The 57,671-nt window shown below is 72.4% G+C and carries 50 protein-coding genes, 1 tRNA gene and 1 pseudogene (2 of these 52 cut by a window edge); 46 read left to right on the top strand and 6 right to left on the bottom strand.

Features of this window, described 5'->3' with window-relative positions; genetic code table 11:
• The 3 genes from GJ743_RS11925 to GJ743_RS11915 all read right to left on the bottom strand — a co-directional run.
• A protein-coding gene (locus GJ743_RS11925; protein WP_155052131.1) for a hypothetical protein crosses the window boundary here: on the bottom strand, positions 1 to 511 show its 5' portion. It extends 83 nt beyond the left edge of the window; 511 of the gene's 594 nt are visible here — the first part of the coding sequence; its start codon is at positions 509 to 511; the stop codon falls past the left edge of the window.
• Between the two features lie 168 nt (positions 512 to 679).
• Positions 680 to 1,912 (bottom strand): DUF349 domain-containing protein, encoded by a 1,233-nt coding sequence (locus tag GJ743_RS11920; RefSeq protein ID WP_328289120.1) that lies wholly within the window; start codon positions 1,910 to 1,912, stop codon positions 680 to 682.
• A gap of 112 nt (positions 1,913 to 2,024) precedes the next feature.
• On the bottom strand, positions 2,025 to 2,792 hold the full coding sequence (locus GJ743_RS11915; protein ID WP_328289119.1) for a peptidylprolyl isomerase: 768 nt from the start codon (positions 2,790 to 2,792) through the stop codon (positions 2,025 to 2,027).
• A gap of 119 nt (positions 2,793 to 2,911) precedes the next feature.
• On the opposite strand from GJ743_RS11915, the gene GJ743_RS11910 reads away from it, so the two are divergent.
• The 13 genes from GJ743_RS11910 (at position 2,912) to nusB (ending at position 15,700) form a co-directional block, all read left to right on the top strand.
• On the top strand, positions 2,912 to 4,255 hold the full coding sequence (locus tag GJ743_RS11910; protein WP_155052129.1) for a replication-associated recombination protein A: 1,344 nt from the start codon (positions 2,912 to 2,914) through the stop codon (positions 4,253 to 4,255).
• Positions 4,256 to 4,440: 185 nt separating this feature from the next.
• Positions 4,441 to 5,064: a 30S ribosomal protein S4 gene (rpsD, locus tag GJ743_RS11905; protein ID WP_425545772.1), complete on the top strand. Its 624-nt coding sequence runs from the start codon at positions 4,441 to 4,443 to the stop codon at positions 5,062 to 5,064.
• 134 nt (positions 5,065 to 5,198) lie between these two features.
• On the top strand, positions 5,199 to 5,387 hold the full coding sequence (locus GJ743_RS11900) for a hypothetical protein (RefSeq protein WP_155052127.1): 189 nt from the start codon (positions 5,199 to 5,201) through the stop codon (positions 5,385 to 5,387).
• A gap of 70 nt (positions 5,388 to 5,457) precedes the next feature.
• Entirely contained in the window at positions 5,458 to 8,115 is a 2,658-nt protein-coding gene (gene alaS / locus GJ743_RS11895) for an alanine--tRNA ligase (protein ID WP_155052126.1), read from the top strand.
• A gap of 2 nt (positions 8,116 to 8,117) precedes the next feature.
• Positions 8,118 to 8,588, top strand: coding sequence for a Holliday junction resolvase RuvX (gene ruvX / locus GJ743_RS11890; RefSeq protein ID WP_328289118.1), 471 nt, complete (start codon positions 8,118 to 8,120; stop codon positions 8,586 to 8,588).
• A 106-nt stretch (positions 8,589 to 8,694) separates the two neighbouring features.
• Entirely contained in the window at positions 8,695 to 10,386 is a 1,692-nt protein-coding gene (mltG, locus tag GJ743_RS11885) for an endolytic transglycosylase MltG (RefSeq protein ID WP_155052124.1), read from the top strand.
• Positions 10,387 to 10,392: 6 nt separating this feature from the next.
• Entirely contained in the window at positions 10,393 to 11,271 is an 879-nt protein-coding gene (locus tag GJ743_RS11880) for a shikimate dehydrogenase (RefSeq protein WP_155052123.1), read from the top strand.
• Between the two features lie 24 nt (positions 11,272 to 11,295).
• Positions 11,296 to 12,507 (top strand): chorismate synthase, encoded by a 1,212-nt coding sequence (gene aroC, locus GJ743_RS11875; protein ID WP_155052122.1) that lies wholly within the window; start codon positions 11,296 to 11,298, stop codon positions 12,505 to 12,507.
• On the top strand, positions 12,500 to 13,048 hold the full coding sequence (locus tag GJ743_RS11870) for a shikimate kinase (protein ID WP_328289117.1): 549 nt from the start codon (positions 12,500 to 12,502) through the stop codon (positions 13,046 to 13,048). Before aroC ends, GJ743_RS11870 begins: the two co-directional genes overlap by 8 nt.
• Positions 13,045 to 14,127: a 3-dehydroquinate synthase gene (aroB, locus tag GJ743_RS11865; RefSeq protein WP_155052121.1), complete on the top strand. Its 1,083-nt coding sequence runs from the start codon at positions 13,045 to 13,047 to the stop codon at positions 14,125 to 14,127. The genes GJ743_RS11870 and aroB overlap by 4 nt, the downstream gene beginning before the upstream one ends.
• A gap of 67 nt (positions 14,128 to 14,194) precedes the next feature.
• A complete protein-coding gene (gene aroQ / locus GJ743_RS11860; RefSeq protein WP_155052120.1) occupies positions 14,195 to 14,647 on the top strand; it encodes a type II 3-dehydroquinate dehydratase in 453 nt (150 codons plus the stop codon).
• A 76-nt stretch (positions 14,648 to 14,723) separates the two neighbouring features.
• A complete protein-coding gene (gene efp / locus GJ743_RS11855; protein WP_155052119.1) occupies positions 14,724 to 15,287 on the top strand; it encodes an elongation factor P in 564 nt (187 codons plus the stop codon).
• Positions 15,287 to 15,700 (top strand): transcription antitermination factor NusB, encoded by a 414-nt coding sequence (gene nusB / locus GJ743_RS11850; RefSeq protein ID WP_328289116.1) that lies wholly within the window; start codon positions 15,287 to 15,289, stop codon positions 15,698 to 15,700. Before efp ends, nusB begins: the two co-directional genes overlap by 1 nt.
• 23 nt (positions 15,701 to 15,723) lie before the next feature.
• Here nusB and GJ743_RS11845 read toward each other — a convergent pair whose 3' ends face one another.
• Positions 15,724 to 17,028, bottom strand: coding sequence for a nucleotide disphospho-sugar-binding domain-containing protein (locus GJ743_RS11845; protein WP_196216989.1), 1,305 nt, complete (start codon positions 17,026 to 17,028; stop codon positions 15,724 to 15,726).
• Between the two features lie 251 nt (positions 17,029 to 17,279).
• On the opposite strand from GJ743_RS11845, the gene GJ743_RS11840 reads away from it, so the two are divergent.
• Positions 17,280 to 17,804: a DoxX family protein gene (locus GJ743_RS11840; protein WP_155052117.1), complete on the top strand. Its 525-nt coding sequence runs from the start codon at positions 17,280 to 17,282 to the stop codon at positions 17,802 to 17,804.
• A gap of 72 nt (positions 17,805 to 17,876) precedes the next feature.
• On the opposite strand, the gene GJ743_RS11835 is transcribed toward GJ743_RS11840, so the two are convergent.
• Complete coding sequence (locus GJ743_RS11835) at positions 17,877 to 18,524, bottom strand: hypothetical protein (protein ID WP_155052116.1); 648 nt, start codon at positions 18,522 to 18,524, stop codon at positions 17,877 to 17,879.
• Positions 18,525 to 18,622: 98 nt separating this feature from the next.
• Here GJ743_RS11835 and pyrR point away from each other — a divergent pair.
• The 29 genes and pseudogenes from pyrR to pyk form a co-directional block, all read left to right on the top strand.
• Positions 18,623 to 19,192, top strand: a pseudogene (gene pyrR, locus GJ743_RS11830) (bifunctional pyr operon transcriptional regulator/uracil phosphoribosyltransferase PyrR); the annotation flags it as partial.
• Positions 19,189 to 20,142, top strand: coding sequence for an aspartate carbamoyltransferase catalytic subunit (locus GJ743_RS11825; RefSeq protein ID WP_328289115.1), 954 nt, complete (start codon positions 19,189 to 19,191; stop codon positions 20,140 to 20,142). The pseudogene pyrR and the gene GJ743_RS11825, both read left to right, overlap by 4 nt.
• Positions 20,139 to 21,485, top strand: coding sequence for a dihydroorotase (locus tag GJ743_RS11820; RefSeq protein WP_155052115.1), 1,347 nt, complete (start codon positions 20,139 to 20,141; stop codon positions 21,483 to 21,485). Before GJ743_RS11825 ends, GJ743_RS11820 begins: the two co-directional genes overlap by 4 nt.
• Positions 21,478 to 22,035 (top strand): PH-like domain-containing protein, encoded by a 558-nt coding sequence (locus tag GJ743_RS11815; RefSeq protein ID WP_328289114.1) that lies wholly within the window; start codon positions 21,478 to 21,480, stop codon positions 22,033 to 22,035. Before GJ743_RS11820 ends, GJ743_RS11815 begins: the two co-directional genes overlap by 8 nt.
• Entirely contained in the window at positions 22,028 to 23,212 is a 1,185-nt protein-coding gene (gene carA, locus GJ743_RS11810; RefSeq protein WP_155052114.1) for a glutamine-hydrolyzing carbamoyl-phosphate synthase small subunit, read from the top strand. The genes GJ743_RS11815 and carA overlap by 8 nt, the downstream gene beginning before the upstream one ends.
• Entirely contained in the window at positions 23,212 to 26,505 is a 3,294-nt protein-coding gene (carB, locus tag GJ743_RS11805) for a carbamoyl-phosphate synthase large subunit (RefSeq protein WP_155052113.1), read from the top strand. Before carA ends, carB begins: the two co-directional genes overlap by 1 nt.
• Positions 26,502 to 27,377, top strand: a complete 876-nt coding sequence (pyrF, locus tag GJ743_RS11800; RefSeq protein ID WP_328289113.1) for an orotidine-5'-phosphate decarboxylase — start codon at positions 26,502 to 26,504, stop codon at positions 27,375 to 27,377. Before carB ends, pyrF begins: the two co-directional genes overlap by 4 nt.
• A complete protein-coding gene (gene gmk / locus GJ743_RS11795) occupies positions 27,370 to 28,356 on the top strand; it encodes a guanylate kinase (protein WP_155052112.1) in 987 nt (328 codons plus the stop codon). The genes pyrF and gmk overlap by 8 nt, the downstream gene beginning before the upstream one ends.
• Positions 28,349 to 28,606 (top strand): DNA-directed RNA polymerase subunit omega, encoded by a 258-nt coding sequence (gene rpoZ / locus GJ743_RS11790; protein WP_092669843.1) that lies wholly within the window; start codon positions 28,349 to 28,351, stop codon positions 28,604 to 28,606. Before gmk ends, rpoZ begins: the two co-directional genes overlap by 8 nt.
• A 13-nt stretch (positions 28,607 to 28,619) precedes the next feature.
• The gene (gene coaBC / locus GJ743_RS11785) at positions 28,620 to 29,894 is read left to right on the top strand and encodes a bifunctional phosphopantothenoylcysteine decarboxylase/phosphopantothenate--cysteine ligase CoaBC (RefSeq protein ID WP_196216988.1); all 1,275 of its coding nucleotides are present in this window, start codon (positions 28,620 to 28,622) and stop codon (positions 29,892 to 29,894) included.
• Positions 29,891 to 31,084 (top strand): methionine adenosyltransferase, encoded by a 1,194-nt coding sequence (metK, locus tag GJ743_RS11780; RefSeq protein WP_155052111.1) that lies wholly within the window; start codon positions 29,891 to 29,893, stop codon positions 31,082 to 31,084. The genes coaBC and metK overlap by 4 nt, the downstream gene beginning before the upstream one ends.
• A 20-nt stretch (positions 31,085 to 31,104) precedes the next feature.
• Positions 31,105 to 33,063, top strand: a complete 1,959-nt coding sequence (locus tag GJ743_RS11775; protein WP_328289112.1) for a primosomal protein N' family DNA-binding protein — start codon at positions 31,105 to 31,107, stop codon at positions 33,061 to 33,063.
• Between the two features lie 17 nt (positions 33,064 to 33,080).
• The gene (gene fmt / locus GJ743_RS11770; RefSeq protein ID WP_328289111.1) at positions 33,081 to 34,016 is read left to right on the top strand and encodes a methionyl-tRNA formyltransferase; all 936 of its coding nucleotides are present in this window, start codon (positions 33,081 to 33,083) and stop codon (positions 34,014 to 34,016) included.
• The gene (locus tag GJ743_RS11765) at positions 34,013 to 35,518 is read left to right on the top strand and encodes an RsmB/NOP family class I SAM-dependent RNA methyltransferase (RefSeq protein ID WP_155052110.1); all 1,506 of its coding nucleotides are present in this window, start codon (positions 34,013 to 34,015) and stop codon (positions 35,516 to 35,518) included. The genes fmt and GJ743_RS11765 overlap by 4 nt, the downstream gene beginning before the upstream one ends.
• Before the next feature lie 30 nt (positions 35,519 to 35,548).
• Positions 35,549 to 36,241, top strand: coding sequence for a ribulose-phosphate 3-epimerase (rpe, locus tag GJ743_RS11760; RefSeq protein ID WP_155052109.1), 693 nt, complete (start codon positions 35,549 to 35,551; stop codon positions 36,239 to 36,241).
• Complete coding sequence (locus tag GJ743_RS11755; RefSeq protein ID WP_328289110.1) at positions 36,238 to 36,501, top strand: phosphoribosyl-ATP diphosphatase; 264 nt, start codon at positions 36,238 to 36,240, stop codon at positions 36,499 to 36,501. The genes rpe and GJ743_RS11755 overlap by 4 nt, the downstream gene beginning before the upstream one ends.
• 46 nt (positions 36,502 to 36,547) lie before the next feature.
• Positions 36,548 to 37,387, top strand: a complete 840-nt coding sequence (gene hisG, locus GJ743_RS11750; RefSeq protein WP_155052108.1) for an ATP phosphoribosyltransferase — start codon at positions 36,548 to 36,550, stop codon at positions 37,385 to 37,387.
• Between the two features lie 11 nt (positions 37,388 to 37,398).
• The gene (gene hisF, locus GJ743_RS11745; RefSeq protein WP_155052107.1) at positions 37,399 to 38,160 is read left to right on the top strand and encodes an imidazole glycerol phosphate synthase subunit HisF; all 762 of its coding nucleotides are present in this window, start codon (positions 37,399 to 37,401) and stop codon (positions 38,158 to 38,160) included.
• A complete protein-coding gene (hisI, locus tag GJ743_RS11740; protein ID WP_155052106.1) occupies positions 38,157 to 38,615 on the top strand; it encodes a phosphoribosyl-AMP cyclohydrolase in 459 nt (152 codons plus the stop codon). The genes hisF and hisI overlap by 4 nt, the downstream gene beginning before the upstream one ends.
• Positions 38,612 to 40,153 carry an anthranilate synthase component I gene (locus GJ743_RS11735; RefSeq protein ID WP_155052105.1) on the top strand — a complete coding sequence of 514 codons (1,542 nt, stop codon included), beginning with the start codon at positions 38,612 to 38,614 and terminating at the stop codon, positions 40,151 to 40,153. Before hisI ends, GJ743_RS11735 begins: the two co-directional genes overlap by 4 nt.
• A gap of 2 nt (positions 40,154 to 40,155) precedes the next feature.
• A complete protein-coding gene (locus GJ743_RS11730) occupies positions 40,156 to 40,869 on the top strand; it encodes a Trp biosynthesis-associated membrane protein (protein WP_328289109.1) in 714 nt (237 codons plus the stop codon).
• 32 nt (positions 40,870 to 40,901) lie between these two features.
• Positions 40,902 to 41,132: a DUF6704 family protein gene (locus GJ743_RS11725; protein ID WP_155052104.1), complete on the top strand. Its 231-nt coding sequence runs from the start codon at positions 40,902 to 40,904 to the stop codon at positions 41,130 to 41,132.
• A gap of 3 nt (positions 41,133 to 41,135) precedes the next feature.
• Complete coding sequence (gene trpC, locus GJ743_RS11720; protein WP_328289108.1) at positions 41,136 to 41,906, top strand: indole-3-glycerol phosphate synthase TrpC; 771 nt, start codon at positions 41,136 to 41,138, stop codon at positions 41,904 to 41,906.
• A 1-nt stretch (position 41,907) separates the two neighbouring features.
• On the top strand, positions 41,908 to 43,113 hold the full coding sequence (gene trpB, locus GJ743_RS11715) for a tryptophan synthase subunit beta (RefSeq protein WP_155052103.1): 1,206 nt from the start codon (positions 41,908 to 41,910) through the stop codon (positions 43,111 to 43,113).
• The gene (gene trpA, locus GJ743_RS11710; RefSeq protein WP_328289107.1) at positions 43,110 to 43,895 is read left to right on the top strand and encodes a tryptophan synthase subunit alpha; all 786 of its coding nucleotides are present in this window, start codon (positions 43,110 to 43,112) and stop codon (positions 43,893 to 43,895) included. Before trpB ends, trpA begins: the two co-directional genes overlap by 4 nt.
• A 65-nt stretch (positions 43,896 to 43,960) precedes the next feature.
• Positions 43,961 to 44,950, top strand: coding sequence for a prolipoprotein diacylglyceryl transferase (gene lgt, locus GJ743_RS11705; protein ID WP_376861959.1), 990 nt, complete (start codon positions 43,961 to 43,963; stop codon positions 44,948 to 44,950).
• A 166-nt stretch (positions 44,951 to 45,116) separates the two neighbouring features.
• Positions 45,117 to 49,640: a glutamate synthase large subunit gene (gene gltB, locus GJ743_RS11700; protein WP_155052305.1), complete on the top strand. Its 4,524-nt coding sequence runs from the start codon at positions 45,117 to 45,119 to the stop codon at positions 49,638 to 49,640.
• 50 nt (positions 49,641 to 49,690) lie between these two features.
• Positions 49,691 to 51,148, top strand: a complete 1,458-nt coding sequence (locus GJ743_RS11695) for a glutamate synthase subunit beta (protein WP_328289106.1) — start codon at positions 49,691 to 49,693, stop codon at positions 51,146 to 51,148.
• Between the two features lie 68 nt (positions 51,149 to 51,216).
• On the top strand, positions 51,217 to 52,632 hold the full coding sequence (gene pyk / locus GJ743_RS11690) for a pyruvate kinase (protein WP_155052102.1): 1,416 nt from the start codon (positions 51,217 to 51,219) through the stop codon (positions 52,630 to 52,632).
• 87 nt (positions 52,633 to 52,719) lie between these two features.
• Here pyk and GJ743_RS11685 read toward each other — a convergent pair.
• Positions 52,720 to 52,805: transfer RNA gene (locus GJ743_RS11685), tRNA-Leu, on the bottom strand.
• 37 nt (positions 52,806 to 52,842) lie between these two features.
• Here GJ743_RS11685 and GJ743_RS11680 point away from each other — a divergent pair.
• The 3 genes from GJ743_RS11680 to polA all read left to right on the top strand — a co-directional run.
• A complete protein-coding gene (locus GJ743_RS11680; protein ID WP_129233325.1) occupies positions 52,843 to 53,448 on the top strand; it encodes an ANTAR domain-containing response regulator in 606 nt (201 codons plus the stop codon).
• A 102-nt stretch (positions 53,449 to 53,550) separates the two neighbouring features.
• The gene (ppsA, locus tag GJ743_RS11675; protein WP_196216987.1) at positions 53,551 to 55,890 is read left to right on the top strand and encodes a phosphoenolpyruvate synthase; all 2,340 of its coding nucleotides are present in this window, start codon (positions 53,551 to 53,553) and stop codon (positions 55,888 to 55,890) included.
• 52 nt (positions 55,891 to 55,942) lie between these two features.
• Positions 55,943 to 57,671, top strand: the 5' portion of a protein-coding gene (gene polA / locus GJ743_RS11670; protein WP_328289105.1) for a DNA polymerase I. 959 nt of this gene lie beyond the right edge of the window; only the first 1,729 of its 2,688 coding nucleotides appear in the window; its start codon is at positions 55,943 to 55,945; its stop codon lies beyond the right edge, outside the window.

Raw genomic sequence — 57,671 nt, 5'->3', positions numbered from 1 at the left:
CCGCCTTGTGCGGCAGGCGGTGGGCCTGCTCCAGGCGGGTTCGCACCGCCTCGCCCGCTGAGCGATCGACCACGAGCAGGGCCGCGACGATGCCGACGACGTCGTGGCCGGGATCGGCGTCGCGGACGAGGTCGTAGACGGTGCGGTGCAGGGTGGTGCAGCGGATGCCGCCGATGACGACGATGTCATGGGCCTCGATCGCGACCTCGCGCAGGATCATGCCCGCCGGCAGCGATCGGGTGGCCACGCGTTCGGCGTGCGGGACGCAGCATTCCGCGGCCGGCGGCGGAGCAGGCAGCGCCCCGTGCACCCACGCCGCGGAGCGGCGCTCGATGACGAAGGGCGCCGGCAGGCGCGGGGCCACCGATGCGGCACGGAGGCCCGGAAGGTCGGGTTCGTCGATCGGGCACCAGCCGGCGCCGATCCGCATCACCTCGCCGTCGAGTCGGGCGGCGCAGAGCTCGGCCAGGGGAAGGTCGTCGACGTCGAGGACGGAGGGGAGTCGGGACATGCGAGCCATGTTGCGGCATGCGCCGCGACCGCGGGAGACGATCGTCGCAGGTTGTGGATCACCGCTGAGGCCTGTGGAATGCGGGGTGCAGCGTCCCGCGATGACCGGGGGGAGCGACTCGACCCGCCGCCGCGAGCGCGACGACGGGTCGAGTGAGGATGGCGAGGCTCAGCCGCCGACGGCCTTCAGCCACGCCCGGCGGGCATCGAGCGCCTCGCGCGCGGCGGCGACGGCCTTCGCATCGCCGGCGGCCTCGGCCTCGGCGAGCTCGGCCTCGAGCTTGGCGATCGCGTCGTGCAACTGGCCGAGCATGCCCTCGGATCGCGCCTTCTTCTCGGGGTCGTCACGCTCCCAGCGCTCGTCCTCGAGGGTGCGGACGTGGTTCTCGACCTTGCGGAGGCGGTCCTCGACGGTTCGGACCTGATCGCGCGGCACGCGCCCGATCTCGTCCCAGCGGCGCTGGATGCCGTTGAGCGTGGCGCGCGCGGCGCGCGCGTCCTTCGAGGAGAGCAGTGCGTCGGCTTCGTCGAGGAGTGCGAGCTTCTGCGTGAGGTTCGCGCGGTACTCCTCGTCGTCCTTCGCGTCGATCTCGGCCTTGGCCTGGAAGAGCACGTCGCCCGCGGCCTTGAACTTCGCCCAGAGTGCGTCGTCGACCTTCTTGCCGGCTCGGCCCGCCTGCTTCCACTCGTCGAGAAGCGACCGGTACTCGACCACGCCGTCGGCGCCGCGCGGCGCGAGTGCCTCCGCACGCTCGATGAGGCGCTGCTTGCGCTGGCGCACTTCGCGGTGGGCCGCGTCGAGCTCGGCGAAGAACGCCTTGCGGTGCTGCTCGATCGTCGAGCGCGCGGCGCGGAACCGCTTCCAGAGCTCGTTCGCCTCGCCCTTGGGCAGGCGGGGGCCCTCCTGCTGGTGCTGCTGCCAGCGCGCGAACAGGGCGTCGAGCTCGGCGGAGGTCTGCTTCCACTGGGTCTTCGACGGGTCCTGCGCGGCGAGGCCTTCGGCCTCCTCGACGATGCGGGTGCGCTCGGCGATCGCGTCGGCGAGCGCGGCCTTCGCTTCGGCCTGCTGCTGCGCGGTGAGCTCCTGCGTCGTGCCGGAGAGCGCCTCGAGACGGCGCGTGAGCGACTCGAGGTCGCCGACGGCGTGGGCGTCGGCGACGCTCGCCTGGAGCGTGGCGACGGCCTTGGCGACATCCGCCGCGGGCGCCCCGCGCCGCACCCGCTGCTCGAGCAGTCCGACCGCGCCCGCGAGGTCGGCGTACTTGCGCTCGAAGTACGCCAGCGCCTCTTCAGGCGTCGCGTCGGGGTACTGCCCGACCTCGCGCTCGCCCTCGCTGGTCCGCACGAAGACGGTGCCCGTCTCGTCGACGCGGCCCCACGGTTGCTGTGCTGAATCGGTCACGAACTCACCCTGTCGTCGTGCGGATGCCGCGTGCGCGGCGGATGACGGCATCAAGCCTATTGCACCCCCGAGGACCGTGTCCGTCCGGCGGAGGCACGCCGGACGCCGCCGCTCACTCGACGACGAACGACGTGATGCTCACCGGCCGGACCGGAGCACCGTCGGTCGCGTCGTCGGCGACGCCCTGGTCGGTGATGTCGGCTCGCAGCGCGTCCAGGCCGTCGGTCACGCGGCCGATCACTGCGTACCCGCCCGCGGCGTCCGAGGGGATCGTCGAGTCCTCGTAGACGATGAAGAACTGGCTGCCCTGGCTCTCGGCGGCTCCGCCCTGCCGAGCCATGGCGATGGTCCCGGCGGGGTAGACGTCGTCGGCGGGGGCGTTCTCGATCGGGCCGTAGCTGTACCCGGGGCCGCCCGAGCCGTCGCCGTTCGGGTCGCCGCACTGCAGCACGAAGATGCCCTCCGTGGTGAGCCGGTGGCAGGTGAGGCCGTCGTAGAAGCCGGAGTCGGCGAGGCTGACCGTGCTCGCGACCGCCTGCGGCGCCGCGGCGCCGTCGAGTTCGATCGAGAGCGTCGTGTCGTTGAGCGTCAGCGCACCGACCCACGTGCGGTCCTCGGCCAGGTCGGGCGAGGGCACCTCGGCGGCCTCGGCGCTCGGCGTCGGCGTGGGGGTGGGCTCCGCCTCCGGCGTGCCGGGGCCGCCGGAGAAGTAGAACAGCTGCGCCGCGGTGGCGAGGGCGAGCACCACCACGAGCGCCACTCCGGCGATCACGTTGTCGCGCGTCCGGCGACGCACCGCGCGCCGGTGGACCTCCTGGCGGGCCTGGTAGGTGCGGAGGCGCGAGCGCTCCTCGCGCGCCTGACGGTCGTTCGTTGCCACGCTGCTCCTTCGGGGGGAATCCTGCGGAGGAGAGCCTACGCAACCGCGGCATTCCGGGGCGAATCCTGCCGCGCGCGGGGGAGCGGGCCGTGTCGGTGCGCGCGATTACGCTGGACGGCATGGTGGATTCGGTCCAGGGGTTGCGCGCGGGCGCGACCCCCCTCGCGGTGCGAATGCGGCCGCGGAGCCTCGACGAGGTGGCCGGCCAGCAGCACCTCCTGACGCCGGGTTCGCCGCTCGTCGCGCTCGCCGCCGACCGCACGGGGGAGTCCGGGGCGGTCTCGGTGATCCTGTGGGGTCCGCCCGGCACGGGCAAGACGACGCTGGCCCAGGCGATCGCGCGTTCCTCCGGCCGCAAGTTCGTCGAACTCTCGGCGGTCACGGCCGGCGTTCGCGACGTCCGGCAGGTGATGGAGGCGGCCCGCGCCGACCGTGACCTCTACGGCGTCTCGACGGTGCTGTTCCTCGACGAGATCCACCGCTTCACCAAGGCCCAACAGGACGCGCTGCTGCCCGGAGTCGAGAACGGCTGGGTGATCCTCGTCGCGGCGACGACCGAGAACCCGTCGTTCTCGGTGATCTCGCCCCTGCTCTCGCGATCGCTCCTGCTCACCCTCGAGACGCTCGACGACGACGAACTCGCGATGCTCGTCGACCGTGCCGTCGCAGATCCGCGCGGCCTCGGCGGGCGGGTCGAACTCGCGCCCGAGGCGCGCGCCGCCATCGTTCGGCTGGCATCGGGCGACGCGCGGCGGGCGCTCACCGCGCTCGAGGCGGCGTCCACCTCGGCGCTGAGCGAGATGGACGAGGAGGCGGCGACACCGCCGGTGATCACCCCCGAGGTGGTCGCTCGCGCCGTGGATCGCGCACTCCTGCGCTACGACCGCGACGGCGACGAGCACTACGACGTCATCAGCGCCTTCATCAAGTCGGTGCGCGGCAGCGACGTCGACGCGGCGCTGCACTACCTGGCGCGGATGATCGAGGCCGGTGAGGACCCGCGGTTCATCGCGCGCCGCATCATCGTCCTGGCCTCGGAGGACGTCGGCATGGCCGACCCGACCGCACTGGGCGTCGCGGTCGCGGCGGCCGATGCGGTGCAGTACATCGGCATGCCCGAGGGGCGGATCCCGCTCGCGCAGGCCGTCGTGCACCTCGCGACCGCACCGAAGTCGAACGCCGCCTACCTCGGGATCGACGCCGCACTCGCCGATGTCAGGGCCGGCCGCGCCGGTCGCGTCCCGAAGCACCTGCGCGACGCGCACTACCCCGGTGCGAAGCGTCTCGGCCACGGAACGGGGTACGCCTACCCGCACGACGACCCGATCGGCGTGGTCCCGCAGCAGTACCTGCCCGACCCGCTCCGCGGGGCCGTGTACTACACGCCGACCGAGCACGGCAACGAGCGCGAGGTCGCGGCTCGCCTCGCGAAGCTCCGCCGCATCGTGCGCGGTGAGCGCTGACGGGCCGCTCATGGTACGATCGACGCTGGCCTGAAGCCAGATTCTCGCGTGCGGCTGCGCGGTCTCCACGGCGAAGGGATGCGACCTGTAGCCGGTCGCCCCGTGGCGAACCCCTCTGAACATCGTCTTTCCGGCGCTCGGCGCGCCCGGAACCACACCGTTTGAGAATCCTCCGAAAGGACATCGTGACCAACCAGTCCCGTAGCAAGACCCGTCTCTCCCGTGCGCTCGGCGTCGCCCTCACCCCGAAGGCCGCCCGGTACATGGAGAAGCGTCCGTACGCTCCCGGTGAGCACGGCCGCACCAAGCGCAAGCAGGACTCCGACTACGCCGTGCGCCTCCGCGAGAAGCAGCGCCTGCGCGCCCAGTACGGCATCCGCGAGAAGCAGCTCCGCATCGCGTTCAACGAGGCCCGCCGCACCGACGGCCTGACCGGTGAGAACCTGGTCGAGCTGCTCGAGATGCGCCTCGACGCGCTCGTGCTCCGCGCCGGCTTCGCCCGCACCATCTCGCAGGCCCGCCAGTTCGTCGTGCACCGCCACATCACCGTCGACGGCAAGATCGTCGACCGTCCGTCGTTCCGCGTGAAGCCGGGCCAGGTCGTGGGCGTCAAGCAGCGCTCCGAGGGCAGCGAGCCGTTCCAGGTCGCGGCGGCCGGCGGCCACGTCGACGTGCTCCCCAAGACCCCGGGCTACCTCGAGGTCGAGCTCGACAAGCTGCAGGCCACGCTCGTGCGTCGCCCGAAGCGCGCCGAGGTGCCCGTCACGTGTGACGTCCAGCTCGTCGTCGAGTACTACGCCGCCCGCTAGTCGGCGGTTCGCCCGAACGGGGTCGCGGTTCGCCGCGGCCCCGTTCGTCGTCTCCCCGCGGCATCCGTCGCACGCCCTAGACTGAGGGGATGCGTGCGCACTGCGCGGCGCAACGACCCCTCGAGGAGTGAGACGTGAAGAGCATCCTGTGGTTCACCGTCGGCGTCGCGGCCGGGTTCGCGGTCGCGCACCAGGTCAACCGCACGGCGCAGGGCCGTGAGTTCTTCGAGGGAATCGACGCCAAGGCGCGGGCCTTCGGCCGTGCGGTCGCCGAGGGCTACCACGCGCGCGAGGCCGAGCTCCGGGCGGCCGAGGACCACTAGACGCGGCGCGCGACGCATCCCGCGCCGGGCGCGGGACGTTCCACCATCCCCACGAAACCAGAACGGAACCATGCAGACTGCCGAGATCCGCCAGCGCTGGCTTGACTTCTTCGCCGCGCGGGGCCACACGGTCGTGCCGTCGGCCTCGCTCGTGTCCGACGACCCGTCGCTGCTGTTCACGGTCGCCGGAATGGTGCCGTTCGTGCCGTACCTCACCGGGGTCGTGCCGGCGCCGTATCCTCGCGCCACGAGCGTGCAGAAGTGCATCCGCACCAACGACATCGAGGAGGTCGGCAAGACCCCTCGTCACGGCACGTTCTTCCAGATGAACGGCAACTTCTCCTTCGGCGACTACTTCAAGGAGGGGGCGATCACCGCCGCGTGGGAGCTCCTCACGACCTCCGAGGCCGAGGGCGGCTACGGCTTCGACCCGAAGGACCTCTGGGTCACGGTCTACGAGGACGACGACGAGGCGCGCGAGATCTGGAAGCGCGTCGCGGGCCTGCCCGACGAGCGCATCCAGGGCCTCGGCAAGGACACAAACTACTGGCACACCGGCCAGCCCGGCCCTGCGGGCCCCTGCTCCGAGATCTTCTTCGACCGCGGCCCCGAGTACGGCATCGACGGCGGCCCGGCGACCGACGACGACCGGTACGTCGAGATCTGGAACCTCGTCTTCATGCAGTACCTGATCGCCGACGTGAAGTCGAAGGTCGACTTCACGATCGTGAAGGAGCTGCCGAAGAAGAACATCGACACCGGCATGGGCCTCGAGCGCGTCGCGTTCATCAAGCAGGGCGTCGACAACATGTACGAGATCGACCAGGTCCGGCCCGTCCTCGACGCCGCCGCGCGCCTCTCCGGTCGTCGCTACGGCGCCGACCACGAGGACGACGTGCGCATGCGCGTCATCGCCGACCACATCCGCTCCTCCCTCATGCTCATGAGCGACGGCGTGACACCGTCGAACGAGGGCCGCGGCTACATCCTCCGACGACTGCTCCGCCGCAGCATCCGCGCGATGCGCCTGCTCGGCGTCGAGGGGCCGACGTTCCGCGAGCTCTTCGCCGCGTCGCGCGACGCGATGAAGGCCGCGTACCCCGAGGTCGCGACGAGCTACACGCAGATCGAGCAGCTCGCGCTCGGCGAGGAGGCGACCTTCCTCCGCACGCTCACCGCGGGCACGGCGATCCTCGACACCGCGGTGGCGAAGACGAAGGCGGATGGCGCGGAGCAGCTCGCGGGCGACACCGCGTTCCTCCTGCACGACACCTACGGCTTCCCGATCGAGCTCACGCTCGAGATGGCCGAGGAGGCCGGGCTCGCGGTGGATCGCCCGGCGTTCGACACGCTCATGGCCGACCAGCGCTCGCGCGCGAAGGCCGACGCGAAGTCGAAGAAGAAGGTCCTCGCCGACCTGTCGGTCTACAGCGACTTCCGCGCGAAGGGCGAGACCGTCTTCACGGGCTACACCGACCTCGTGACCGACTCGAGCGTGCTCGGCATCCTCGTCGACGGCCGCCCGGTCGCAGCGGCCTCGGCCGGCCAGACGGCCGAGGTGATCCTCGCGGAGACGTCGCTGTACGCCGAGTCCGGCGGCCAGGCGCCCGACCAGGGCCGCATCGTGGGCGACGGCTTCGAGCTGCAGGTGCTCGACGTGCAGAAGCCCGTGAAGGGGCTCATCAGCCACACGGTGAAGGTCACCACGGGCGAGGTCGGGGTCGGCGTCCCGGCGACGAGCATCGTCGACGAGGACTACCGTCGCGGTGCGACGCAGGCGCACTCCGGCACGCACCTCGTGCACGCGGCGCTCCGCCAGGTGCTCGGACCCACCGCGCACCAGTCCGGTTCGTTCAACAAGGCGGGCTACCTCCGACTCGACTACGGCTGGAACCAGGCCCTGTCGGCCGAGACGCGCAGCGAGATCGAGGAGGTCGCGAACGGCGCCGTGCGCGAGAACCTCGAGGTCGTCACCCGCGAGATGCCCATCGATGAGGCGAAGGCGCTCGGCGCGATGGCCCTGTTCGGCGAGAAGTACGGCGACGTCGTGCGCGTCGTCGACATCGGCGGCCCCTGGTCGCGCGAGCTCTGCGCGGGCACGCACGTCGCCCGCAGCGCGGAGGTCGGCATGATCAACATCGTCGGCGAGTCCTCGGTGGGTGCGTCGAACCGCCGTGTCGAGTCCCTCGTCGGCCGGGATGCGTTCGCCCGGTTCGCCGCCGAACGCGCACTCGTGCAGGAGCTCACCGGCACGCTGAAGACGCGTCCGGAACTGCTGGTCGACCGCGTCGGCGAGCTCGTCGCGAGCCTCAAGGCCGCCGAGAAGAAGATCCAGGCGTACGAGTCGAAGGCCCTGAACGACCGCGTGCCCGACCTGGCGTCGAAGGCGGAGCGCGTCGGCGACCTGCTGATCGTCACGGAGGCGGTCGGCCCGCTCGGCTCGGGCGACGAGCTGCGCTCGCTCGCGACGGCCGTCCGCGGCAGGCTGGGCGACGCGGCATCCGTCGTCGCCCTGATCGGCGAGGTCGGCGGCAAGCCGCTCGCGATCGCGGCCACGTCGCCCACTGCTCGCGACGCGGGTGCGAACGCCGGCACGATCGCGAAGGCCATGGCCGCGGCGCTCGGCGGCGGCGGCGGCGGCAAGCCCGACCTCGCGCAGGGCGGCGGTACCGACCTCGGCGCGATCCCCGCCGCGCTCGGGGCCGCACGAACCGCAGCGGGAGCCTGATCGTGCGACCCGGTGCGCGACTCGGCATCGACGTCGGCCGAGCGCGCATCGGCGTGGCGCGCTGCGATCCGTCGGCGATCCTCGCCGTTCCCGTCGAGACGGTCGCGCGTCGCGCAGACGACGACGGTTCCGACATCAGTCGTGTACTCGACCTGGCCGCCGAGTACGAGGCCGTCGAGCTCGTGGTCGGGAACCCGCTCTCGTTGTCGGGGCAGTCGACGGCGTCGACGGCCGATGCCGTCGGGTTCGCCGAGCGGCTCGCGGAGGCCGGGGCCCCAGTGCGTCTCGTCGACGAGCGGATGTCGACGGTGAGCGCCCAGCAGGCGCTCCGATCAGCGGGGAAGTCCGCCAAGAAGCAGCGTCCGATCATCGACCAAGCCGCAGCCGTTATCATTCTGCAACATGCCATCGATGCCGAACGGGCATCGGGCACCGCCCCCGGACGCACCATCCCCGTCGAGGAAGGCTCCTGACCTCGTGACCCAGCTCCCCCCAGAGCGTCGACGCGGCTCCGCCCCCACACCGCCGTCGACCGATCCGCAGCCCTCGGCGCCGAGGACCCGACGGGAACTGCGGGAGATGGAGCAGCGCCAGGCGGCGGAGGCGGCCCAGCGCGCGGCCGCGGAGGATGAGCGGCGCGCGGCGGCCGACGAGGCCCAGCGCGCAGCGGCAGCGGAGGCCGCCCGACGACAGGCCGCCATGGAGGCGCGGCGGGCCGCGGCCGACGAGGCGGAGCGCGCGGCCGAGGCGGAATGGCGCGCCGCCCAGGCGGCGCAGCGGCCCGACCCGCAGATCCGGAGCCGGCAGCAGGTGCCGCCGCCGCAGCCCGCTCGCGTCGCGCCGAGCGGCCCGGCGGGACTGCCGGGCCAGCACCCGGTTGCGCCGCCGGCGCGCGAGCCGGTGGAACGCTGGGACGACGAGGTCGTCCCCGGCTACGGCGCCGGCGACGATCCGTACTACGCCGCCGGCGACGATGCGCACTACGCCACCGACGACACGCTCGCCGCGGCATACGCAGGCCCGCTTCGCGCACGCGCCGGAGCCGCGTCGGAGGAGTGGCCGCCGACCGGCGGACGCGGCATCGTCGCCGAGACCGATCCGCACGACCAGGACCCGTTCGCAGACTTGGGCGACGACGCGTCGCGCCCGTCCCGTTCCGACCGACGTGCCGCGGCGGCGTGGGAGTTCGAGGAGCACGAACGTGAACCGAACCGCCGTCGACGCGGTGCGTGGGGATGCCTCATCGCGCTGATCGTGCTCGGAGCGCTCGTCGCGGGGGCGGCCTTCTTCCTCCAGGGGCCGATCACCTCGCTCATGGAACGCTTCCAGCCGCCAGAGGACTACTCGGGCGCCGGCAGCGGCGAGGTCGTCTTCATGATCAACGAGGGCGACGGCGGCGAGACCATCGCGGCCAACCTCGAGGAGCAGGACATCGTCGCCTCATCGGAGGCCTTCATCGAGGAAGTCACCAGCCGGTCCGAGCAGCCGATCTTCTACCCCGGCGCCTACCGGATGGCGAACCGGATGAGCGCCTCGGACGCGCTGGACGCGCTGCTCGACCCCGAGAACAAGCTCGAGAACACGTTCGTGATCCAGGAGGGCCTGTGGGCCCGCGACGCGCTCGCGAACGCCGCCGCCGCGACCGGGATCCCGGTCGAGGACCTCGAGGCCGCGGCATCCGACCCGCAGGCGCTCGGCCTGCCGGCCGAGGCCACCAGCGTCGAGGGTTTCCTGTTCCCGGCGACCTACACCTTCGGACCCGACGTCACCGCCGAGGTGGTCGTGCAGACCCTCGTCGACCGGTCGTTCCAGGCGCTCGATGAGGCCGGGGTCGCACCGGAGGACCGCTGGGAGACGGTGATCATCGCCTCGATGATCGAGCGCGAGGCGGGCTCGGAGGAGGACGCGTACAAGGTCTCGCGCGTCATCCGGAACCGGCTCGACGCGAACCAGTTCCCGTCGCAGCTGCTGCAGTTCGACTCGACCGTGCACTACGGCACCGGCGACGACACGGTCGTCACGACCACCGACGCCGAGCGCGCCGACGCCTCGAACCCGTACAACACGTACGTGCACCCGGGCCTGCCGCCGGGGCCGATCGGCAATCCCGGCGACGTCGCGATCGACGCCGCGCAGAATCCGGCCGACGGGCCGTGGCTGTACTTCGTGACCGTGAACCTCGAGACCGGCGAGACCGTGTTCTCGGCCACGCTCGAGGAGCACGAGGCGGCGGTCGAGGAGTTCCTGCGCTACCTCGACGAGAACGGATAGGCAGCGATGGAGACGACGCCCGGCGAGACGAACCCCACCGCGCCGCCGCGCCCGGTCCGGCTCGCCGTGCTCGGCTCGCCGATCGGGCATTCGAAGAGCCCGGCGCTGCATCGGGCGGCGTACGAGCGGCTCGGGCTCGACTGGCGCTACGACGCGATCGAGGTGCAGTCCGGCGGGTTCGCCGGGTTCCTCGAGCGGGTCCGAGACGATGCGGATGCCGCGTGGCGCGGCCTGTCGCTGACCATGCCCCTCAAGCACGAGGTGCTCGACCACCTCGACGGCGCCGACCGGCTCGTGGAACTCGCGGGCGCGGCCAACACCGTGCGGTTCGCCGACGACGGCTCGATCCAGGGGTTCAACACGGACATCGGCGGCATCGTGCGCACGCTCGGGGAGGCCGATCTCGAGCGGGTCCACCGGGCGGTGCTCATCGGCGGAGGTGCGACGGCCTCCTCGGCGCTTGTCGCGATCGCCGAGCTCGGTGCGGCCGAGGTCGACGTGCTGGCGCGGAATCCGGATCGCGCGATCGGCGTCCAGGAGCTCGGGCGCCGACTGGGGCTCGTGGTCCGCGTGCGCCCGCTCGACGGGCTCGCGGACGCGTCATCCGCCGAGCTCGTCGTGAGCACCGTGCCGGGCGGGACCGACCTCGGCGTCGCGCCGTCCGACGCCCTCGTCGAGTCGGCGGTGCTGCTCGACGTCGCGTACGACCCGTGGCCGTCGGCGCTCGCGGCCGCGTGGCTCGATCGCGAGGGGAGGGTGACCCACGGGCTCGGGATGCTCCTGCACCAGGCGCTGCTCCAAGTGCGCATCTTCGTGTCGGGCGACCCGTTCGAGCCACTGCCCGACGAGGTCGCGGTGCTCGACGTCATGCGCCGGAGCCTCTGACGCCGCTGTGGGAGGATGGTGGTCATGCTCCGTTGGCTCACCGCCGGGGAATCGCACGGCCCCGAACTCGTCGCGATCCTCGAAGGCCTCCCCGCAGGCATCCCCGTCTCCCTCGATGACATCCGCGCCGATCTGGCGCGCCGCAAGCTCGGCTACGGCCGAGGTGCGCGCATGAAGTTCGAGCAGGACGAGCTGGCCGTCTCGGGCGGCGTCAGGCACGGGCTGACCCTCGGCAGCCCCGTGGCGCTGCGGATCGGCAACACCGAGTGGCCCAAGTGGCAGCAGGTGATGAGCCCCGAGCCGGTCGATGCGGAGGCGCTCGGCCGCGGACGTGGCGCGCCGCTCACGCGCCCGCGCCCGGGGCACGCCGACCTCGTCGGCATGCAGAAGTACGGCTTCGACGAGGCACGGCCGGTGCTCGAGCGCGCGAGTGCGCGCGAGACCGCCGCGCGCGTGGCCCTCGGCGCCGTCGCTCGGTCGTTCCTCGCCGAGCTCGGCATCCGCCTCGTCTCGCACACGGTCGCCATCGGCCCGGTCCAGGTGCCCGAGGGCAGCGAGCTGCCGATGCCGTCCGATGTGGACCGGCTCGACGCCGACCCGCTGCGCTGCTTCGACGCGGCGACGAGCGAGCGGATGGTGGCCGAGGTCGACGCCGCGCACAAGGACGGCGACACGCTCGGCGGGGTCGTCGAGGTGCTCGCGTACGGGCTCCCGCCGGGACTCGGCTCGCACGTGCACTGGGACCGCCGTCTCGACGCGCAGCTCGCGGCCTCGCTCATGGGCATCCAGGCCATCAAGGGCGTGGAGGTCGGCGACGGCTTCGAGACCACGCGCCGACGCGGCTCGGCCGCGCACGACGAGCTGCACCTGGCCGACGGCCGCATCGTTCGCGCGAGCGACCGCGCGGGCGGCACCGAGGGCGGCATGTCGACCGGGACGGTGCTGCGCGTGCGGGCAGGCATGAAGCCGATCGCGACCGTGCCGCACGCCCTCCCGACGATCGACGTCGCGACCGGCGAACCCGCGCCCGCCCACCACCAGCGCTCCGACGTCTGCGCCGTCCCGGCGGCCGGCGTCGTCGCCGAGGCCATGGTCGCGCTGACCCTCGCGAACGCGGTGCTCGAGAAGTTCGGCGGCGACTCGGTGGGCGAGACGCGGCGCAACCTCGAGGGGTACCTCGCGGCGATCCCCGACGCGCTCGCGAGCGAGGTCGCCGACGGCGCGGTCCGTGCCTGAGCCGTCCGCACCGAGCGTCGTGCCCGGTGGGCGGCGCGCGGTGCCGCTGCCGATCGTGCTCGTCGGGCCGATGGGCTCCGGCAAGTCCCGCGTGGGCGCCCGGCTCGCGGCATCGGTCGGCGCGCCGTTCATCGACACCGACCAGCGCATCGTCGAGCGCCACGGTCCCATCGAGCAGATCTTCGAGCGCGACGGCGAGGCGGCCTTCCGGGTGCTCGAGCGCGAGGTGGTCGCCGAGGCGCTGCGCGAAGCGGCGGTCGTCTCGCTCGGCGGCGGTGCCGTGCTCGACGCCGACACCCGTGCCGACCTCGCGGGCCTCGCGGTCGTCCGGCTCGACGTCAGGCCCGAGGCCGTCGCGCCGAGGCTCAGCGGCGGCACCCGGCCGCTGCTCGCCGACGGCGGGCTCGAGCGCTGGACCCGGATCCGCGAGGAGCGCCGCCCCCTGTACGACGAGGTCGCCGGCCTCAGCATCGACACCACGCGTCGCTCGGTCGCGCGGATCGTCGAGGAGATCACCGAGTGGGCAGGAGGACGCGCATGAGCGAGTACGAGGCGACGGTGATCCGGGTCGGCGGCGAAGAAGGCTACGACGTGCGCATCGGGCGCGGCGTCGTCGACGGGCTCGCCGAGGCGATCGGTTCCTCGGCCCGCAAGGTGCTCATCGTGCACCCGGCCACGCTCGGCGCGCGCGCCGCGGCGCTCCGGGAGAAGCTCGCCGATCGGTTCGAGGTCCTCCTCGCCGAGGTCCCCGACGCCGAGCAGGCCAAGCGCGTCGAGGTCGCGGCGTTCTGCTGGCAGATCCTCGGCCAGGCCGACTTCACGCGGACCGACGTGGTCGTCGGCTTCGGCGGGGGAGCGATCACCGACCTCGCGGGCTTCGTCGCCGCGACGTGGCTCCGCGGCGTCCGCATCGTGCAGGTGCCGACGACGGTGCTCGGCATGGTCGACGCGGCTGTCGGCGGCAAGACGGGCATCAACACGAACGAGGGCAAGAACCTGGTCGGCGCCTTCCATGCGCCCGCCGAGGTGCTGTGCGACCTCGAGCTGCTCGACACGCTGCCGAAGAACGAGATCCTCGCCGGCTTCGCCGAGATCGTGAAGGCCGGGTTCATCCGCTACCCCGAGATCCTCGACGTGATCGAGGCCGACCCCGAGGTCGCGACCGACCCGGCGACGCCCGAGTTCCGGCGCGTGGTCGAGCTCGCGATCCGGATGAAGGCGGACGTCGTGAGCGAGGACTTCACCGAGCAGGGCCTCCGCGAGATCCTCAACTACGGCCACACGCTCGGCCACGCGGTCGAGCACGCCGAGCGCTACCAGTGGCGCCACGGCGCCGCCGTCGCGGTCGGCATGGCGTTCGCCGCCGAGCTCGGGCGCCTCTCGGGGCGGCTCTCCGACGAGGTCGCGGACCGGCACAAGCGCGTGCTCGACCTGCTGAGCCTGCCGACGTCCTACCCGGCGGGCCGCTGGAACACGCTCCTCGCGACCATGCAGCGCGACAAGAAGGCCCGGGCGGGCCAGCTGCGCTTCATCGTGCTCGACGACCTCGCCAAGCCCACGGTCATGCTCGCGCCCGACCAGTCGCTGCTCTTCGCGGCGTACCAGGAGATCGCGTCCTGAGTACCGGGGCGCGCACCGGTCCGGGCGCGGGGTCTGGCGACGGATGCCGCGCCGCTAGGCTTCGGGCATGACCACGATCCTCGTCCTGAACGGGCCGAACCTCGGCCGACTCGGCACGCGCGAACCCGAGGTGTACGGCTCGGAGACGCTCGCCGACATCGGCGCGAGCCTCAGGGCATCCGTTCCCGACGAGGTCGAGATCGACCTGCGCCAGACCGACGACGAGGGCGAGCTCATCGGCTGGATCCACGAGGCGGTCGATCGCCGTCTGCCGGTCGTGCTGAACCCGGCGGCGTTCACGCACTACAGCTACGCGCTCCGCGACGCGGCGGCGCAACTGACGACCGCGGGCGTGCCGCTCGTCGAGGTGCACCTGTCGAACCCGCACGCGCGCGAGGCGTTCCGTCACACCAGCGTGATCTCGGGCGTCGCGTCGGGCGTGATCGCGGGCTTCGGCGCCGAATCGTACCGGCTCGCGGTCGACTGGCTCCTGCGCGCTGCCCTGCGGTCGCCCAGCTGAGTCGACTACACTCGACCAGTCGCATGCCCTTCGGCGTGCCCAGAGACTTCCCCTCCATCGAACGGAAAGCACTTCCATGGCATCCACCGCTGACATCAAGAACGGCGTCGTCCTGAACATCGACGGCCAGCTCTGGAGCGTCGTCGAGTTCCAGCACGTCAAGCCCGGCAAGGGCGGTGCGTTCGTGCGCACCAAGCTGAAGAACGTCGTGACCGGCAAGGTCGTCGACAAGACGTACAACGCGGGTGCCAAGGTCGACGTCGAGAACGTCGACCGTCGCGACTTCACGTACCTCTACAACGACGGCGACGGCTTCGTGTTCATGGACCAGACCGACTACGACCAGCTCACCGTGCCCGCGGCGACCGTCGGCGACGCCGCGAACTTCATGCTCGAGAACCAGTCGGTGACGATCGCGCTGAACAACGGCAACCCGCTCTACGTCGAGCTGCCCGCGTCGGTCGTGCTCGAGATCACCTACACCGAGCCGGGCCTGCAGGGCGACCGCTCGACCGGCGGCACCAAGCCGGCGACCGTCGAGACCGGCTACGAGATCCAGGTCCCGCTGTTCCTCGAGACCGGCACCAAGGTCAAGGTCGACACCCGCTCGGGCGACTACCTCGGCCGCGTGAACGACTAGTGAGCGCCCGCACGAAGGCGCGCAAGCGCGCCCTCGACATGCTGTACTCGGCCGACATGCGCCAGGTCCCGGTCGAGCAGGTGCTCGTGGCCGAGGCCGAGCGGGCCGTGAACGAGCCCGAGCGTCAGGCGTCGTGGCTCTACGCGCGCGAGATCGTCGATGGCATCGTCGACCACCGCGAGGAGATCGACGAGCTCATCACCACGCACTCGCGCGGGTGGACGCTCGAGCGGATGCCCGCGGTCGATCGCGCGCTCCTGCGCATCGGCGTGTGGGAGATCGTCTACAACGACGAGGTCCCGGACCCGGTCGCGATCTCCGAGGCGGTCGAGGCGGCGACGGTGCTGTCGACGGATGACTCGGCGGGCTTCGTGAACGGCCTGCTGGCGGCCGTCTCGCACGCGAAGGGCTGACGGTCGGCGGGCGTCGGCCGTCGTCAGGTCGCGGGCGCGACCGGGAGCTCGCTTCGGCGGCGTTCGACGAGCTCCATCGTGTGCGCGACGACCTCGCGCGGACCGTCGTGCGCGCGCAGCGCGCGCCCGATCGCCTCTGCACGTTCCCGGTAGGACGGGTCCGATGAGAGCCGCCGCCACGCGCGCAGGATCGCCCGCGGCGACGGCCTGCCGGTGCGGAGGTCGATGCCCGCTCCCGCCCACGCCACCCGCGCCGCGATGACCGGCTTGTCGATGTCGCCGCCGGCGACGATGAGCGGGATGCCGTGCGAGAGCGCCGCGAGCACGCCGCCCCACCCGCCGTTGGTGACCATCGCGTCGAGGCGGGGCAGCAGCGCTGCGTAGTCGACGAGTCCGGCGACGTACGCGTTCGGCGGAGCCGGGATCGGCAGCTCGGGCGCGTCGGCGCGGCCAGTCGTCGCCACGATCGAGACGGGCTGCCGACCGAGGGCCGCGAACGCCGGCCGGATGAGGTCGTCGGGGTCGACGTTGAGCGTGCCCTGCGTGACGTGCACGATCGGACGATCCTCCGGCAGCTGCGCCCACCAGTCGGGCGGATCGGGGCGGATCGATCCCGTCGGGGCGAGCGCGCCGACGAACTCGATCCGCACGGGCCAGCCGGATCGCGGGAACTCCAGCTCGGGAACGCCGGAGGCGCAGACGAGGTCGGGGGAGTGCCATGCGGCGTCGAGCGGCGCATCGGTCGGCGGCAGCCCGGATGCCGCGCGCTGCGCGTCGTACGCGCGCTGGACGCCACGGGCCGCCAGCCTGAGCGTCGAGTTCAGGACCCGATCGCGGATCCGGCCGAGCGGTCCCCGGGCCGGACGGAGCGGGAGGATCGGCGGCGGGAGCTCGGGGGTCGGGATGGAGAGCGGGACGATGCTCACGGTGACGGACGGTGTGCCGGTGCGCTCGGCCGCGAAGTGCATGCCGAGGCTGAGCCCGTCGGCGACGATCACGTCCCACGGCCGCTGCCCGTACGCCGCGACGAGGTCGTCGCCCTGCGCCGCGCCGGTGCCGACGAACAGGTGCTCGACGTTCGCGAGCAGCTGTCGTGGACCCTTCCGGTCCCGCAGGGTGGGGAAGGTCGCGGCGAGGTCGTGCTCGTCGAAGTCGGGTGCGGCCGACCAGAGGACGACCTCGGCGCCGAGCGCGGCGAACCGGTCGGCGTAGGCGCGGCCCGTGTAGACGCGGACCCGGTGGCCCGCCTCGACGAACGCGGCGGCGACCGCCGCGATCGGTGCGACGTGCCCCGCGAAGGGCATCACGGCGATCATGACGTCGGCCATGCGCCATTGCAGCACGTGCGAAGCCGTCGCGACCAGCCCTCGCGAGCAGGATCCCCCGGACGGGGGACGACTGCGGGCACGCCCGGAGGCGCGACCCGGGTGGGCCCGCGCCCGGAAACGGGGACGTCCCTCCGCGGGTTCCCGCGCGGACACTGATCCGGCGACCCCCGCCCCGGTCGTTCACTGGGAGACGTCGCATTCTGCGGCATCCGCCACCCAGCACCCGACCGCTCTGGAAGGAGCACTCCGTCATGACCACCATCTCCGCGCACGGCCTCTCGCAGGCCGGCACGCGCCGCTCGGCCGACCGCCGCTCGCTCGCCGCCCGTCTCGCCGATGCCGAGGGAGCGCTCAAGGCGTTCCTCGAGCGCTGGAGCATCCCGGCCCTGCGCGTCGCGCTCGGCGCCGTGTTCGTCGTCTTCGGCGCGCTGAAGTTCATCCCCGGCGTGAGCCCGCTCGAGCCGCTCGTCGAGGCGACGTGGGGCGTGCTCACGTTCGGCCTCGTCGGCGGGCAGCTCGCGCTCGTGCTCACGGCCGTCATCGAGACCACGGCCGGCCTGCTGCTCATCTCCGGCCGTTTCGCCCGGCTCGGGCTCGTGGTGCTCGCCGTCGCATTCGTCGGCATCCTCTCGCCGATCGTGTTCTTCACCGACCAGCTGGTCACGGTCGACGGCCCGACGCTCCTCGGCCAGTACGTGGCGAAGAACGTCGTGCTCATCGCGGCAGCGCTCGTCATCGCCTCGCGGGTCCTTCGCGGCCGGAGCGGAACCCGGTGACCACGCCGACTCAGACCGACATCGGACGGGGCGGGATGCGATGCATCCCGCCCCGTCCCCGTGTCGCGGCCGTCAACGGGGTTCGTCGGCCGGTGGTCGAGCGACCGCCGGCGAGTCTCGGCGAGCCCCCCACGCGGCGATCGCCGCGGCCTCGAGCCCGAACCCGATGAGCGTGCCGTGCGGCCAGTACGTGAACAGCACGGTCGAGCCGACGAGCACCGGCAGCGTCAGGCCGACCAGCACGCGCTCCCACACCGGGATCCCCGCGTCGCGGGGCGCGAGGAACGCGACGACGACCGCCCAGACCCCGATCGCGACGAGCACGATCCCATCGGCGCCCCACAGGAACCGCAGCGGCGACCCGTCGGCGTGGTTGAGGTAGCTGAGCAGCGTGGCCGCGGCGCCGGCGAGCACGAGCCAACCGAGCACCCGCCCCGACCACCCGAGCGCGGCGAACGCGGGCCCGGTCGCGAACCAGATCAGCACGAACGAGGCGGATGCCGCGGCGCCGAAGACCAGGTAGAAGTCGGGCTGCCCGACCGAGACGAGCCAGGCGCGCACGGCGTCGTAGGGCGGCAGCCCGTCGAGCGCGAGCAGCCAGCGCGGCATGCCGTACGCGCCCGACCACGCGTGCTGCTGCGGCGGCAGCAGCACGAAGGCCCATGCGGCGGCGAGGAGGGCCGCGACCACCGCGACGGGACGGCTCGGACGCGATCGCATGCTCGCACCGTAGTGGACGGATGCCGCGTGCGGCGGGAGCCGCGGCATCCGTCGCCGCCGCGTCGCTGGTAGGATCGACCGACCGACAACCTTGAAGCCCGTCCCGTGAGGCGGAGAAGGGAGTCCGCACCGCTGTGCGCACCGTGCTCCAGCAGGCAGACCTCGAGCGGGCGCTGACCCGCATCGCCCACGAGATCCTCGAAGCCAATCGCGGCGCCGACGATCTCATCCTCCTCGGCATCCCCACGCGCGGCGTGGTGCTGGCCGAACGGCTCGCCCGGACCGTCTCCCGGATCGCCGGCGTCGACGTGCCCGCGGGCGCCCTCGACGTGACGATGTACCGCGACGACCTGGGCCGCAATCCCGTGCGGGCCCCGCACCCGACCGACGTGCCGGGCGACGGCATCGACGGTCGGATCGTGGTGCTCGTCGACGACGTGCTCTACTCGGGACGCACCATCCGCGCCGCCTTCGACGCGCTCGCCGACCTCGGCCGCGCCCGGGCCGTGCGCCTCGCGGTGCTCGTCGACCGCGGCCACCGCGAGTTCCCGATCCGCGCCGACTACGTCGGCAAGAACCTGCCGAGCTCCGCGCGCGAGCGCATCAACGTGCACCTCGCCGAGATCGACGGCGACGACGCCGTCACGATCGAGGGGGGCGACGAGTGAGGCACCTGCTGAGCACCCGCGACCTCTCGCGCGACGAGGCGATCACGCTGCTCGACGTCGCGGAGGACATGGCGGCGGTCCAGGAGCGCGAGGTCAAGAAGCTGCCGACGCTCCGCGGCCGCACGGTGGTGAACCTCTTCTTCGAGGACTCCACGCGCACGCGCATCTCGTTCGAGGCCGCCGCCAAGCGGCTCTCGGCCGACGTCATCAACTTCAGCGCGAAGGGCTCGAGCGTCTCGAAGGGCGAGTCGCTGAAGGACACCGCGCAGACGCTGCAGGCCATGGGCGCCGACGGCGTCGTGATCCGGCATCCGTCCTCGGGCGCACCCTTCACGCTCGCGACGAGCGGATGGATCGACGCGGGCGTCGTGAACGCGGGCGACGGCACGCACGAGCACCCCACGCAGGCCCTGCTCGACGCCTTCACGATGCGCCGGCGCCTGCACGGCGGCGCCTCGCGGGGTCGCGACCTCGACGGCGTCCGCGTGGTCGTCGTCGGCGACATCCTGCATTCGCGCGTCGCGCGCTCGAACGTGTGGCTCCTCGAGGCCCTCGGCGCCGACGTCACGCTGGTGGCGCCGCCGACGCTCGTGCCGGTCGACGTGTCGGGCTGGCCGGCGACGATCGAGTACGACCTCGATCGGGCCCTCGCCGACCGGCCCGACGTCGTCATGATGCTCCGCATCCAGGCGGAGCGCATGCACGGCGCGTTCTTCCCGAACAGCCGCGAATACGCGCGCACCTGGGGGCTCGACGACCACCGGTTCGCCCAGCTTCCCGAGACTACGATGGTCATGCATCCGGGCCCCATGAACCGCGGGCTCGAGATCGCCGCCCGCGCCGCCGACTCCACGCAGTCGACGGTGCGCGAGCAGGTCGCGAACGGAGTATCAGTGAGAATGGCCGCCCTCTACCTGTTGCTGTCCGGCGAACGGGGGGAGACCCGATGAGCGAGTCGTTCCTGATCCGCGGCGCGACCCTGCCCACGGGCGAGCGCGCCGACATCCTCCTCGACGGCGGGCGCATCGCCGAGGTCGGCACGGTGGCGGATGCCGCGGGCGCGACGGTCGTCGACGCCGACGGGCTCGTCGCCCTCCCCGGCCTCGTCGACCTGCACACGCACCTCCGCGAGCCGGGGTACGAGCAGAGCGAGACCGTGCTCACGGGCACGCAGGCCGCCGCCGCCGGCGGCTTCACCGCGGTCTTCGCGATGGCCAACACCTTCCCCGTCGCCGACACCGCGGGCGTCGTCGAGCAGGAGCTCTCGCTCGGCGAGGCCGCGGGCTACGCGACCGTGCAGCCGATCGGCGCCGTCACGGTCGGGCTGAAGGGCGAGCGGCTCGCGGAGCTCGGCGCGATGGCCGCTTCACGCGCCCACGTGCGGGTCTTCAGCGACGACGGCTTCTGCGTGTTCGACCCGCTGCTCATGCGCCGCGCGCTCGAGTACGTGAAGGCCTTCGACGGCGTCATCGCGCAGCACGCGCAGGAGCCGCGCCTCACGCAGGGCGCGCAGATGAACGAGGGCGCGCTCTCCGGGGAGCTCGGCCTCGCCGGCTGGCCCGCGGTCGCCGAGGAGTCGATCATCGCGCGCGACGTGCTCCTCGCCGAGCACGTCGGCTCGCGCCTGCACGTGTGCCACGTCTCCACGGCCGGGTCGGTCGAGGTCATCCGATGGGCCAAGGCCCGCGGCATCGACGTGACCGCCGAGGTGACGCCCCACCACCTGCTCCTGACCGAGGACCTGATCGCGGGCTACGACCCGCGGTACAAGGTGAACCCGCCGCTGCGTCGCCAGGAGGACGTCGAGGCGCTCCGCGCCGCACTCGCCGACGGCACGATCGACATCGTCGCGACCGACCACGCCCCCCACCCCGTCGAGGCGAAGGAGTCCGAGTGGGACGCGGCCGCGAACGGCATGGTCGGCCTCGAGTCGGCGCTGTCGGTCGTGCAGCAGGCCATGGTCGACTCAGGCCTCATGGGCTGGGCGGATGTCGCGCGCGTGCTGTCCGCGACCCCGGCGCGCATCGGACGCCTGTCCGGGCACGGCGAGCCCGTCGCCGCCGGCTCGGCCGCCGAGCTGACCCTCGTCGACCCGAGCGCGACCGCGCCCTTCGGCGTCGACCGGCTCGCCGGTCGGAGCGTCAACTCGCCCTACCTCGGCCGCACCCTCCCGGGCCGCGTCGTCGCGACGTTCCACCGCGGCGTGCCCACGCTGCTCGACGGCACGGTCAGGCCGGCCGACGAGGTCGCCGCGGCGTCCGCCCGCCTGGCCGACGGCGGTGCGCGTGGATAGCCGCTGGATCGGCGCGCTCGTCGCGGTCGCGATCGTCGCCGTCGCCGCGTGGCTCATGTGGCGCTCCTGGCGCCGCCGCACGGTCCGCGACGAGACGCTCGCGGCCTACGCCCCGCCGGCCGATCCCGGCACCGCGACGCTCGAGCTCGAGGCGCTCTACGTCGCGACGACCCCCGAGGGCGACCCGCTCGAGCGCCTCGCCGTCGAGGGCCTCGCCTTCCGAGGCTCGGCGCGGGTCGAGGTGCACCGCAAGGGCGTGCTCCTGCGCATCGCCGGCGAACTCCCGAGCTTCATCCCGGCCGACCGCATCGCGGCCGCCGGGACGGCGACCTACGCGATCGATCGCGGGGTCGAGCCCGAGGGCCTCGTGGCCCTCACCTGGATCGTCGACGACCGGTCGGAGCCCGAGGTCCCGACGCGGGTCGACAGCTACCTTCGGTGCCGGTACCCGGGCGACTCCGCCCGGTTCGTGGCGGCCGTGAACGAGATCGCCGCAGCGCCCGAGGCGCCGCGGCCGGAAGCAGAAGAGAGCGAGGCCTCGGATGGCTGAGACCCCGACCACCGTCGACGAGCAGGCGCCCGCCGCCGTCGACCCGACCCGAGCCGTGCTCGTGCTCGAGGACGGCACCCGATACGAGGGGCGCGCCTACGGCGCCCGTGGACGCACGCTCGGCGAGGCCGTGTTCGCGACCGGGATGACCGGGTACCAGGAGACCCTGACCGACCCCTCGTACGCCGGGCAGATCGTGCTCATGACCGCGCCGCACATCGGCAACACCGGCATGAACGACGAGGACATGGAGTCCGCGCGCATCTGGGTCGCAGGATTCGTGGTGCGCGACCCCTCCCGCGTCGTGTCCAACTTCCGCTCGCAGCGGAGCCTCGACGACGACCTCGCCGCCGCCGGCATCGTCGGCATCAGCGGCATCGACACGCGAGCCGTGACGCGGCACATCCGCTCGCTCGGCGCGATGCGCGCGGGCGTCTTCTCGGGCGATGAGGCGTACCTCTCGCCCGGCGAGCAGCTCGCCCTCGTCCAGTCCGGCGAGCAGATGGCCGGCCGCAACCTCTCCGGCGCGGTCTCGACGAGCGAGCGGTACACGCTGCCCGCGACGGGCGAGCGCGTCGGGTCGGTGGCGGTCCTCGACCTCGGCGTGAAGACGTCGACGCTGAACTACCTCGCCGAGCGCGGCTTCGACGTGCACGTGCTCCCGCAGACCGTGACGGCCGACGACGTGCTCGCACTCCAGCCCGACGCGCTGTTCTTCTCCAACGGGCCCGGCGACCCGAGCGCGTCCGAGCGCCACGTCGAGCTCCTCCGCTCGGCGCTCCGCGCCGGCCTGCCGTACTTCGGCATCTGCTTCGGCAACCAGCTGCTCGGCCGCGCGCTCGGCTTCGACACCTACAAGCTGCCCTTCGGCCATCGCGGCATCAACCAGCCGGTGCTCGACCGCGCGACCGGCCGCGTCGAGATCACCGCGCACAACCACGGCTTCGCCGTCGCGGCGCCGACCGACGCGATCAGCGAGTCCAGCCAGGGCTTCGGCCGGGTCGAGGTCAGCCACGTCGACCTCAACGACGACGTCGTCGAGGGACTGAACTGCCTCGACATCCCCGCGTTCTCGGTGCAGTACCACCCCGAGTCGGCGGCCGGCCCGCACGACGCCAACTACCTGTTCGACCGCTTCCGCGACATGGTCATCGCGAGCAAGGAGACCACCCGCTGATGCCCAAGCGCGACGACATCAACTCCGTCCTCGTCATCGGGTCGGGCCCGATCGTCATCGGCCAGGCGGCCGAGTTCGACTACTCGGGCACCCAGGCGTGCCGCGTCCTCCGTGCCGAGGGCGTCCGGGTCATCCTCGTGAACCCGAACCCGGCCACGATCATGACCGACCCCGACTTCGCCGACGCCACCTACGTCGAGCCGATCACGCCCGAGGTGATCGAGTCGATCATCATCAAGGAGCGGCCGGACGCCGTGCTGCCGACGCTCGGCGGCCAGACCGCGCTGAACGCCGCGATCGCGTTGCACGACGCGGGCATCCTCGACAAGCACGGCGTCGAGCTCATCGGCGCGAAGGTCGACGCCATCCGCAAGGGCGAGGACCGCCAGCTCTTCAAGGACCTCGTGATCGAGGCCGGCGCCGACGTCGCCCGCTCGCACGTGGCCACGACGCTCGAGCAGGCGAAGGAGTTCGCCCTCGACCTCGGCTACCCGCTCGTCGTCCGCCCCTCGTTCACGATGGGCGGCCTCGGCTCGGGCTTCGCGTACACCGAGGAGGACCTCGTCCGAATCGTGACCCAGGGCCTGCACGACTCGCCCACCACCGAGGTGCTCCTGGAGGAGTCGATCCTCGGCTGGAAGGAGTACGAGCTCGAGCTCATGCGCGACACCCACGACAACACCGTCGTGGTCTGCTCGATCGAGAACGTCGACCCGGTCGGCGTGCACACGGGCGACTCGATCACGGTCGCGCCCGCCCTGACGCTCACCGACCGCGAGTACCAGAAGCTGCGCGACATCGGCATCGACATCATCCGCGCCGTCGGGGTCGACACCGGCGGCTGCAACATCCAGTTCGCGGTCGACCCGGTTGACGGGCGCATCATCGTCATCGAGATGAACCCGCGCGTGTCGCGGTCCTCTGCGCTCGCGTCGAAGGCCACCGGCTTCCCGATCGCGAAGATCGCCGCGAAGCTCGCGATCGGCTACCGCCTCGACGAGATCCCGAACGACATCACCAAGGTGACGCCGGCGAGCTTCGAGCCGACGCTCGACTACGTCGTGGTCAAGGTGCCGCGGTTCGCGTTCGAGAAGTTCCCCGCCGCCGACCCGACCCTCACGACCACCATGAAGTCGGTCGGCGAGGCCATGGCGATCGGCCGCAACTTCACGACCGCGCTGCAGAAGGCGCTGCGCTCGCTCGAGAAGCGCGGGTCGAGCTTCCACTGGGGCGACGAGGCGCGGTCGGTCGACGAACTGCTCGAGGCGTCCACCGTGCCCACCGACGGCCGCATCGTGCTCGTGCAGCAAGCGCTCCGCAAGGGCGCCTCCATCGAGCAGGCGTTCGAGGCGACGAAGATCGACCCGTGGTTCCTCGACCAGATCGTGCTGATCAACGAGGTCGCGGAGCGGATCGCCGGCGCCGACGCGCTCGACACCGACACGCTGTTGCTCGCGAAGGACCACGGGTTCTCCGACGCGCAGATCGGCCAGCTCCGCGGCTTCGGCGAGGCCGACGCCCGCGAGGTGCGTCACATCCTCGGCATCCGCCCGGTGTTCAAGACCGTCGACACGTGCGCGGGCGAGTTCCCCGCGCTCACGCCGTACCACTACTCGAGCTACGACCTCGAGACCGAGGTCGCACCGAGCGACCGCCGCAAGGTCGTCATCCTCGGATCCGGCCCGAACCGCATCGGCCAGGGCGTCGAGTTCGACTACTCGTGCGTCCACGCGTCGTTCGCGCTCTCCGACGCCGGGTTCGAGACGATCATGATCAACTGCAACCCCGAGACAGTGTCGACCGACTACGACACGAGCGACCGGCTCTACTTCGAGCCGCTCACGCTCGAGGACGTGCTCGAGGTCATCCACGCGGAGTCGCAGTCGGGCGAGCTGGTCGGCGTCGTCGTCCAGCTCGGCGGCCAGACCGCGCTCGGGCTCGCGAAGGGCCTCGAGGCCGCCGGCGTGCCGATCCTCGGCACGACCCCCGAGGCCATCGACCTCGCGGAGGAGCGCGGCCAGTTCGCGGCGATCCTCGACGCCGCGGGACTCCTCGCGCCGCGCAACGGCACGGCCACCGAGCTCACGGGCGCCGTGCAGGTCGCCGAGGAGATCGGCTACCCGGTGCTCGTGCGCCCGAGCTTCGTGCTCGGCGGACGCGGAATGGAGATCGTCTACGACACGGCCTCGCTCGTCGACTACTTCGCACGCATCGAAGACCAGGGCATCGTCGGCCCGACGCACCCGCTGCTCGTCGACCGCTTCCTCGACGACGCGATCGAGATCGACGTCGACGCGCTCTACGACGGCACCGAGCTGTACGTCGGCGGCGTCATGGAGCACATCGAGGAGGCCGGCATCCACTCGGGCGACTCGAGCTGCACGCTTCCGCCGGTGACGCTGGGTCGCGCCGAGGTCGACCGCGTCCGCGAGGCGACGCGCGCGATCGCCGAGGGAATCGGCGTCCGGGGCCTGCTCAACGTCCAGTTCGCGATCGGCGCGGGCGTGCTCTACGTGCTCGAGGCGAACCCGCGCGCGAGCCGCACGGTGCCGTTCGTGTCGAAGGCGCTCGGCATCCCGCTGGCGAAGGCCGCGTCGCGCATCATGGTCGGCGACTCGATCCGCACGCTCGTCGACGAGGGCATGCTGCCCGAGGTCGACGGCTCGAGGGTGCCGCTCGACGCGCCGGTCGCCGTCAAGGAGGCCGTGCTCCCGTTCCACCGCTTCCGCACGCGCGAGGGCATCATGGTCGACTCCGTACTCGGCCCCGAGATGCGCTCGACCGGCGAGGTCATGGGCATCGACCGAGACTTCCCGCGCGCGTTCGCGAAGAGCCAGCTCGCCGCATACGGCGGCATGCCGCTGTCGGGCCGCGTGTTCGTGTCCGTCTCCGACCGCGACAAGCGCGCGATCATCCTGCCGGTGCTCCGCATGCAGCAGCTCGGCTACGACCTCGTCGCGACCGAGGGCACGGCCGAGGTGCTGCGTCGCAACGGCATCGCCGCCGACGTCGTGCTGAAGTTCAGCGAGAAGCATGGGGAAGACGCCACCTCGGTGGTCGAGCTCATCCACCGCGGCGAGATCGACGTGGTCGTGAACACGCCGAGCGGTCGCTCGGCACGCGCCGACGGCTACGAGATCCGCGCGGCGGCGGTCGCGGCCGACATCCCGCTGTTCACGACCATCGCGGAGCTCTCGGCCGCGGTCGCCTCGCTCGACGCGAACGACGGCGGCTTCGACGTGACGAGCCTGCAGGAGTACGCGCGCCGTCGCGCGGCCGAGGTGGTCGCGTGAGCGTCGCGGCCTCGTTCGGCGAACGCCTCGACGAGGCGTTCGGCACCCGGGGACGCCTCTGCGTCGGCATCGACCCGCACGCGTGGCTGCTCGACGAGTGGGGCCTGCCCGACTCGGGTGCGGGAGTCCGCGAGTTCGGCCTCAGGGTGGTGGATGCCGCGGCCGGCCGGGTCGGGATCGTCAAGCCCCAGGTGTCGTTCTTCGAGCGCCACGGCTCGGCGGGCTACGCCGCGCTCGAGCGCGTGCTCGGACTCGCCCGCGACGCGGGCCTCATCGTGATCGCCGACGTCAAGCGCGGCGACATCGGCTCGACCGTCGAGGCGTACGGCGAGGCCTGGCTCTCGCCGGGCTCGCCGCTGCGTGCCGACGCCATGACGATCTACGCGTACCAGGGCCTCGGCTCCATCGAGGGGGTGATGCGCCAGGCGGAGGCCGCGCAGGCCGGGCTGTTCGTCGTCGCAGCGACCTCGAACCCCGAGGCGGCCGCGATCCAGCGGGCCGTGCTGCAGGGCTCGAGCCGCGAGGGATCGTCGGTGGCCGGTGCCATCGTGTCCGGTGTGGACACCTGGAACCGGAGTCGCGACGGTGCGGACGATCGGCCCTTCGGCTCGATCGGCGTCGTGCTCGGTGCGACGATCGTGCCCGAGGAGTTCGGCATCGACGTCACGAGCGACGCGCGCCCGCGCGTGCCCGTGCTCGTGCCCGGCATCGGCTTCCAGGGCGGCGAGCTGCGCGACGTCCCGGCGCGGCTGGGTGCGCTCGCGCCGGGGGCGATCCTCACCGACAGCCGGGGCCTCCTCGCCGCCGGTCCCGACGGCATCGCCGACGCGATCGCGCGTCGCGCCGACGAGGTGGGGGCGCTCGATGTCTGATCGCGCCGTGGCATCCGCCCCGCCCGAGGTCGACCGGGTCGCCGCATCGCGAGCGGCGGTCGCCGCCCGGCGCGCCCGCGCGGCCGTCAAGCACGACATCGCCGAAGGCGTGCGGAGCCCGCTCGATGTGCTCCGGGCCGCCTACGACGAACCCGAGGGCGTCGAGGGCCGTCTGCGGGTGTCGGAGTTCCTGACCTCGATCCCCGCGATCGGGCAGACCAAGTGTGCACGCATCATGGAGGAGCTGCAGATCGCGAACTCCAAGCGCCTGGGCGGCCTCGGTCGGCTCCAGCGCCGGAGGCTCCGCGAGTTCACCGCGGGCTGGGTCGCCGACCACGGCGGCACCGGGGACCGCCTCGTCGTGCTGGCGGGTCCGACGGCGGTCGGCAAGGGCACGGTCGCGGGCTACATCCGCGAGCACCACCCCGACGTCAAGCTCTCCGTGTCGGCGACGACGCGCGCGCCGCGGCCCGGCGAGGTCGAGGGCGAGCACTACTTCTTCGTCTCCGACGACGACTTCGACCGGATGGTCGAGGCCGGCGAACTGCTCGAGTGGGCGACCGTCCACAACGCGTACCGCTACGGCACGCCGCGCCGCCCCGTCGAGGAGGCGATCGCCGCGGGAAGCAGCGTGCTGCTCGAGATCGACATCCAGGGCGCGCGCTCGGTGCGCCGGGCGATGCCCGAGGCGACGCTCGTGTTCCTGCTGCCGCCGACGTGGGACGAACTGGTCCGTCGACTCGTCGGCCGGGGCACCGAGAGCCCCGCCGAACAGCAGCGCCGACTCGAGACCGCGAAGGTCGAACTCGCGGCCGTCGAGGAGTTCGACCACCAGGTCGTCAACCACGAGGTCCGCGAGGCCGCGCAAAAGGTCGTAGACTTGATGCGGCCTCGCCGGGGCCGGCGTCAGCCTGCCTCGCGCCACGATCTTCCGCGCACCGGGGGTGCGCCCCACCTGAAGGAGTCTCTCCATGGCTGAGAAGCTGTCCGGCATCATCGACCCGCCCATCGACGACCTGCTGTCGAAGGTCGACTCGAAGTACCAGCTGGTCATCTTCGCCTCGAAGCGGGCGCGCCAGATCAACGACTACTACGCCGACCTCCACGAGGGCAGCCTGTTCGACAACGTCGGCCCGCTGGTCGACTCGTCGATCGACGACAAGCCCCTCTCGGTCGCCCTCCACGAGGTCAACGAGGACAAGCTGCGCCTCCGCCCGATCGGCGAGTAGCCGGCAGGCCCGGATGCCGCTGAACATCGTCGTCGGCATCACCGGCGGCATCGCGGCGTACAAGGCCGTGTCGGTGGTGCGCTCGCTGGTCCTCGCGGGCCACGACGTGCACGTGGTGCCGACCGAGTCCGCGCTGCGGTTCGTCGGTCGTCCGACGCTCGAGGCGATCTCCCGCAACCCCGTCCACGTCGACCTCTTCGAAGGTGTGGCCGAGGTGCGTCACGTCGCGATCGGCCAGGCGGCCGACCTCATCGTGATCGCGCCGGCGACGGCGAACTCGATCGCGAAGCTCGCCACGGGCCTCGCCGACGACCTGCTCGGCAACACGGTGCTCGCGAGCGAGGCGCCGGTCGTCGTCGCCCCCGCGATGCACACCGAGATGTGGCGGCATCCCGCCACGCAGGCGAACATCGCGACGCTCCGCGACCGCGGCGTGACGATCGTCGGCCCGGCCGTCGGGCAGCTGACGGGCACCGACAGCGGCCCCGGCCGGCTCGAGGAGCCCGACGCGATCGTCGCGGCCGCGCTGGAGGTCGCGCGGCAGCACGGGCTCGACGTCGGGGCGCCCGCCGCGGCATCCGTCGCCGACCTCGCCGGTCGACGCGTCGTCGTCACCGCCGGCGGCACGCGCGAGCCGCTCGACCCCGTGCGCTTCCTCGGCAACCGCTCGAGCGGCAAGCAGGGGGTGGCGATCGCCGAGGCGGCCGCGGCGCGCGGCGCCGAGGTCACGCTCATCGCCGCGAACCTCGAGGTCTCCTCGCCGGGCGGATGCACCGTGGTGCCCGTCTCGACCGCGCTCGAGCTGCAGGAGGCCGTGACCACGGCCGCCGCGGGAGCCGACGCGGTCGTGATGGCCGCGGCCGTCGCCGACTTCCGACCGGCCGACGTGAGCGAGACGAAGATCAAGAAGGTCGACGGCCAGGAGCGCATGTCGATCGAGCTGGTCAAGAACCCTGACATCATCGCCGGCCTCGGCGCGGCCCCGCACGACGGCACCGTGCTCGTCGGCTTCGCGGCCGAGACCGAGTCCGACCCGGCACGCCTGCTCGAACTCGGGCGGGCCAAGCGCCGGGCGAAGGGCGCCGACCTGCTGGTCGTCAACCGCGTCGGCTGGAACCATGGCTTCGCGGCCGACGAGAACGCCGTGAGCGTGATCGGCGCCGATGATGCGGTCGCGGCCGAGGCGTCCGGCACCAAGATGTCGGTGGCGCACGCCATCCTCGATGTCATCGTCGCGCGCATCACGCCCGGCGCCGAGCCCACCACGAAGGACACCCACTCCGCATGAGCGCACTGCGCCAGTTCACCTCCGAGTCCGTGACCGAGGGGCACCCCGACAAGATCTGCGACCAGGTCTCCGACGCGATCCTCGACGCGCTGCTGACCGTCGATGCCTCGGCCCGTGTCGCGGTCGAGACGCTCGTGACGACCGGGCTCGTGCACGTCGCGGGCGAAGTGTCGACGTCGGGATACGTCGAGATCCCCGCCATCGTGCGCGACCGGATCACCTCGATCGGATACGAGTCCTCCGACGTGTGGTTCGACGGCCGCTCGTGCGGCGTCTCCGTCTCGATCGGCGCGCAGTCGCCCGACATCGCGCAGGGCGTCGACGACGCCTTCGAGACGCGCGAGGGCACGAGCCTCGACGAGCTCGACCGCCAGGGCGCGGGCGACCAGGGCATCATGTTCGGCTACGCGGTGCGCGAGACCCCCGAGCTCATGCCCGTCCCGATCTGGATCGCGCACCGCCTCGCCGAACGGCTCGCCGAGGTCCGCAAGCAGGGCGAACTCGACTACCTTCGTCCCGACGGCAAGACGCAGGTGACCATCGGCTACGAGGGGCAGACCGCGCGGACCATCGAGACGGTCGTGCTGTCGACCCAGCACTCCCCGAAGGTGTCGACCGAGCAGCTGCGTGCCGAGGTCGAGGAGCTCGTGATCCGGCCGACCCTCGACCGCGTCGAGCTCGCGCGCCCCGACCTCAAGGTCCTGATCAACCCGACCGGCCGCTTCGAGATCGGCGGCCCGCAGGGCGACGCGGGGCTCACCGGCCGCAAGATCATCATCGACACCTACGGCGGCGCGAGCCGCCACGGCGGCGGAGCATTCAGCGGCAAGGACCCGTCGAAGGTCGACCGCTCGGCCGCGTACGCCATGCGGTGGGTCGCGAAGAATGCGGTCGCCGCCGGTCTCGCCGATCGCCTCGAACTCCAGGTGGCCTATGCGATCGGCGCCGCGGCGCCGGTCGGGCTCTACGTCGAGACGTTCGGCACGGGCCACCTGCCGGAGGAGCGCATCACGGAGGCGATCCGCGAGGTGTTCGACCTGCGCCCGGCCGCGATCATCCGCGACCTCGACCTGCTCCGCCCGATCTACGCGCAGACCGCGACCTACGGCCACTTCGGCCGCGAACTGCCCGATTTCACCTGGGAGCGGCTCGACCGCGTCGACGACCTCCGCGCGGCCGCCGGGCTCTGACGTGGCCGGCGGGCGCTGAGGTGACCGACCGGCCGGTGGCGCGGGTCCTCGTCGACTCGCCGCTGCCGCAGCTCGACCAGCTGTTCGACTACCGCGTTCCCGAGCGGCTCGCCGACGCCGCGGTGCGTGGTGTCCGGGTGCGCGTGCCGCTCCGGTCGGGCGGGCGCATCGCCCAGGGCTGGATCGTGGAGCTCGCCGAGCGGTCGGAGTACCGGGGCGAGCTCAGCGAGGTCGACGACGTCGTCTCCGATGTCCCGGCGCTCGTGCCCGACGTGTGGCGGCTCGCACGTGCGGCCGCCGACCGGGCGGCGGGCAATGCGAGCGACGTCCTCCGCATCGCGATCCCGCCCCGGTACGTCCGCGCCGAGAAGGCCTGGCGCGCGGCCGAGCCCGATCCCGGCCCGCTGCCCGATCATCCGGTGGCGGTCGACGGGTACGCCCCGGGGCGCGTCGAGCAGGGCATTTCGGCGGGCGAGCGGATGGCGCTGGCCGCCGATGCCCGCCCGGTTCGCCTCGAGTCCGGCGCGTGGGTCGGCGGCTGGGCTCGCACCGTCGCGCAGGCCGCCGCGCACGCGCTCGCCCACGATCGCTCGACGATCGTCGCGGTGCCCGACTACCGCGACCAGGAGCAGCTCGAGGCCGCCCTCGCTGAGGTCGTCGACCCGCGACGGGTGCTGCGCACCGACGCGCGCCAGACCGGGCCTGCGCGGTATCGGGCCTTCCTCGACGCGACCGGCGACGCCGCCCGGATCGTCGTCGGCAGCCGGTCGACCGTCTACGCGCCCGCCGCTCGCCTCGGGCTCATCGTGGTCGTCGACGACGGCGACCCGCTGCAGTCAGAGCCGCTCGCGCCGGGCGTCCACAGCCGTGACGCGGCGCTCATCCGGCAGGAGCAGTCCGGTGCGGCGCTGCTTTTCCTCGCGCAGAGCCGGAGCGTCGACGTGCAGCGACTCGTCGAACTGGGTTGGGTGCACGACGTGCCGCTGCGGCGCGGCGCACGCCCGCGGATCGTCCTCACCGACCAGCAGTCCGCGCCCGAGACCGGGGGAGCGCGCATTCCGTCCGGGGCCTGGCGCGAAGCACAGGCGGCCGTCGCCGACGGACCGGTGCTCGTCCAGGTCGCAAGACCCGGCCACACGCCCATGCTCGCGTGCGACCGTTGCCGCGAGCCCGCGCGATGCACGGCGTGCGGTGGCGCACTCGCCGTGCCGCGCGCGGGCGGCGCGCCGGCGTGCGGGCTCTGCGGCACCGCCGCGACCGCGTGGCGCTGCGGCGTGTGCGAGGGCACGAAGCTGCGCGCGGCGGTCGTCGGCGCGAGCCGCACCGCCGAGGAGCTCGGTCGCGCGTTCCCGCGATCGCGGGTCGTGGTCTCCGACGGCGAGCGACCGATCCTCCGCGTCGGCGCCGAGCCGCAACTCGTCGTGGCGACCCGTGGGGCCGAGCCGATCGCCGACGGCGGCTACCGCGCCGTGCTGCTCCTCGACGGCGAGCGGATGCTGCTGCGCGAATCGCTCCGCGTCGCCGAGGACTGCCTGCGGTGGTGGTCGAACGCCGCCGCGCTCGCGGCCCCCGCCGCGCCGGTGTTCCTCGTCGGGGTTGGTGGAGCTCTCGGCACGGCTCTCGCCACGTGGCGCCAGCCGGCATGGGCGGCGGAGGAGCTCGAGACCCGTCGAGCGCTGCGATTCCCGCCCGCGGTGCGGATGGCCTCGGTGACGTCGTCGCACGAGCGGCTCGCTGCGGCGCTCGAGCGAGTGCGCGGGGTCGACGGCGTCGACGTGCTCGGCCCGACGCCCGCCGCCGACGAGGGCCTCGAGCGGGCGATCGTCCGCTTCGGCTACGGCGCCGGAGTCGAGGTCGCCCAGCGGCTGAAGGGCGAGGCGATCCGCGCCGCGACCGAGCGTCGCCGACCGGTCGCGGGTCGACGCCCCGGCCGCCCACCGGTGCTCCGCGTCCGCATGGACGATCCCGACCTCCCGTGACACTGGGACAATGGGGTGTGCCCCACCTCCGGATCGTGTTCGCGGGAACCCCCGCCGTCGCCGTGCCCACCCTCGAACGTCTCGCCGAATCCGGCCACGAGGTCGTCGGCGTCGTCACGAGGCCGCCCGCGCCGCTCGGCCGCAAGCGCGTCCTCACGCCGTCGCCGGTCGCGCAGGCCGCCGAGCGGCTCGGCCTCCCGGTGATCGACGCCGCGCGCCTCGACGCCGAGGCCACGGAGCGCATCGAGGCGCTCCGTCCCGACCTCGGCGTGGTCGTGGCGTACGGGGGCCTGGTCCGCGAGCCGCTGCTCTCGACGCCCCCGCACGGCTGGATCAACCTGCACTTCTCGGCGCTTCCCGCCTGGCGCGGCGCGGCGCCCGTGCAGCGTGCGCTCATCGCGGGCGACGCCGAGATCGGCGCGAGCGTCTTCCGGCTCGTGCCCGAGCTCGACGCGGGCGACGTCTACGCGTCCCGGACGAGGCCCGTCGCGCCGGGCGAGACGGCGGGGCTGGCGCTCGAGTCGCTGGCCGAGACCGAGGCCGACCTCGTGCTCGACGTCGTCGACGCGATCGCGGCCGGCATCGCCGTCGCGACCCCGCAGGCCGGCGAACCGACGTTCGCGCCGAAGCTCTCGATCGAGGACGGCCGGATCGACTGGACGCGATCGATCGTCGAGGTCGACGCGCGCGTCCGCGGCGTGACCCCCGAGCCCGGCGCGCACACGGAGGTCGACGGCATCCGGCTGAAGGTGCTGGAGGCCAGGCCCGCCTCGGTCGGAGCCGAAACGCCGCGACTCGAGCCGGGCGAGATCCGCCTCGACCGGAAGCGCCTGCTCGTGGGCACGGCCGACGGGGCCATGGAGCTCCGTCGCGTCCAGCCCGCCGGCCGGAACGCGATGGCCGCCGCCGACTGGTGGCGCGGCCTCGGTGCCGAACGGGCGGAGGCGCGATGAGCGGGGAGACGCACGGGAACGGCCGACCGGAACGCCCCGTCGGCGCAGGTCGCTCGGGCGGCGCCGGGGGAGGGAGCCCTCGCGCGCAGCACCGGCGCGGCGACGGCGGCGGACGCGGTCGAAGCGGCCGGCCGCGGCAGGAACGGGTCTCGCCGGCGCGGCTCGTCGCCTACGACGTCCTCGCCGCCGTCCGCGACTCCGACGCCTACGCGAACCTGCTGCTGCCGACCCGGATCGAGCGGGCGAAGCTCAGCCCGGCGGATGCCGCGCTCGCGACCGAGCTGACCTACGGCACGCTCCGCCTCCTGGGCCGCTACGACGCGATCATCGCGCTCGCGGCGGGCCGCGACGTCGCAGCGATCGACCCGCCGGTGCTCGACGTGCTGCGGCTCGGCGCCCACCAGCTGCTCGCCACGCGTGTGCCGACGCATGCGGCCGTCAACGAGTCCGTCGCGCTCGCGCGCCGCGTCGCGCCGTCGGCGGCCGGGTTCGTGAACGCCGTGCTGCGCACCGTGTCGCGCCGCGAGCTCGCGGACTGGCTCGAGCTGATCGCGGAGGAGGCCGGGTCGGCGGATGCGGCGCTCGCCGCCGTGCACTCGCATCCCGTCTGGGTGATCCGGGCGCTCCGGTCGGCGCTCGAGCGCGAGGGCCGCGGCGACGAGCTGGTCGCCCTCCTCGAGGCCGACAACGCGACGCCGCGCGTGAACCTCGCCGCCCTTCCCGGCCTCGCTGCCGACCCGGCGGAGCTCGGCGAGCCCGATCGCTACGCGCCGACGGGCCTGACGGCCGACGCGCCGTTCGACCTCGTGGCCGCGAACGAGGGCCGGGTGCGGGTCCAGGACGAGGGCTCGCAGCTCGCGGCGCTCGCGCTGAGCCGGGTCGCCCCGGTGCGGCCCGGCGAACGCTGGCTCGACCTCTGCTCCGGCCCCGGCGGCAAGACCGCGCTGCTCGCCGCCGAGGCGCTGGCGGGCGGCGCGTCGCTCGTGGCGAACGAGGTCGTCCCGGCGCGTGCCGAACTCGTCCGGAGGGCCGTCGCGCCGGTTCCCCTCGAGGTCGCGGTCCGCGTCGGCGACGGTCGCGAGCTCGATCCGGCGGCGATGGGTGCGGAGGGCGGTTTCGACCGCATCCTGCTCGACGCGCCGTGCACGGGCCTCGGGGCGCTCCGCCGCCGGCCCGAGGCCCGCTGGCGGAAGAGCCCGACGGATGTCGCCCAGCTGACCGAGCTGCAGGGCGAGCTGGCGGATGCCGCGTTCACCGCGCTCGCCCCCGGCGGCGTCCTGGCCTACGTCACGTGCTCGCCGCACACGGCGGAGACGCACGGCAGCCTCGGACGCGCGCTCGCGCGCTGGGGGGACGCGGCCGAGGCGCTCGACACGGCCGCCGTCGTGCAGCAGCTGGCGGAGCATCCTCTCGACCTCGCCGGCGACGGGCGCACGGTGCAGCTCTGGCCGCATCGGCACGGCACCGACGCGATGTTCATCGCCCTCGTGCGCAAGCGCTGAGCGGTGGCCGACGCCGATAGGGTTGCGGGCATGGCGACGCGCATCAACCCGAGCATCCTCGCGGCCGACTTCGCGAACCTCGAGCGAGAACTCGGACGGATCGGCACCGCCGACCTCGTGCACGTCGACATCATGGACAACCACTTCGTGCCGAACCTCACCTTCGGCCTGCCGATGGTGCAGCGGCTGCAGCAGGTCAGCCCGGTCCCGCTCGACGTGCACCTCATGATCGACGACCCCGACCGCTGGGCGCCGGGCTACGCCGAGGCGGGAGCGGCGTCGGTCACCTTCCACGCCGAGGCCGTGAACGAGCCCGTCGCGCTCGCCCGGCACCTGCGGCAGATCGGCGCCCGTGCCGGGATCGCGTTGAAGCCGGGGACGGATGCCGCGCCCTACCTCGACCTCCTGCCCGAGTTCGACCAGGTCCTCATCATGACCGTCGAGCCGGGCTTCGGCGGGCAGTCCTTCATCTCCGAGACGATGCCGAAGCTGCGCCGCGTCGCCGACGCGGTCGAGGCCGCCGGACTCGACGTCTGGCTGCAGGTCGACGGCGGCATCACGGTCGACACGATCGGCATCGCCGCCGAGGCGGGCGCCGACACCTTCGTCGCCGGGTCGGCCGTGTTCCGCGGCGTGCCCGAGGAGCGGATCACCGAGCTCCGAGCCGCGGTGGCGTCACACCGCCACGAGCGCCACGAGGACCCCGCTAGTCTGGACGGGTGAAATCCTTCGACGACCTCTTCGTCGAGCTCCAGGACAAGGCCCGCTCGCGCCCCGAGGGCAGTGGCACCGTCCGTCAGCTCGACGCCGGCGTGCACGCCATCGGCAAGAAGATCGTCGAGGAGGCGGCCGAGGTCTGGATGGCCGCCGAATACCAGAGCGACGACGAGACCGCGGAAGAGATCTCGCAGCTCCTGTACCACCTGCAGGTGCTGATGCTCGCGAAGGGCCTCGCGCCCGCCGACGTGTACCGACATCTCTGATCACGCCATGACCGCAGATCAGTTCCGTCGACACGAAAGCCAGGGAATGCTCCGAATCGCCGTGCCCAACAAGGGCTCGCTCTCCGAGACCGCCGCGCAGATGCTCTACGAGGCCGGGTACACCGGTCGCAGGGACTCGCGTGAACTCGTGGTCGCCGACCCCCGCAACGGGGTCGAGTTCTTCTACCTCCGCCCGCGCGACATCGCCACCTACGTCGGCTCGGGTGCGCTCGACGTCGGCATCACGGGCCGCGACCTGCTGCTCGACTCCGGCTCGGAGGCGACCGAGATCGCCCCGCTCGGCTTCGGCGACTCGACGTTCCGGTTCGCCGGCCCGCCGGGTGCCTACGCCGAACTCGCCGACCTCGAGGGCGTGCGCGTCGCGACGAGCTACCCCGGCCTCGTGGGCGACTTCCTCGGCCGACACGGCGTGACGGCGAAGCTCGTCAAGCTCGACGGCGCGGTCGAGTCCGCGGTGCGGCTCGGCGTGGCGGATGCCGTCGCCGACGTCGTGTCGACGGGTTCGACCCTGCGCAAGGCCGGCCTCGACATCTTCGGTCCGGTCATCCTCGACTCCGAGGCCGTGCTCATCGGCTCCGGGGTGGAGAAGCCGGGTACGCAAACGCTCGTGCGTCGCCTGCAGGGCGTGCTCGTCGCGCGCCAGTACGTGCTCGTCGACTACGACGTGCCGGTAGCCAAGCTCGAGGCCGCGACCGCTGCCGCGCCGGGCTTCGAGTCGCCCACGGTGTCGCCGCTGCACGACCCCGAGTGGGTGGCCGTGCGCGTCATGATCCCGCGCGTCGAGACGAACCACGTGATGGACGCCCTGTACGAGCTCGGTGCGCGCGCGATCCTCGTGAGCGCGATCCACGCCGCGCGGCTGTAGGGGAGCGACGCATGTCCCTCGCCGTCCGTGTGATCCCCTGTCTCGACGTGGCCGGCGGCCGCGTCGTCAAGGGCGTCAACTTCCTGAACCTCCGCGACGCCGGCGACCCCGTCGAGCTCGCCGCCCGCTACGCCGAGCAGGGTGCCGACGAGCTCACGTTCCTCGACGTCACCGCCACGGTCGACGACCGTTCGACCACGTTCGACATGGTCCGCCGGGTCGCCGAGCAGGTCTTCATCCCGCTCACGGTCGGCGGCGGCGTCCGCTCCACGGCCGACGTCGCGCGGCTGCTCGGCCACGGCGCCGACAAGATCGGCGTGAACAGCGCGGCGATCGCGCGACCCGAGCTCATCGCCGAGATCGCCGACCGGTTCGGCGCCCAGGTCTGCGTGCTCTCGCTCGACGTCAAGCGGTCCGACCGCACGGAGTCGGGCTTCGTGGTGACCACCCACGGCGGACGCACCGAGACCGACCTCGACGCGCTCGACTGGGCGCGCCGGGCGATCGGGCTCGGCGCGGGCGAACTGCTCGTCAACTCGATCGACGCCGACGGTACCAAGCAGGGCTTCGACCTCGAGCTCGTCCGCGCCATGCACGAACTCTCGAGCGTGCCCGTCATCGCGTCGGGCGGCGCCGGGGCGCTCGAGCACTTCGCGCCCGCCATCGAGGCCGGAGCCGATGCCGTGCTCGCGGCATCCGTCTTCCACAACGGCGAGCTCACCATCGGCGAGGTCAAGCAGGCCCTCGCCGCAGACGGAAGGGTCGTGCGATGACGTACCGCGACGACGAGGAGCTCGAGCGCGACGCCGAGAAGTGGGCGCCAGACGCCACCGCGGTCGACCGAGCCGCGTTCAACGCCGACGGGCTGCTGCCCGCCGTCATCCAGCAGTGGGACACCGGCGAGGTGCTCATGCTCGGCTGGATGGACCGCGAGGCCATGCGGCGCACGCTCATCGAGGGGCGCGTGACGTTCTGGTCGCGTTCGCGCCAGGAGTACTGGCGGAAGGGCGACACCTCCGGTCACGCGCAGTACGTCCGCTCCGCCGCGCTCGACTGCGACGCCGACACGCTGCTCGTGCGGGTCGAGCAGGTGGGCGTCGCGTGCCACACCGGCACCCGCACGTGCTTCGACGGCGATCCGCTGCAGGTCGTGGTCGGTGCGCCCGGTTCCGCCGCCGAGTCCGCGCCCGCATCCGACCCCGACCCGGCGCCCGGAGGAGCACGATGACCGCCGCACGCACCGCCACGACCCGCTTCGACGAATTCACGACACTGCTCGAGGGGCGGCGGGTCGTGCCCGTCGTGCGGGAGCTGTTCGCCGACGGCGAGACGCCCGTCGGCATCTACCGCAAGCTCGCGGGCGGTCGGCCCGGCACCTTCCTGCTCGAGTCCGCCGAGCAGGGCGGCATCTGGTCGAGGTACTCGTTCGTCGGCGCGGCGTCGCACGGCGTCCTCACCGACCGCGACGGGCGGGTCGAGTGGCTCGACTACGGGATGTCGCGCGAGCGCGCCCTCGGCGAGGCATCCGCCGACCTCGCGCCGCTCGCCGCGCTCGAGGCGCTCTACGCGCGCTGGCAGACGGAGGACGTGCCGGGCGCGCCGCCGCTCACGGGCGGCCTCGTCGGGTTCATCGGCTGGGAGGCGATCCGTCAGATCGAGCACCTGCCGAACCGTCCGCCGGCCGACTTCGACGTGCCCGGGCAGGCGTTCGCGTTCGTGTCCGAGCTCGTCGTGATGGACCACCGGACGGGCACCGTGCAGCTCGTGGCATCCGTGCTCAACGACCGCGACGAGCCCGCGGAGCAGCTCTGGGCCGACGCGCAGGCCCGCCTCGACCGCATGCAGGCGGCGCTCGCCGAGCCGGCCGCGGCGCACCTCGCCGAGATCGACCTGTCTCGCGCTCCCGAGCCCTGGTACCGCACCGAGAAGGCCGACTTCCTCGCGGCGGTCGAGCGTTCGAAGGAGTACATCCGCGAGGGAGACATCTTCCAGGTCGTCGTCTCGCAGCGGTTCGAGCAGGAGGCCACGGCCCACCCGATCGACGTGTACCGCGTGCTCCGGAGCCTCAACCCCAGCCCGTACATGTACCTGCTGCACCTCGAGGACGTCGCGGGCGAGCCGTACTGGATCGTCGGCTCGTCGCCCGAGGCCCTCGTCAAGGTCGAGGACGGCCGCGTGTACACGCACCCGATCGCCGGCTCGAAGCCGCGCGGCGCGACCCCGGAGGACGACGCCGACCTCGAGGCCGAGCTCGTCGCCGACCCGAAGGAGCAGGCCGAGCACCTCATGCTCGTCGACCTGGCGCGCAACGACCTCGCGAAGGTCTGCACGGCGGGCACCGTCGAGGTGACCGAGTTCATGCGCGTCGAGCGGTTCAGCCACATCATGCACCTCGTCTCGTCGGTCGAGGGCGACCTCGCGCCCGACGCGAACGCCGTCGACGTGTTCCGGGCGACGTTCCCGGCGGGCACGCTCTCCGGCGCGCCGAAGCCGCGCGCGCTCGAGATCATCGACGAGCTCGAGCCCGCGCAGCGCGGCGTCTACGGGGGAGTGGTCGGCTACTTCGGCTTCGGCGGCGACGCCGACCTCGCGATCGCGATCCGCACGGCCACGATCATCGGCGGCGTCGCGCGCGTGCAGGCGGGGGGCGGCCTCGTGGCCGACTCGAACCCGGAGTCGGAGTACCAGGAGTCGGTGAACAAGGCGGCCGCGCCGCTGCGGGCGGTCGCGGTCGCGAACGCCATGCGACCCGTGCAGGCGGGGTGAGCGTGACCGCCCGACGCGTGAAGCTCGCCGCGATCCTCGGCATCCTCGTCGGATCCGGGCTCGCGCTGCTGTCGTGGAGCCAGACCTGGTACACCGCGACCCTCGTCGACGGCGCGGCCGCTGGTTCGGCGGCGACGCTCGAGGTCGGCGGCCAGGCCGCATCGCCCGCCCTGTCCGCGCTCGCGCTCGCCGGGCTCGCGCTGGCCGGCGCGCTCACGATCGCCGGTCCGCTGATCCGGATCGTGCTCGGCCTGCTCGCCGCACTGCTCGGCGGATGCGTCGTGCTCGCCGCCTCGCTCGCGATCGCCGATCCGGTGGCCGCGGTCTCGTCTGCGGTCGCCGAGGCCACGGGCGTCGCCGGAGCGGAGTCGACCGCCGAACTCGTCGCCGAGGTCGTCGCGTCGCCGTGGCCCGCCGTCGCCGTCGCCGGCGGCGTGATCGTCGTGCTCGCCGGCCTGGCGGTCGTCGTCACGGGCCGGGCCTGGCCCACGTCGCGCCGGTACGGCGGCGGCGTGCGCGTCGCAGCGGACGGCGCGACGGCGGCTCCTGCGTCCGACCGCGCCGTCGATGCGTGGGACGACCTCAGCCGCGGCGACGATCCGACCGAGGCATCCGCGCCGTCGGTCGTCGACATTGCGCCCGACCACCCGAACGGCGGCGCCGAGCCCGACGACCGCCCGGCCGATGGCGACGAGCGCGCCGAACCCACCCGCTAGACTCTTCCCCGACCCCGCACAGAAGGAGCACCATGAGCACTGAGCACGTTGACCCCGGCCACGGACACTCGCCCGCGGCCTGGACGGCCGTGGTGATCATGCTCCTCGCCTTCACCATCGGCACGGTCGCGTTCTTCTTCGACGTGCAGTGGCTGGTGTGGGCGTCCGCGGCACTCCTCGTCGTCGGCATCGTCGTCGGGTGGGCGCTCGCCCGCGCCGGCTACGGCGTCGACGGCGACAAGGTCGCGCCCAAGGCGCACTGACGCGTGCTGTCCGAGCTCACCGCGAACGCCGTCGCCGACGCCGAAGCGCGTCGCGCCGACCGCCCGATGACCCTGGTCGAGGCCGCGGCCCTCGCGCGCCCCGATGCGCTCGACGCGCTGGCCGCGCTCGCTCCGGCCGCGCACGTCAAGGTCATCGCCGAGATCAAGCGCTCGAGCCCCTCGCGGGGCTCGCTCGCCGCGATCGACGACCCCGCCGCGCTCGCGCGCACCTATGAACTGGGCGGCGCGAGCGCGATCAGCGTGCTCACCGAGGGCCGGAAGTTCGGCGGGTCGCTCGCCGACCTCGAGTCGGTCCGTGCAGCGGTCTCGCTGCCGGTGCTGCGCAAGGACTTCATCGCGTCGGCGTACCAGGTGTTCGAGGCGCGCGCCGCAGGTGCCGACCTCGTCCTCCTCATCGTCGCCGCGCTCGACGATGCGACGCTCGCCGAGCTGTACGGGCTCATCACCGAGCTCGGCATGACGGCGCTCGTCGAGACGCACTCCGCCGAGGAGCTCGACCGCGCCGCTCAGCTCGGCGCGAAGCTCATCGGCGTGAACGCACGAGACCTCACGACCTTCGAGCTCGACCGCGACCTGTTCGGCCGCGTCGCCGACCGCTTCCCCGCGGGCGCGATCAAGGTCGCCGAATCGGCCGTCCTGTCGGCGGCGGATGTCGCGCACTACCGCGCGGCGGGCGCCGACGCGGTGCTCGTGGGCGAGGCGCTGGTCACGGGCGACCCCATCTCGAACCTCTCTGCATTCCTGGCGGTGTGACATGGCCCTGCGTGCCCAGACCGGTCCCTACTTCGGCGAGTTCGGCGGGCGCTTCGTGCCCGAGTCCCTCGTCGCGGCCCTCGACGAGCTCTCGGAGGCGTACACGCTCGCGAAGCTCGACCCCGCCTTCGGCGAGGAGCTCGCCGAGCTCGGCCGGAGCTACACGGGCCGGCCGTCGATCATCACCGAGGTCCCGCGCTTCGCCGAGCACGCGGGCGGCGCCCGCATCATCCTGAAGCGGGAGGACCTGAACCACACCGGTTCGCACAAGATCAACAACGTGCTCGGCCAGGCGCTGCTCACCAAGCGCATCGGCAAGCAGCGCGTCATCGCCGAGACGGGCGCGGGCCAGCACGGCGTCGCGACCGCGACCGCGGCCGCGCTCTTCGGGCTCGACTGCACGATCTACATGGGCGAGGTCGACACCGAACGCCAGGCGCTGAACGTGGCGCGCATGCGGCTGCTCGGCGCCGAGGTGATCGCGGTGAAGACCGGGTCGCGCACGCTGAAGGACGCGATCAACGACGCCATGCGCGACTGGGTCACGAACGTCGAGACGACCAACTACATCTTCGGCACGGTCGCGGGCCCGCACCCGTTCCCCGAGATGGTGCGCGACTTCCAGAAGATCATCGGCGAGGAGGCGCGCCAGCAGGTGCTCGACCTCACCGGCGCGCTGCCGACCGCCGTCGCCGCGTGCGTGGGAGGCGGGTCGAACGCGATCGGGATCTTCCACGCGTTCCTCGACGACGCCGACGTGGCGCTCTACGGCTACGAGGCCGGGGGCGAGGGCGTCGAGACGCCGCGTCACGCCGCGACCATCTCCAAGGGACGACCCGGCGTGCTCCACGGGGCGCGCAGCTACCTCCTGCAGGACGAGGACGGCCAGACCATCGAGTCGCACTCGATCTCCGCGGGCCTCGACTACCCGGGCGTCGGCCCCGAGCACTCCTGGCTCGCCGCGCTCGGTCGGGCGACCTACCGTGCGGTGACGGATGACGCGGCCATGCAGGCCCTGCGCCTGCTGACGCGCACCGAGGGCATCATCCCCGCGATCGAGTCGGCGCACGCGCTCGCGGGCGCGATCGAGCTCGGCAACGAACTCGGCGGCGACGCCACGATCCTCGTGAACCTCTCCGGTCGCGGCGACAAGGACATGGACACCGCCGCCCGCTACTTCGGCCTGTACGACGGAGGCGAGCAGTGAGGAACGTCGGCCCCGTCATCGCGAGGCGCAACGAGGAGGCCGCCGGCGCGCTGATCGGCTACCTCCCGGTGGGCTTCCCGACGCTCGACGAGAGCGTCGACGCCGCGGTCGCGCTCGTCGAGAACGGCGTCGACGTGCTCGAGCTCGGCCTTCCGTACTCCGACCCCGTCATGGACGGCACCGTCATCCAGGCCGCCACGCAACAGGCCCTCGCGAACGGCTTCCGTCTCGCGCACGGCTTCGAGGCGGTGCGCCGCGTCACCGAGCGCGTCGACGCGCCGGTGCTCCTCATGACGTACTGGAATCCCGTCGTGCAGTACGGCGTCGACCGGTTCGCCGACGACCTCGCCGCCGCCGGGGGAGCCGGGCTCATCACGCCCGACCTCATCCCCGACGAGGCCGCCGACTGGATCGCCGCCTCCGAGAGGACCGGTCTCGACCGCGTGTTCCTCGCGGCGCCGACCTCGACCGACGCGCGCCTGCGGAAGACGATCGACGCGAGCCGCGGGTTCGTGTACGCGGTCTCGACGATGGGCATCACGGGTGCTCGGAGCGACGTCGACCGCGCCGCCCGAACGCTCGTCGCCCGCCTGGGCGAGGCGGGCTCGCCCGCCAGCTGCGTCGGCGTCGGCATCTCGACGGCCGCGCAGGTCGCCGAGGTGCTCGAGTACGCGGAGGGCGCGATCGTCGGCTCGGCGCTCGTCAAGGCGCTCGCCGACGGCGGCGTCGACGCGGCGGGCGCGCTCGCTGCGGAGCTCGCGCGCGGCACCGTCCGACAGTGAAGTAGTCTCGACGGGGCCGCCCCTGACGGCGCGCCCCGCAGCATCGACGAAAGGCAGAGCCCGGCGTGATCGCACCGCTCAGCATCCCGAGCCCCGACGAGGCGTGGCGCACGCTGGAGATCCCGATCTTCGGACTGACGCTCAACATCCAGATGTACGCCCTGTGCATCCTCGCGGGCATCATCCTCGCCACGATCATCACCTCGCGCCGCCTCACCAAACGCGGTGCCGAGCCGGGGATCGTGCTCGACGTCGTCCTGTGGGCGGTGCCGCTCGGCATCATCGGCGCGCGGCTCTACCACGTGCTCACGCACCCCGACGACTACTTCGCCGGCCAGGAGTGGTGGAGGGTCTTCGCGATCTGGGAGGGCGGCAACGCCATCTACGGCTCGCTCATCGGCGGTGCGGTCGGCGTCATCATCGCGTGCCGACTCACGGGCCTCCGTTTCTGGTCGTTCGCCGACGCGCTCGCCCCCGGCCTCCTCGTCGCGCAGGCGGTCGGGCGCCTCGGCAACTGGTTCAACCACGAGCTCTTCGGCTGGCCGACCGACCTCCCGTGGGGCCTCGAGATCGAGGCCGACAACGCGGCGTTCCCCGCCGGGCTGCCCGAGGGCACCCTGTTCCACCCGACGTTCCTGTACGAGATCGTGTGGAACCTCCTCGGCGTCGTCGTGCTCCTCGCACTCGAGCGCGCGTTCCGCCTCCGGTGGGGCAAGATGTTCGGCGCCTACCTCATCTGGTACGGCGCGGGTCGGGCCGTCTTCGAGACGATCCGCGTCGACCCGAGCGAGATGTTCCTCGGCATCCGCTCGAACGTGTGGGCCTCGTTCGCGGCGATCCTCATCGGCATCGTGATCATCATCGTCCAGAGCCGCCGACACACCGGAATCGAGCCGAGCGTGTACCGCCCGGGGCGTGAATGGGTGCCCGCGGATGCTGAGGTAGACTCTGACGACACCGAGTCCGACACCGACTCTCTCGACGATGGCGTCGAGGGCGAGAACGCACACGGCGAGCCGGCTGCCACAAGCTCGAGCCGCTCGGCCTCCGAATAGGAGCCACGCCGAAATCGCGTTCCCCATCGCTGCGCCGCACCTCGCGCCGCGAATCCTCCATCGTGGGCCGACGCCGTCCCCGTTGCCACCGAGATACCGAGGACGGTCCAACGTGTCGCTTCCCCCTCCCCACGCCAGGTTCGGTCTGACCCCGCCCGCCCAGGGCATGTACGACCCTGCCGCAGAGAAGGACGCCTGCGGGCTCGCGATGGTCGCGACCCTGCGCGGCACCGCCGGGCATGACATCATCACCGCGGCGCTCGACGCGCTGCGGAACCTCGAGCACCGAGGTGCGGTCGGCTCCGACGCGGGCACGGGCGACGGTGCAGGCATCATCACCCAGGTTCCCGACGCGTTCCTCCGAGAGGTCGCGGACTTCCCGCTCCCCGAGGCCGGGGCCTACGCGGTCGGCAACGCGTTCCTCCCCGTCGACCCCACCGCGCGGAGCCAGGTCAAGCAGCAGCTGCGGCGCATCGCGGGGTCCGAGGGCCTCGAGGTCATCGGATGGCGCGAGGTCCCCGTCCGCCCCGACGAGCTCGGCACGCTCGCGCGCGCGGCGATGCCGGTCGTCCAGCAGCTCTTCGTCCGGAGCTCGGCGACGACGTCGGAGGGCGCGCACGTCACCGGCATCGCCCTCGACCGCCTGACGTTCCGGCTGCGCAAGCGCGCCGAGCGCGAGCTCGAGCTCTACTTCGCGTCGTTGTCGAGCCGCACCCTCGTCTACAAGGGCATGGTGACGACGCTCCAGCTCGAGCCGTTCTACCCCGACCTCTCCGACGAGCGATTCGCGTCCAAGCTCGCGCTCGTCCACTCGCGCTACTCGACGAACACCTTCCCGTCGTGGCCGCTCGCGCAGCCGTTCCGGATGATCGCGCACAACGGCGAGATCAACACCATCCAGGGCAACCGCAACTGGATGCGCGCGCGCCAGTCGCAGCTGGAGTCCGAGGTGCTCGGCGACCTCGCGCCGGTCATGCCCGTCGTCACGCCGGGCGCGAGCGACTCGGCCTCGTTCGACGAGGTCGTCGAACTGCTCACGCTGGCCGGGCGGAGCCTTCCGCACGCCGTCATGATGATGGTGCCCGAGGCGTGGGAGAAGCAGACCGAGATCGACCCGGCACGGCGGGCGTTCTACGACTACCACTCGATGCTCATGGAGCCGTGGGACGGCCCGGCGGCGATCGTGTTCACCGACGGCACGCTCGTCGGCGCGACGCTCGACCGGAACGGCCTGCGTCCGGGCCGCTACCTCGTGACCGACGACGGGCTCGTCGTCCTCGCGAGCGAGATCGGCGTGATCGACCTCCCCCAGCGCCGAGTGGTCCGCAAGGGCCGGTTGCAGCCGGGTCGCATGTTCCTCGTCGACACCGAGGCGGGCCGCCTCATCGAGGACGACGAGATCAAGGCCGAGCTCGCGGCATCCGCCCCATGGCAGGACTGGCTCGACGAGGGCCGCATCCGCCTCGCCGACCTGCCGGAGCGCGAGCACATCGTGCACCCGCCGGCATCCGTGAACCGACGCCAGCGCACCTTCGGCTACACCGAGGAGGAGGTGAAGGTCCTCCTGGCGCCCATGGCCAAGGCGGGCCAGGAGCCCATCGGCGCGATGGGGTCGGACACGCCGATCGCGGTGCTCTCGCAGCGCCCCCGCCTGCTCTTCGACTACTTCACCCAGCAGTTCGCCCAGGTGACGAACCCGCCGCTCGACTCGATCCGCGAGCAGGTCGTGACCTCGCTCTCGACCTCGCTCGGCCCCGAGCGGAACCTGCTCGCCGCGGGTGCCGAGCACGCGCGGCAGGTCTCGCTCGACTTCCCGGTCATCGACAACGACCAGCTCGCGAAGATCGTGCACATGACCGCGCCCTCCGGTGCTCGTGCCGCACGCACGCTCCGCGGGCTGTACCGCGTCGACGAGGGCGACGCGGGCCTCCGCGCCCGGATCGACGAGCTCTGCCGCGAGGTCGACGAGGCGATCGAGGAGGGCGCGTCCTTCATCGTCCTGAGCGACCGCGACACCACGAAGGACCTCGCGCCGATCCCGTCGCTGCTCATGCTCTCGGCCGTGCATCACCACCTCATCCGGTCCGAGACCCGCATGAAGGTCGGCCTCGTGGTCGAGGCGGGCGACGTGCGCGAGGTGCACCACGTCGCGCTCCTCGTCGGCTACGGCGCCTCGGCGGTGAACCCGTACCTCGCCATGGAGACGTGCGAGGAACTCGTCCGCTCCGGCGTGCTCACGGGGGTCACCCCCGAGCAGGCGGTGCGCAACGTCATCACCGCGCTCGGCAAGGGCGTGCTGAAGATCATGTCGAAGATGGGCATCTCGACGATCGCGTCGTACGCCGGCGCCCAGGCCTTCGAGGCCGTCGGGCTCTCGCAGGAGTTCATCGACGAGTACTTCACCGGCACGACCTCGAAGCTCGGCGGCGTCGGCATCGACGTGATCGCCGCAGAGAACCGGTCGCGCCACTCGGTGGCCTACCCGGCGGATGTCGCGGTGCGGGCGCACGAGCGCCTGCAGACGGGCGGCGAGTACCAGTGGCGCCGCGACGGCTCGCCGCACCTCTTCAACCCCGAGACCGTCTTCCGCCTCCAGCACTCGACGCGGAACCGCCGCTACGACGTCTTCCGCGAGTACACCGACATGGTCGACACGCAGGCGGAGCAGCTCATGACGCTCCGCGGCATGTTCGCGCTGCGGACCGGCGTGCGCCCGGCCGTGCCGATCGACGAGGTCGAGCCGGTCGAGTCGATCGTCAAGCGCTTCTCGACGGGCGCGATGAGCTACGGCTCGATCTCCAAGGAGGCGCACGAGACCCTCGCGATCGCCATGAACCGCCTCGGCGCGAAGTCGAACACGGGTGAGGGCGGCGAGGACCTCGACCGCCTGCTCGACCCGCAGCGGCGCAGCGCGATCAAGCAGGTGGCCTCGGGCCGGTTCGGCGTGACCAGCATGTACCTCACGCACGCCGACGACATCCAGATCAAGCTCGCACAGGGCGCCAAGCCCGGCGAGGGCGGGCAGCTGCCGCCGACCAAGGTCTACCCGTGGGTCGCCCGCACGCGGCACGCGACGGCGGGCGTCGGGCTCATCTCGCCGCCCCCGCACCACGACATCTACTCGATCGAAGACCTCAAGCAGCTGATCTTCGACCTGAAGCGCGCCAACCCCGGGGCGCGCGTGCACGTCAAGCTCGTGAGCCAGTCGGGGATCGGCGCCGTCGCCGCGGGCACGGCGAAGGCCCTGGCCGACGTCATCCTGGTCTCCGGGCACGACGGCGGCACGGGCGCGAGCCCGCTGAACTCGCTGAAGCACGCGGGCACGCCGTGGGAGCTCGGCCTCGCCGAGACCCAACAGACGCTCATGCTCAACGGCATGCGCGACCGCGTCGTCGTGCAGGTCGACGGACAGCTGAAGACCGGTCGCGACGTCGTGATCGGCGCGCTGCTCGGCGCCGAAGAATTCGGCTTCGCGACCGCGCCGCTCGTCGTCGAGGGCTGCGTCATGATGCGCGTCTGCCACCTCGACACCTGCCCGGTCGGCGTCGCGACGCAGAACCCCGAGCTCCGCAAGCGCTTCACGGGCAAGCCCGAGTTCGTGGTGAACTTCTTCGAGTTCATCGCACAGGAAGTGCGCGAGTACCTCGCCGAGCTCGGCTACCGCTCGCTCGACGAGATCATCGGCCGCCGCGAGCTCCTCGACATGGAGCGCGCCGTGCGGCACTGGAAGGCGTCGGGCCTCGACCTGACCCCGGTTCTCGTCGGTCCCGACTTCTCCGACTCCGAGCCGCGTCGCAACGGCCGCCGGCAGGACCACGAGCTCGACGAGCACTTCGACAACGAGCTCATCCGGCGCAGCGCGCTCGTGCTCGAGGAGGGCGGCCGGGTCGAGATCGAGCTGCCGGTCCGGAACACCGAGCGGGCGGTCGGCACCATGCTCGGCCACGAGGTCACGGTCCGCCACGGCGCCCAGGGCCTGCCCGAGGGTTCGATCGACGTGACCCTCACGGGCAGCGCGGGCCAGTCGTTCGGCGCGTTCCTCCCGAGCGGCATCCGCCTGCGACTTGAGGGCGACTCGAACGACTACGTCGGCAAGGGCCTCTCGGGCGGCCAGATCATCGTGCGCCCCTCGCGTGAGGCGGGCTTCGTCGCCGAGCGCAACGTGATCGCCGGCAACGTGATCGGCTACGGCGCGACGCAGGGCAGCATGTTCATCCGCGGCATCGTGGGGGAGCGCTTCCTCGTCCGCAACTCGGGGGCGACCGCCGTCGTCGAGGGCGTCGGCGACCACGCGCTGGAGTACATGACCGGCGGCCTCGCGCTGATCCTCGGCCCGACCGGGCGCAACCTCGGGGCCGGCATGTCCGGCGGCACGGCCTACGTGCTCGACCTCGCGGAGGCGAAGGTCAACCGCGAGTCGCTCTCGAGCGGCGAGCTCGAGCTCCACGAGCTCGGCAGCGCCGATCACGAGATCGTCCGCGACCTGCTCGAGCAGCACCTCGAGCACACCGACTCGGCGGTCGCCGCGACGCTCCTCGCCGAGGGCGCCGCCGCGTTCGACCGATTCACGAAGGTGCTCCCGCGCGACTACGCCGCGGTCCTCCGGACCCGGCAGAGCGCCGTCGACGAGGGCCTCGACCCCGACGGCGACGTGGTGTGGAGCCGCATCCTGGAGGTGACCGGTGGCTGAGCGCCAGGCGCACGGCCGTACGGTCCCGATCGACAGCATGGAGGTGACGGGTGGCTGACCCGAAGGGCTTTCTGAAGGTCACCGAGCGGGAGCTTCCGAAGCGTCGCCCCGTCCCGGTGCGCATCATGGACTGGAAAGAGGTCTACGAGCAGGGCGACTCCGCCCAGCTCCGACGCCAGGCCGGTCGATGCATGGACTGCGGCATCCCGTTCTGCCATCAGGGCTGCCCCCTCGGCAACCTGATCCCCGAGTGGAACGACCTGATGTGGCGCGGCGAGGGCCGCGCCGCGATCGAGCGACTGCACGCGACGAACAACTTCCCGGAGTTCACGGGCCGGCTCTGCCCCGCCCCGTGCGAGTCGGCGTGCGTCCTCGGCATCAACCAGCCGGCCGTGACGATCAAGCAGGTCGAGGTCTCGATCATCGACCAGGCGTTCGGCAGCGGATGGGTGCAGCCGCAGCCGCCCGGTCGCCTCACCGGCAAGACCGTCGCGGTCGTGGGCTCCGGCCCGGCCGGCCTCGCGGCCGCCCAGCAGCTCACCCGTGCCGGGCACACCGTCGCCGTGTACGAGCGCGACGACCGCATCGGCGGACTCCTCCGCTACGGCATCCCCGACTTCAAGATGGAGAAGAAGCACCTCGAGCAGCGGCTCGCGCAGATGACGGCCGAGGGCACCCGCTTCCGGGCGGGCGTCGAGATCGGCGTCGACCTCGCGTGGGACGAGCTCCGCCGGCGCTACGACGCCGTCGTGGTCGCCACGGGCGCGCTCGTGCCCCGCGACCTGCCGATCCCGGGTCGCGACCTGCCCGGCGTGCACTTCGCCATGGAGTACCTCACGCAGTCCAACCGCGTGGTCGCGGGCGACGACGTGTTCGACCAGATCAGCGCGGAGGGCAAGCACGTCGTGGTCCTCGGCGGTGGCGACACCGGCGCGGACTGCATCGGCACCGCCCACCGCCAGGGCGCGCTGTCGGTCACGAACCTCGCCATCGGCAAGCAGCCGAGCTCGTCCCGCTCGGCCGAGCAGCCGTGGCCGATGCACCCGAACGTGTTCGAGGTGCAGAGCGCGCACGAGGAGGGCGGCCAGCGCCAGTACCTCGCCTCCACGGTCGAGTTCCTCGCCAACGAGGTCGGCGAGGTGCGCGCCATCCGGGTCGCCGAGACCGAGTACCTCGACGGACGTCGCGTGCCGAAGGCCGGCACGGAGCGCGAGATCCCCGCCGACCTCGTCCTCCTCGCGCTCGGGTTCACCGGTCCGGAGACCGAGGCGGCGAACGACCAGCTCGGCCTGCGAGCCACGGACCGCGGCAATTTCGCGCGCGAGGCCGACTACGCGACCGAGGAGCCCGGCGTGTTCGTCGCCGGCGACGCCGGCCGCGGGCAGTCGCTCATCGTCTGGGCCATCGCCGAGGGGCGGGCTGCGGCGGCATCCGTCGACCGGTACCTTGAAGGTGAGACGCAGCTGCCCAGCCCCATTCCCGCGACGGCGCGAGCCTTCGCCGTGTGACCGGCGCCGTCGGCGCCTGCAGACCCCGATCCAGCGCTTCGGCGCGTAACCCCTGGAGCACACACCACATGAGAAGAGCGAAGATCGTCGCCACCCTCGGGCCGGCGACATCGAGCTACGAACAGATCCGCGCGATCATCGATGCCGGCGTCGACGTGGCGCGCATGAACCTCAGCCACGGCAGCTACGACGTGCACGAGGGGGTCTACCAGAACGTCCGGAAGGCGGCGAACGACTCCGGTCGCGCGGTGGCCGTGCTCGTGGACCTCCAGGGGCCGAAGATCCGCCTCGGCAAGTTCGCCGACGGGCCGCACGAGCTCGCCGAGGGCGACATCTTCAAGATCACGACCGAGGACATCCTCGGCACGAAGGAGATCGTCGGCACCACGTTCAAGGGCCTGCCGCACGACGTCGAGGCCGGAGACCACCTCCTCATCGACGACGGCAAGGTGCGCGTCGAGGTCCTCGACACCGACGGCACGGTCGTGACCACGAAGGTGGTCGTCGCCGGACCGGTCTCGAACAACAAGGGCATCAACCTGCCCGGCGTCGCCGTGAACGTGCCGGCGCTGTCCGAGAAGGACGAGGCCGACCTGCGCTGGGCGCTGAAGCTCGGCGCCGACCTCATCGCGCTGTCGTTCGTCCGCAACGCGAGCGACATCGACCGCGTGCACCAGATCATGGCGGAAGAGGGTCGCCGCCTGCCGGTGATCGCCAAGATCGAGAAGCCGCAGGCCGTGGAGGCCCTCGAGGGGATCATCGAGGCGTTCGACGCGATCATGGTCGCCCGCGGCGACCTGGGCGTCGAGCTGCCGCTCGAGGCGGTGCCGATCGTGCAGAAGGGCGCGATCGAGATCGCCCGGCGCCTCGCCAAGCCGGTCATCGTGGCCACGCAGATGCTCGAGTCGATGACCCACGCGCCCGTGCCGACCCGCGCCGAGACCTCGGACGTCGCGAACGCCATCCTCGACGGCGCGGACGCGGTCATGCTCTCGGGCGAGACGAGCGTCGGCGAGTACCCGGTGCAGACCGTGAAGACCATGGCCCGCATCATCGAGTCGACCGAGCAGCACGGCCTGCACCGGATCGCTCCGCTCGGCACGAAGCCGCGCACCCAGGCCGGGGCGATCACGCTCGCCGCGGTCGAGGTGGCCGACTTCGTCGAGGCCAAGTACCTGTGCGTGTTCACCGAGACAGGCGAGTCGGTGCGACGGATGTCGCGCCTGCGCAGCACCATCCCGATCCTGGCGTTCACGCCGTATCCCGAGATCCGTCGCCGGATGGCCCTCAACTGGGGCGTCGAGTCGTTCGTCGTCGCGCCGGTGACCCACACCGACCAGATGGTCGGCCAGGTCGACGAGGTCCTCGGCAAGACCGGGAAGGCCGAGGCCGGCGAGAAGATCGTCATCATCTCCGGCTCGCCCCCCGGCATCCCCGGCACCACCAACGACGTGCGCGTGCACGTCGTCGGTGAGGTGCTCTGACACGGTTCGCCCGAACGGCCCGGTCGCGTGCAGCGGCCGGGCCGTTCGCCGTGCGCCGGAACATGGCGGGCGCGGCATCCGATCGCGTGGTGCCGGTGGTGGGGGTCGAACCCACACGCCCTCTCGGGCAAAGCATTTTGAGTGCTCCGCGTCTGCCATTCCGCCACACCGGCCTCAGGGCCCCGGCCAGAATACCGTAGGCTTTCCAGCGTGACAGACACCGAAGACACCCAGCCGGCACCGCGTCGCGTCGTGGTCGCGGAGGACGAATCGCTCATCCGCCTCGACATCGTCGAGATCCTGCGCGACAACGGCTACGAGGTGGTCGGCGAGGCCGGCGACGGCGAGACCGCGGTCCAGCTCGCGACCGAGCTGCGGCCCGACCTGGTCATCATGGACGTGAAGATGCCCCAACTCGACGGCATCTCGGCGGCGGAGCGACTCTCGAAGGGCCACATCGCCCCGGTCGTCCTCCTGACCGCGTTCAGCCAGAAGGAACTCGTCGAGCGTGCGAGCGAGGCGGGCGCCCTGGCGTACGTCGTCAAGCCGTTCACCCCCAACGACCTGCTGCCCGCGATCGAGATCGCCCTGGCCCGCCACGCGCAGATCATCGCGCTCGAGGCCGAGGTCGGCGACCTCGTCGAGCGATTCGAGACCCGCAAGCTGGTCGATCGCGCGAAGGGCCTGCTGAACGAGAAGATGGGCCTCACCGAGCCCGAGGCGTTCCGCTGGATCCAGAAGGCCTCGATGGACCGCCGACTGACCATGAAGGACGTCTCGCAGGCGATCATCGAGCAGCTCGCGCCCAAGAAGTAGCCCGCTGGGCCTTCCGGCCCTAGGCCGGCGAGCGGGCCCGTGGGCAGGATGTGTGCGTACCGGGGCGGCCCGGCCCGGATGCCGAGCGAATCGGAGCGCACCATGCTGCACGAGGTCACGTCCACCCTGGTCACCCGCTTCGAGGACGTGCGCCTCGGCGACGCGGCATCCGTCGGCGGCAAGGGGGCGAACCTCGGCGAGATGACCTCGGCCGGGCTCCCGGTCCCGCCGGGCTTCGTGGTCACGGCGGAGGCGTACCTCGAGGCCATCGAGCATGCCGGGATCCGCTCGCGGCTGATGGACGGCTTCCGGGCCGCGGCCGCGGTGTCGGAGGACCCGGAGGCGCTCCCGCGCGCCGCGGCCGAGCTCCGCGAGGCGGTGCGCGGGGTGACGTTCCCCGAGCGCGTGCGCGACGCCGTCCTCGGCGAGTACCGACGCCTCGGAGGCGCCGCCGTGGCCGTGCGCTCGTCGGCGACCTCCGAGGATGCCGCGGGGACCTCCTTCGCCGGCATGCACGAGACGTACAACAACGTCATCGGCGAGGCGGCCGTGCTCGATCACATCCGCGACTGCTGGGCCTCGCTCTACGGCGACCGGGTCATCGCGTACCGCGCGAGCCAGCGCATGGACGAGGAGCCGATGCTCGCCGTGGTCGTGCAGACGCAGGTCGCGTCCGACCGCTCGGGTGTGATGTTCACGGTCGATCCGTCGACGGGCGCCCGCGATCGGCTCGTGGTCGAGGCGGCGCTGGGGCTCGGCGAGGTCGTCGTCTCGGGCGCGGTCGAGCCCGACACGTACGTCCTCGCGAAGCCGGGTCCTCGCCTGCTCTCCGTGCGGGTCGGCCGCCAGACGCACCGGCTCGTGCCCGCCGCCGACGGAACGGTCGCCCGGGAGGACCTCGGCGGCGCCGAGGCCGACGCGCGCGTGCTCACCGACGACGAGGTGCTCGAGGTCGCCGCGCTCGGCCTGCGCGTCGAGGACCACTACGGCGAGCCCCAGGACATCGAGTGGGCGTATTCCCGCGGACGGTTGTGGATGCTGCAGTCGCGGCCCGTGACCACGCTCGGCGGCGGTCCGGCGGACGAGGGCTCCAGCGCGGGCGGCCCGCCCGTCGGGACGGTGCTGCTGCGCGGCCTGGGCGCGGCACCCGGGCACGTCACCGGACGCGTCCGGATCCTGCAGAGCCCGGCCGAGGGAGCCGCGCTGCAGGCGGGGGAGATCCTCGTCGCGCCCATGACCAATCCCGACTGGGTCCCGACCATGCGCCGCGCAGCCGCGGTCGTGACGGACGGCGGCGGCATGACCTGCCATGCCGCGATCGTCGCGCGGGAGCTCGGCGTCCCCGCGGTCGTCGGTGCGCGCACGGCGACGACCGTGCTGCGCGACGGCGAGCTCGTCACGGTCGACGGTGCGAAGGGCGAGGTGGTCGAGGGGGCGGATGCCGCGGGGCCGGCGTCGGCCGCGCCATCCGCACCGCCGGCCACGACCGCGCCGGTCGCGCCGACCTCCGCGGGCCGAGACGGGCTCGAGTCGCTCGCCACGAAGCTCTACGTCAACCTCGCGATCGCGGAACGGGCAGCGGATGTCGCCGCCCTCGACGTCGACGGGGTGGGTCTGCTGCGCGCGGAGTTCATGATCACCGACGCGCTCGGCGGACTGCACCCCCGCGAGATGCTCGCGCGCGGCGAGCGCGACGAGTTCGTACGTCGGATGACCGAGTCCCTTCTCGCGGTGACGCGCGCGTTCGGGCGACGGCCGGTCGTCTACCGCACGATCGACTTCCGCACGAACGAGTTCCGCGGCCTCGAGGGCGGCGACCGCTTCGAGCCGCAGGAGAACAACCCGATGATCGGGTTCCGCGGTGCGTACCGGTACGTGCAGGAGCCCGAGCTCTTCGCACTCGAGCTCGAGCTTCTCGCCCGGGTGCGCGAGGAGACGCCGAACCTGCACGTCATGCTGCCGTTCGTGCGCACGCGATGGGAGCTGGAGGCGTGCCTCGAGCTCATCGACGCGAGCCCGCTCGGCCGGCAGCGCGGGCTGAAGCGCTGGGTCATGGCCGAGGTGCCGTCGGTCGTGTACCGCATCCCCGAGTATGCGGCGATGGGCATCGACGGCGTCTCGATCGGCTCGAACGACCTCACGCAGCTCGTGCTCGGCGTCGACCGCGATTCGGAGATCTGCGCCGAGCTGTTCGACGAGTCCGACGCCGCGGTGCTCGATGCGATCGAGCGCATCATCACGGCGTGTCGTACGTCGGGGATCACGTCGTCGCTGTGCGGTCAGGCGCCCTCGAACGAGCCGGCGTTCGCGGAGCACCTCGTACGGTTCGGCATCGACTCGATCTCGGTCAATCCCGATGCCGCGGACCGCACCCGGCGGGTCGTCGCGGCGGCGGAGCGGCGGATCCTCCTCGACGCGGCGCGAGGCGGGACGGCACCCTGAGGGGCCCCCGCGTGGGGCGGGCGGTGTCGGTGCCCGCTTGTAGTCTTGTGAAGTGCCCGACCCCACCCCCGTGAAGCCCACCCTGCTCGTCGTCGACGGCCACTCCCTGGCCTACCGCGCCTTCTACGCACTCCCCGTCGACAGCTTCAGCACCCGAGACGGTCAGCACACGAACGCGATCCACGGCTTCCTGTCGATGCTGCTCATGCTGCTGCGCAACGAGAAGCCGACGCACCTCGCGGTCGCCTTCGACACCTCGCGCCAGTCCTTCCGCACTCGTGAGTACACCGAGTACAAGGCCAACCGCAGCGAGACGCCGCACGAGTTCAAGGGGCAGATCGGCCTCCTGAAGGAGGCGCTGCGCGCCATGCGGATCACGGTGCTCGAGAAGGAGGACTTCGAGGCCGACGACATCCTCGCCACGCTCGCCACCCGCGGTGCCGCCGAGGGGTTCGACGTGCTCGTCGTCTCCGGCGATCGCGACACCATCCAGCTCGTCGACGACGACGTCACCCTGCTCTACCCGAACGTGCAGGGCGTGTCGCAGCTGAAGCGCTACGACGCCGACGCCGTGCTCGAGCGCTACGGCGTCCGGCCCGAGCAGTACCCCGACGTCGCCGCGCTCGTCGGCGAGACGAGCGACAACCTGCCCGGCATCACGAAGGTCGGCGAGAAGACGGCCGTCAAGTGGCTCGGCCTGTACGGCAGCCTCGACGGCATCCTCGAGCACATCGACGAGATCAAGGGCGTCGTCGGCGACAACCTGCGCCGCGAGCGCGAGAACGCGGTGCGCAACCGCCGACTCAACCGACTCGTGCGCGATCTCGACCTCGACGTCGAGCTCCCCGATCTCGCGGCGCAGCCGATGGACGAAGCCGCGGTCCGCGAGCTGTTCGACCGGCTCGAGTTCAAGACCCTGCTCGAGCGCGTCACCAAGATGGCGGCCGAGTCGAACGGGCTGACGGCCGACGGCACCGCCGCACTGTCCGCCGAGGCCGAGCCCGCCGCGGTGGCCCCGGTCCCGCAGGCACTTCGCGGCGACGAGCTCGCAGCCTGGTTCGCCCGCGCGACGGCGGCCGAGCCCGCCGGCCTCGGACTCAGCCTCGAGGTGCTCGACGGCCGGGTGATCGGCGCCGGCATCGCGAGCACCACCGAGAGCGTGCGGCTCGACTGGGCCGCCGGCACGGTCGAGCTCGCGCCGTTCGAGGCCTGGCTCGCGAGCGATGCCCCGAAGGTGATGACCGATGCGAAGCCGCAGCTCAAGGCGCTGCGCCGCTCGGGCCTGCCCTTCGACGGACTCGTCGTCGATACGCTCATCGCCGGATGGCTCGTCCGCCCGAGCCTGGCGGAGAAGGACCTCGTCGACCTCGTCTCCCGCTATCTCGGCGAGACCGTTCCCATGGCCGACCCGTCGCAGCTCGTGCCCGACGCCGACAGCACGGCCGGTGCACCGGAGTTCGCGTGGTACTCGCTGCGCGTCGCCCCGCACGTGCTCGCGGCACTCTCCGAGGGGTCGCGGCGGGTCCTCGCCGACCTCGAGATCCCGATCGTCGGCGTCCTCGCCGAGATGGAGCTCCGCGGCGTCACGGTCGAGCACGAGAAACTCGCCGCACTCTCCGGCCAGCTCGGGGAGCGGGCGGCGGCGCTGGCGCAGTCGGCATACGACGAGATCGGGCGCGAGGTGAACCTCGGTTCGCCGAAGCAGCTGCAGGAGGTGCTGTTCGACCAACTCGGCATGCCGAAGACGCGCGCCACCAAGACGGGCTACTCGACCGACGCGG

Origin of the sequence: Agromyces bracchium, from assembly GCF_009709675.1 — a bacterium.
Classification (GTDB): domain Bacteria; phylum Actinomycetota; class Actinomycetes; order Actinomycetales; family Microbacteriaceae; genus Agromyces; species Agromyces bracchium.
This window is presented reverse-complemented; position numbering and strand designations above follow the sequence as displayed.

What these genes read in the sequence shown, in the direction of transcription:
- trpB (WP_155052103.1), top strand. Translation starts at nt 41,908, where the DNA reads ATGGCCCTGCGTGCCCAGACCGGTCCCTACTTCGGCGAGTTCGGCGGG.
- aroC (WP_155052122.1), top strand. Translation starts at nt 11,296, where the DNA reads ATGCTCCGTTGGCTCACCGCCGGGGAATCGCACGGCCCCGAACTCGTC.
- aroQ (WP_155052120.1), top strand. Translation starts at nt 14,195, where the DNA reads ATGACCACGATCCTCGTCCTGAACGGGCCGAACCTCGGCCGACTCGGC.
- carA (WP_155052114.1), top strand. Translation starts at nt 22,028, where the DNA reads ATGGCTGAGACCCCGACCACCGTCGACGAGCAGGCGCCCGCCGCCGTC.
- GJ743_RS11725 (WP_155052104.1), top strand. Translation starts at nt 40,902, where the DNA reads ATGAGCACTGAGCACGTTGACCCCGGCCACGGACACTCGCCCGCGGCC.
- aroB (WP_155052121.1), top strand. Translation starts at nt 13,045, where the DNA reads ATGAGCGAGTACGAGGCGACGGTGATCCGGGTCGGCGGCGAAGAAGGC.
- carB (WP_155052113.1), top strand. Translation starts at nt 23,212, where the DNA reads ATGCCCAAGCGCGACGACATCAACTCCGTCCTCGTCATCGGGTCGGGC.
- GJ743_RS11840 (WP_155052117.1), top strand. Translation starts at nt 17,280, where the DNA reads ATGACCACCATCTCCGCGCACGGCCTCTCGCAGGCCGGCACGCGCCGC.
- rpe (WP_155052109.1), top strand. Translation starts at nt 35,549, where the DNA reads ATGGCGACGCGCATCAACCCGAGCATCCTCGCGGCCGACTTCGCGAAC.
- GJ743_RS11910 (WP_155052129.1), top strand. Translation starts at nt 2,912, where the DNA reads ATGGTGGATTCGGTCCAGGGGTTGCGCGCGGGCGCGACCCCCCTCGCG.
- gmk (WP_155052112.1), top strand. Translation starts at nt 27,370, where the DNA reads ATGTCTGATCGCGCCGTGGCATCCGCCCCGCCCGAGGTCGACCGGGTC.
- rpoZ (WP_092669843.1), top strand. Translation starts at nt 28,349, where the DNA reads ATGGCTGAGAAGCTGTCCGGCATCATCGACCCGCCCATCGACGACCTG.
- GJ743_RS11735 (WP_155052105.1), top strand. Translation starts at nt 38,612, where the DNA reads ATGACCGCCGCACGCACCGCCACGACCCGCTTCGACGAATTCACGACA.
- hisI (WP_155052106.1), top strand. Translation starts at nt 38,157, where the DNA reads ATGACGTACCGCGACGACGAGGAGCTCGAGCGCGACGCCGAGAAGTGG.
- mltG (WP_155052124.1), top strand. Translation starts at nt 8,695, where the DNA reads ATGGAGCAGCGCCAGGCGGCGGAGGCGGCCCAGCGCGCGGCCGCGGAG.
- hisG (WP_155052108.1), top strand. Translation starts at nt 36,548, where the DNA reads ATGCTCCGAATCGCCGTGCCCAACAAGGGCTCGCTCTCCGAGACCGCC.
- GJ743_RS11820 (WP_155052115.1), top strand. Translation starts at nt 20,139, where the DNA reads ATGAGCGAGTCGTTCCTGATCCGCGGCGCGACCCTGCCCACGGGCGAG.
- metK (WP_155052111.1), top strand. Translation starts at nt 29,891, where the DNA reads ATGAGCGCACTGCGCCAGTTCACCTCCGAGTCCGTGACCGAGGGGCAC.
- efp (WP_155052119.1), top strand. Translation starts at nt 14,724, where the DNA reads ATGGCATCCACCGCTGACATCAAGAACGGCGTCGTCCTGAACATCGAC.
- hisF (WP_155052107.1), top strand. Translation starts at nt 37,399, where the DNA reads ATGTCCCTCGCCGTCCGTGTGATCCCCTGTCTCGACGTGGCCGGCGGC.
- GJ743_RS11835 (WP_155052116.1), bottom strand. Translation starts at nt 18,524, where the DNA reads ATGCGATCGCGTCCGAGCCGTCCCGTCGCGGTGGTCGCGGCCCTCCTC.
- GJ743_RS11880 (WP_155052123.1), top strand. Translation starts at nt 10,393, where the DNA reads ATGGAGACGACGCCCGGCGAGACGAACCCCACCGCGCCGCCGCGCCCG.
- alaS (WP_155052126.1), top strand. Translation starts at nt 5,458, where the DNA reads ATGCAGACTGCCGAGATCCGCCAGCGCTGGCTTGACTTCTTCGCCGCG.
- GJ743_RS11845 (WP_196216989.1), bottom strand. Translation starts at nt 17,028, where the DNA reads ATGGCCGACGTCATGATCGCCGTGATGCCCTTCGCGGGGCACGTCGCA.
- gltB (WP_155052305.1), top strand. Translation starts at nt 45,117, where the DNA reads ATGTACGACCCTGCCGCAGAGAAGGACGCCTGCGGGCTCGCGATGGTC.
- ppsA (WP_196216987.1), top strand. Translation starts at nt 53,551, where the DNA reads ATGCTGCACGAGGTCACGTCCACCCTGGTCACCCGCTTCGAGGACGTG.
- pyk (WP_155052102.1), top strand. Translation starts at nt 51,217, where the DNA reads ATGAGAAGAGCGAAGATCGTCGCCACCCTCGGGCCGGCGACATCGAGC.
- coaBC (WP_196216988.1), top strand. Translation starts at nt 28,620, where the DNA reads ATGCCGCTGAACATCGTCGTCGGCATCACCGGCGGCATCGCGGCGTAC.
- GJ743_RS11765 (WP_155052110.1), top strand. Translation starts at nt 34,013, where the DNA reads ATGAGCGGGGAGACGCACGGGAACGGCCGACCGGAACGCCCCGTCGGC.